Annotated in this window: 44 protein-coding genes (2 of these 44 cut by a window edge); 17 read left to right on the top strand and 27 right to left on the bottom strand. The window is 48.8% G+C overall.

All coding sequences use genetic code 11. The features are described 5' to 3' along the window. A protein-coding gene (locus ICL07_RS20365; protein WP_188089888.1) for a response regulator crosses the window boundary here: on the top strand, positions 1 to 502 show its 3' portion. The gene continues 164 nt to the left of window position 1, outside the view; the window shows 502 of its 666 coding nt (coding positions 165-666); its start codon lies beyond the left edge, outside the window; it ends in the stop codon at positions 500 to 502. Here ICL07_RS20365 and ICL07_RS20360 read toward each other — a convergent pair. The 5 genes from ICL07_RS20360 to ICL07_RS20340 all read right to left on the bottom strand — a co-directional run bounded on the left by ICL07_RS20360 (position 468) and on the right by ICL07_RS20340 (position 7978). After that, on the bottom strand, positions 468 to 3506 hold the full coding sequence (locus tag ICL07_RS20360) for a sensor histidine kinase (RefSeq protein WP_188089887.1): 3039 nt from the start codon (positions 3504 to 3506) through the stop codon (positions 468 to 470). The genes ICL07_RS20365 and ICL07_RS20360 overlap by 35 nt on opposite strands. An 86-nt stretch (positions 3507 to 3592) precedes the next feature. Then, positions 3593 to 4582 carry an ABC transporter permease gene (locus ICL07_RS20355; protein WP_246485125.1) on the bottom strand — a complete coding sequence of 330 codons (990 nt, stop codon included), beginning with the start codon at positions 4580 to 4582 and terminating at the stop codon, positions 3593 to 3595. Continuing rightward, positions 4566 to 5546 carry an ABC transporter ATP-binding protein gene (locus tag ICL07_RS20350; RefSeq protein WP_188089886.1) on the bottom strand — a complete coding sequence of 327 codons (981 nt, stop codon included), beginning with the start codon at positions 5544 to 5546 and terminating at the stop codon, positions 4566 to 4568. Before ICL07_RS20350 ends, ICL07_RS20355 begins: the two co-directional genes overlap by 17 nt. Positions 5547 to 5548: 2 nt before the next feature. Next, entirely contained in the window at positions 5549 to 6376 is an 828-nt protein-coding gene (locus tag ICL07_RS20345) for a COG1470 family protein (protein WP_246485124.1), read from the bottom strand. Between the two features lie 528 nt (positions 6377 to 6904). Next, a complete protein-coding gene (locus ICL07_RS20340; protein WP_188089885.1) occupies positions 6905 to 7978 on the bottom strand; it encodes a hypothetical protein in 1074 nt (357 codons plus the stop codon). A 193-nt stretch (positions 7979 to 8171) separates the two neighbouring features. On the opposite strand from ICL07_RS20340, the gene ICL07_RS20335 reads away from it, so the two are divergent. Continuing rightward, the gene (locus ICL07_RS20335) at positions 8172 to 8648 is read left to right on the top strand and encodes a hypothetical protein (RefSeq protein ID WP_188089884.1); all 477 of its coding nucleotides are present in this window, start codon (positions 8172 to 8174) and stop codon (positions 8646 to 8648) included. Between the two features lie 7 nt (positions 8649 to 8655). Here ICL07_RS20335 and ICL07_RS20330 read toward each other — a convergent pair whose 3' ends face one another. From ICL07_RS20330 to ICL07_RS20320, 3 genes are all read right to left on the bottom strand, one after another. Continuing rightward, entirely contained in the window at positions 8656 to 8928 is a 273-nt protein-coding gene (locus ICL07_RS20330; RefSeq protein ID WP_188089883.1) for a DUF1905 domain-containing protein, read from the bottom strand. Continuing rightward, positions 8909 to 9715 (bottom strand): alpha/beta fold hydrolase, encoded by an 807-nt coding sequence (locus ICL07_RS20325; RefSeq protein WP_188089882.1) that lies wholly within the window; start codon positions 9713 to 9715, stop codon positions 8909 to 8911. The genes ICL07_RS20330 and ICL07_RS20325 overlap by 20 nt, the downstream gene beginning before the upstream one ends. An 88-nt stretch (positions 9716 to 9803) precedes the next feature. Beyond that, positions 9804 to 10706 carry a helix-turn-helix domain-containing protein gene (locus ICL07_RS20320; RefSeq protein WP_188089881.1) on the bottom strand — a complete coding sequence of 301 codons (903 nt, stop codon included), beginning with the start codon at positions 10704 to 10706 and terminating at the stop codon, positions 9804 to 9806. A 144-nt stretch (positions 10707 to 10850) separates the two neighbouring features. Between ICL07_RS20320 and ICL07_RS20315 the strand changes: the two genes are divergently transcribed. From ICL07_RS20315 to ICL07_RS20300, 4 genes are all read left to right on the top strand, one after another. After that, positions 10851 to 11360, top strand: a complete 510-nt coding sequence (locus tag ICL07_RS20315) for a VOC family protein (protein WP_188089880.1) — start codon at positions 10851 to 10853, stop codon at positions 11358 to 11360. Positions 11361 to 11652: 292 nt separating this feature from the next. After that, positions 11653 to 12951: a kynureninase gene (gene kynU / locus ICL07_RS20310; RefSeq protein ID WP_188089879.1), complete on the top strand. Its 1299-nt coding sequence runs from the start codon at positions 11653 to 11655 to the stop codon at positions 12949 to 12951. A 14-nt stretch (positions 12952 to 12965) separates the two neighbouring features. Further along, positions 12966 to 13925: a tryptophan 2,3-dioxygenase family protein gene (locus ICL07_RS20305; RefSeq protein WP_188089878.1), complete on the top strand. Its 960-nt coding sequence runs from the start codon at positions 12966 to 12968 to the stop codon at positions 13923 to 13925. Positions 13926 to 14018: 93 nt separating this feature from the next. Continuing rightward, a complete protein-coding gene (locus ICL07_RS20300; RefSeq protein WP_188089877.1) occupies positions 14019 to 14639 on the top strand; it encodes an Imm19 family immunity protein in 621 nt (206 codons plus the stop codon). Positions 14640 to 14670: 31 nt separating this feature from the next. Here the strand turns inward: ICL07_RS20300 and ICL07_RS20295 are convergent, their stop codons facing one another. From ICL07_RS20295 to ICL07_RS20285, 3 genes are all read right to left on the bottom strand, one after another. Continuing rightward, positions 14671 to 16074, bottom strand: a complete 1404-nt coding sequence (locus ICL07_RS20295) for a hypothetical protein (RefSeq protein WP_188089876.1) — start codon at positions 16072 to 16074, stop codon at positions 14671 to 14673. A gap of 322 nt (positions 16075 to 16396) precedes the next feature. After that, positions 16397 to 16786, bottom strand: coding sequence for a hypothetical protein (locus tag ICL07_RS20290; RefSeq protein ID WP_188089875.1), 390 nt, complete (start codon positions 16784 to 16786; stop codon positions 16397 to 16399). Between the two features lie 33 nt (positions 16787 to 16819). After that, a complete protein-coding gene (locus tag ICL07_RS20285) occupies positions 16820 to 18559 on the bottom strand; it encodes a tetratricopeptide repeat protein (protein WP_188089874.1) in 1740 nt (579 codons plus the stop codon). A gap of 149 nt (positions 18560 to 18708) precedes the next feature. On the opposite strand from ICL07_RS20285, the gene ICL07_RS20280 reads away from it, so the two are divergent. The 5 genes from ICL07_RS20280 (at position 18709) to ICL07_RS20260 (ending at position 24824) form a co-directional block, all read left to right on the top strand. Continuing rightward, positions 18709 to 19041, top strand: a complete 333-nt coding sequence (locus ICL07_RS20280) for a DUF6597 domain-containing transcriptional factor (RefSeq protein ID WP_223152042.1) — start codon at positions 18709 to 18711, stop codon at positions 19039 to 19041. A 226-nt stretch (positions 19042 to 19267) separates the two neighbouring features. Further along, positions 19268 to 22393 carry an AsmA family protein gene (locus ICL07_RS20275; protein ID WP_188089873.1) on the top strand — a complete coding sequence of 1042 codons (3126 nt, stop codon included), beginning with the start codon at positions 19268 to 19270 and terminating at the stop codon, positions 22391 to 22393. A gap of 53 nt (positions 22394 to 22446) precedes the next feature. Continuing rightward, positions 22447 to 22788, top strand: coding sequence for a HopJ type III effector protein (locus tag ICL07_RS20270; RefSeq protein WP_188089872.1), 342 nt, complete (start codon positions 22447 to 22449; stop codon positions 22786 to 22788). Between the two features lie 11 nt (positions 22789 to 22799). Continuing rightward, entirely contained in the window at positions 22800 to 23993 is a 1194-nt protein-coding gene (locus tag ICL07_RS20265; protein WP_188089871.1) for a winged helix-turn-helix domain-containing protein, read from the top strand. A 513-nt stretch (positions 23994 to 24506) separates the two neighbouring features. After that, a complete protein-coding gene (locus tag ICL07_RS20260; RefSeq protein WP_188089870.1) occupies positions 24507 to 24824 on the top strand; it encodes a ribonuclease E inhibitor RraB in 318 nt (105 codons plus the stop codon). Positions 24825 to 24830: 6 nt separating this feature from the next. Here the strand turns inward: ICL07_RS20260 and ICL07_RS20255 are convergent, their stop codons facing one another. Then, positions 24831 to 26234: an MBL fold metallo-hydrolase gene (locus tag ICL07_RS20255; protein ID WP_188089869.1), complete on the bottom strand. Its 1404-nt coding sequence runs from the start codon at positions 26232 to 26234 to the stop codon at positions 24831 to 24833. A gap of 58 nt (positions 26235 to 26292) precedes the next feature. Next, positions 26293 to 27210: an AraC family transcriptional regulator gene (locus ICL07_RS20250; RefSeq protein WP_188089868.1), complete on the bottom strand. Its 918-nt coding sequence runs from the start codon at positions 27208 to 27210 to the stop codon at positions 26293 to 26295. Between the two features lie 78 nt (positions 27211 to 27288). Between ICL07_RS20250 and ICL07_RS20245 the strand changes: the two genes are divergently transcribed. From ICL07_RS20245 to ICL07_RS20235, 3 genes are all read left to right on the top strand, one after another. After that, positions 27289 to 27747 (top strand): GreA/GreB family elongation factor, encoded by a 459-nt coding sequence (locus ICL07_RS20245; protein WP_188089867.1) that lies wholly within the window; start codon positions 27289 to 27291, stop codon positions 27745 to 27747. A 43-nt stretch (positions 27748 to 27790) separates the two neighbouring features. After that, a complete protein-coding gene (locus ICL07_RS20240; protein ID WP_188089866.1) occupies positions 27791 to 28852 on the top strand; it encodes a WD40 repeat domain-containing protein in 1062 nt (353 codons plus the stop codon). A 228-nt stretch (positions 28853 to 29080) separates the two neighbouring features. Then, positions 29081 to 30103 (top strand): terpene synthase family protein, encoded by a 1023-nt coding sequence (locus ICL07_RS20235; protein ID WP_188089865.1) that lies wholly within the window; start codon positions 29081 to 29083, stop codon positions 30101 to 30103. A 46-nt stretch (positions 30104 to 30149) separates the two neighbouring features. On the opposite strand, the gene ICL07_RS20230 is transcribed toward ICL07_RS20235, so the two are convergent. Beyond that, positions 30150 to 30794 carry a hypothetical protein gene (locus ICL07_RS20230; protein WP_188089864.1) on the bottom strand — a complete coding sequence of 215 codons (645 nt, stop codon included), beginning with the start codon at positions 30792 to 30794 and terminating at the stop codon, positions 30150 to 30152. A 117-nt stretch (positions 30795 to 30911) separates the two neighbouring features. Here ICL07_RS20230 and ICL07_RS20225 point away from each other — a divergent pair, with 117 nt between their 5' ends. Continuing rightward, positions 30912 to 31679: a DUF6683 family protein gene (locus ICL07_RS20225; protein ID WP_188089863.1), complete on the top strand. Its 768-nt coding sequence runs from the start codon at positions 30912 to 30914 to the stop codon at positions 31677 to 31679. A gap of 11 nt (positions 31680 to 31690) precedes the next feature. Here the strand turns inward: ICL07_RS20225 and ICL07_RS20220 are convergent, their stop codons facing one another. Both ICL07_RS20220 and ICL07_RS20215 read right to left on the bottom strand, forming a co-directional pair. Then, complete coding sequence (locus ICL07_RS20220; RefSeq protein WP_188089862.1) at positions 31691 to 32101, bottom strand: DUF3592 domain-containing protein; 411 nt, start codon at positions 32099 to 32101, stop codon at positions 31691 to 31693. Positions 32102 to 32116: 15 nt separating this feature from the next. After that, positions 32117 to 32623 carry a DUF3592 domain-containing protein gene (locus tag ICL07_RS20215; RefSeq protein WP_188089861.1) on the bottom strand — a complete coding sequence of 169 codons (507 nt, stop codon included), beginning with the start codon at positions 32621 to 32623 and terminating at the stop codon, positions 32117 to 32119. Positions 32624 to 32795: 172 nt separating this feature from the next. Here ICL07_RS20215 and ICL07_RS20210 point away from each other — a divergent pair, with 172 nt between their 5' ends. Continuing rightward, positions 32796 to 36884: a hybrid sensor histidine kinase/response regulator transcription factor gene (locus ICL07_RS20210; RefSeq protein WP_246485123.1), complete on the top strand. Its 4089-nt coding sequence runs from the start codon at positions 32796 to 32798 to the stop codon at positions 36882 to 36884. Positions 36885 to 36887: 3 nt separating this feature from the next. Here the strand turns inward: ICL07_RS20210 and ICL07_RS20205 are convergent, their stop codons facing one another. The 6 genes from ICL07_RS20205 to ICL07_RS20180 form a co-directional block, all read right to left on the bottom strand. Beyond that, entirely contained in the window at positions 36888 to 38819 is a 1932-nt protein-coding gene (locus ICL07_RS20205; protein WP_188089860.1) for a sialate O-acetylesterase, read from the bottom strand. 107 nt (positions 38820 to 38926) lie between these two features. Beyond that, entirely contained in the window at positions 38927 to 40519 is a 1593-nt protein-coding gene (locus ICL07_RS20200) for a RagB/SusD family nutrient uptake outer membrane protein (protein WP_188089859.1), read from the bottom strand. Positions 40520 to 40536: 17 nt separating this feature from the next. Continuing rightward, on the bottom strand, positions 40537 to 43662 hold the full coding sequence (locus ICL07_RS20195; protein WP_188089858.1) for a SusC/RagA family TonB-linked outer membrane protein: 3126 nt from the start codon (positions 43660 to 43662) through the stop codon (positions 40537 to 40539). A 43-nt stretch (positions 43663 to 43705) separates the two neighbouring features. Further along, entirely contained in the window at positions 43706 to 46525 is a 2820-nt protein-coding gene (locus ICL07_RS20190) for a TIM-barrel domain-containing protein (protein WP_246485154.1), read from the bottom strand. Positions 46526 to 46754: 229 nt separating this feature from the next. Next, positions 46755 to 48686 carry a glycoside hydrolase family 97 protein gene (locus ICL07_RS20185; RefSeq protein ID WP_188089856.1) on the bottom strand — a complete coding sequence of 644 codons (1932 nt, stop codon included), beginning with the start codon at positions 48684 to 48686 and terminating at the stop codon, positions 46755 to 46757. Positions 48687 to 48697: 11 nt separating this feature from the next. Then, positions 48698 to 50347, bottom strand: a complete 1650-nt coding sequence (locus tag ICL07_RS20180; protein WP_188089855.1) for an alpha-L-fucosidase — start codon at positions 50345 to 50347, stop codon at positions 48698 to 48700. Positions 50348 to 50772: 425 nt separating this feature from the next. Between ICL07_RS20180 and ICL07_RS20175 the strand changes: the two genes are divergently transcribed. Then, on the top strand, positions 50773 to 51684 hold the full coding sequence (locus tag ICL07_RS20175; RefSeq protein WP_188089854.1) for a sugar phosphate isomerase/epimerase family protein: 912 nt from the start codon (positions 50773 to 50775) through the stop codon (positions 51682 to 51684). 11 nt (positions 51685 to 51695) lie between these two features. Here the strand turns inward: ICL07_RS20175 and ICL07_RS20170 are convergent, their stop codons facing one another. The 5 genes in view from ICL07_RS20170 to ICL07_RS20150 are tightly spaced (at most 52 nt apart) and all read right to left on the bottom strand, a layout consistent with a single transcriptional unit that may run on beyond the window. After that, positions 51696 to 52412 (bottom strand): NUDIX hydrolase, encoded by a 717-nt coding sequence (locus ICL07_RS20170; protein ID WP_188089853.1) that lies wholly within the window; start codon positions 52410 to 52412, stop codon positions 51696 to 51698. A 52-nt stretch (positions 52413 to 52464) separates the two neighbouring features. Beyond that, the gene (locus tag ICL07_RS20165; RefSeq protein WP_188089852.1) at positions 52465 to 54147 is read right to left on the bottom strand and encodes a sodium:solute symporter family transporter; all 1683 of its coding nucleotides are present in this window, start codon (positions 54145 to 54147) and stop codon (positions 52465 to 52467) included. Positions 54148 to 54165: 18 nt separating this feature from the next. Further along, entirely contained in the window at positions 54166 to 55641 is a 1476-nt protein-coding gene (gene araA, locus ICL07_RS20160; RefSeq protein WP_188089851.1) for an L-arabinose isomerase, read from the bottom strand. Between the two features lie 11 nt (positions 55642 to 55652). Next, on the bottom strand, positions 55653 to 56357 hold the full coding sequence (locus tag ICL07_RS20155; RefSeq protein ID WP_223152040.1) for an L-ribulose-5-phosphate 4-epimerase: 705 nt from the start codon (positions 56355 to 56357) through the stop codon (positions 55653 to 55655). 1 nt (position 56358) lies between these two features. Continuing rightward, positions 56359 to 57671 carry the 3' portion of a ribulokinase gene (locus tag ICL07_RS20150; protein WP_188089850.1) on the bottom strand. 337 nt of this gene lie beyond the right edge of the window, so only the last 1313 of its 1650 coding nucleotides appear in the window; its start codon lies beyond the right edge, outside the window — the gene reads right to left on this strand; the stop codon is at positions 56359 to 56361.

Here is a 57671-nt window from a genome sequence, read left to right as displayed (position 1 = left end):
TAACATGCCCGGCGGCAACAACCTGCAGATGATACAAGCGGCAAGGCTCCGTCAACCTCATTTGAGAATACTGATCTGTTCCGCGTATGAAGAAATACTGTATGCCCTGGACTATGTACAGACCGGTGCGGATGGATATATTGAGAAAAATTCTGTGGATGATGAATTTAAAACAGCCATCCATACGGTATTGGCAGGTGAAAAATATATCAGCAAGGCTGTCCGGGAACAATTGATCAGAAAATACACCAAACAACAGGAACCTCACCACAATCCATTTGCGGTACTCTCCGGGCGGGAGATAGAAGTCATGAACCTATTGATAAAAGGGCTTCCCCTGGTAAAAATTGCGGAGATGCTTCATCTGCAACTCACGACTGTCAGTACTTACAAAGCCCGTATTTTTGAGAAGACCGGGGTAAAAAATGTGATCGCGCTGGTAGAAAAAACGCAGATGTACCACGCCACTACCCATTTTGGCGAAGCTGTAATGAAAGTATAGTCCCGCCATCATCACGGCGGCGGGCCCACAAGCGCGCATGGATGGCCGGCTGCAATTCCTTCACGAGAATGAGTCCTATACCGGTGCTGGCTGAATGGCCTGTCCCGTCATTTTCGGAGTGGTTAATCCAGTCTCTGACCGCCCTCGACATGCCACTACCGGTATCTGCCACATGAATAGTCACCATCCCATCCCCGCTTTCGGCGGATATTTCTATCCCACCCCGGGTAGTGTATTTTACGGCATTATCCAGCAGGTTATGCAGCACTACTGCCAGTAACAACTGGTTTACCACGACGGTCATTTCCGGTGACACCAGGTTCGACAGCGTTATTCCCTTTGCATCGGCCACCGGCCTGAAAATAGCCATCTTTTCTTCCACCAGCGGGAACAATGCTACCGTCTCTGCTGAAAAATCGCCCGCCTGGAAAGTCGTTCGCATGTAATGAATCAGATTATCCACCAGCAGTTGCATACGATACAGGCTCTCATAGGTAACGGTTTTTATTTCATCCTTCTGCGAAGGCTCACTTTTATTAACGCTCAGCAAAAACCGCAGCGGCGTTTTAATATCATGGGTAATAGCGGTAAGCAGGTGTTTGTTCATCAGGCTCTGCTTACGCAGCTGTTCATCCGATTCCTGCAGGATAGCCATGGTTTCCTGCAGTTTCTGCGTGCGGTTGAGCACCTTTAGTTCCAACAGTTTATTCTGGTCCTGGATACGCCGGATACGTATTTTATAGAGCCATATGATCAGACAGATCAGGGCAACCAGGACGGCTATACGAAACCAAACTTTTTCGTAAAACGCTTCCAGGACGTGTACAACGATCACTTTTTCGATATACTGGTCTTTTCCGAATCCTTTCAGCTTCCGGATACGGATACGGTAATTGCCGGAAGACAGGGAAGACAAGGTGATCGTGCGATCGCTGCTCACAGGAAGCCATATACGTTCTTCGTGCCAGTCATCTTTCTCCAGGCAGTAATAAAAATACAGATTCCGCTGGTCGCCAAAATAGGGAGAGCTGACATGCAGTTGAAAAGCTTTAAAATCATTCGGCAGGTCTACATGCTCCCCTCCTCTTGCGGGTTTCCCGTTATGTTCCATCCAGTCCACGAATATGCCTTCGTCGGGTACTTCCATATGAATAGCAGCCGGACTGAAATGCACCAGCCCATCCAATGATGGCAGTGAAATATCGCCATTGTCGTATTTAAAAGCGCAGGGCTGACAGCCGCCGTTGAACTCATTGGTATTAAAACCCTGGTCTTTCCCGAAATAATAATAAAACAAGTCGTGCTGTTTACCGTCTGCATAATCCAGCACATCCTGCCGTTTGACACGGAACAGGCCTTTGTTGGTGGTCAGCCAGCAATACCCCAGGGTATCTTCCGTAATACAATGGGTAGTAGTCATGTACCGCTGACGGTCCAGCGGAAGCGCCACCAGCCGTTCATCGCGGAAAAGGAAAACACCTTTGTTATAAGTCGTAATCCAGATTTCCCGCGGTTTAGGAATGTAGATACTGCGTACATTCCCCTCTTCCAATCCCCGGATCGTATCCGTATGTCCTGACGGCAGCTGAACACGGAACAGGCCTTTGCCGGTACCCACCCACAACAGGCCAGGGATCTTGCCCTCTTTGATATAGGTAACATCGTTCACTCCGGCAGCCAGGAACTTCAATCCCTGACCGGGTTCTGCGGTATTAATATAATAAAGTCCGGGGTACTTGCCTCCTATCCAAAGCTTTCCATCCTGACTGGCATGTACGGGACCAATGAGATAGGGTAATTCGAATTTATATAACACCCGGCTGAAATCGGCAGAGATACCCATCAGGATCATACCATCCCTTCCCCAGTATATGCCTTGCGGATCGCGGGCCAGGGTATATTTCTCCAGGGAATTTTCCTTGTCAGCAGCAAAAGGCAGCCAGTGGTATCCCCCTGTCTGATGGAAAGTGAGGCCGGATGCGGTAACCACCGCATTACCCGGGAAAGGGGCCTGTGCATAGAATACTTCCGCGCCGGAAGCATCCGATTTGTGAACGGTAAATTGCTGGCGGGTACAAATATAAAGCCCTTTGGTAGAGCTGCCCAGGAAAACGCGGCGGTCCTGCTCATCGTAATAGATAGACGTGATATAGGATTCCGGCAGGTTTAAATTCCCCACTACCTGAATACTGCGTATATTCCCATCCGGTAGTGGCTGCAACAGGTAACAGGCATGGTCCGTATAGATGAAAACCTGTCGTGTTACAGGGTTCCACATAAGTTCCAGTTTACATTTGCTGAAGGCCGGGTCTGCCAGCAATTCTCCTGTTAACATGATTTTCAGGGGGTGCTCCCGCATCCATCCTGTAATTTGTCCGTCTTTATCCAGGTAGAAAAGCCGGTTGCCGCAAACAAATAACCGCAGCAGGTCGAGCTGCGGTTGAACGATGCGGTAGTCAGTTGTCCCATTTTTTACATGAGAGATGGTATCGCGGTACACTGAAAAATAACTGTCAGAAGTTTGTGGCAATACCACCGGCAATTTTTTGGCAAAATGCGCGGCATAGTCATCCGGCCATCCGCGAATAGGGTAATAGTCGTGGTTAGTTTCCTTGTATTGCTGGTATTGATACCCCGGCAGCACTTTTCCAATATGCGTGACCGTGCTACCGGACACCGTCAGTATCTCCCCGATGTCATTCTCCACCGCTATGGCGGTATCATTGGGATAAATTCTCGCCATCCGGCTGCTTTTCAGCTCCTTTAAGTTGTCGCTGCTGAAATTCAGGAAATAGTTGCCGTCAAATCTTGCCAGGCCGTTCTCCGTAGCCAGCCACAGAAACCCGTTCTTGTCGGGTACAATGCCTTTAATACTGTTTTGCGGTAAACCATCCTCATCTGTAAAATGCCTGATATGGTAGCGGGCGGTAGTATCCACCGGAAGCGGGGGTGCTGCCGGCAACAGGTTCAATAAACATAGGTGGAGACAAAAAATAAGGTTCATCTACTACGGCGATACGGGCAGCCCGATTTTTTTTATCGCGGCAAAGATATAAAAACTTTTACCGGAAGCGTCTCCACCTATCACAATCAGGTCCTTATTTCCCGGCGCATAAAAAAATAATACGCGCCGGCAAAACAAACCACCGTAGCGGCTACCAACCCTGTCACCTGTGGCCATACCACCATCAGGCTTTCCCTGAACGATAGCGGCGCCGGAATAGCGCCGGCCATCTGCTCCATGGTCAACGGTCCCAGGCTTCTCACTGAAGGCATCAGCAACGTAGTAGCAGCATCGGTATACAACTGGCTGGGCGCCAGGCGGAACCAGGACAAAATGATATTGTTGTAAATCACCACCTGCTCCGGCGCCAGCGATGCAGGATCGGGTAACACCGTCCTAACGACCATATTGACGATCAGCTGGTAAAACACCGTAAAGAACAACCAGATACCGATTGCAGTGAGCGCAGAGGTAGCCGCATGTTTAAACAACACGGATAGCGCTATCGACAGGCTAAGCCAGAATCCCACATAGATCACGCTCAACACCACAAACGCCAGGATGCGGAATAGCTCCGCGGCCTCCATCGGCACACCGGTGATGAGGAGCCCGGCCCCGATCATGAGTAACACGAGGCTGAGAAAAAGCACGCCCACAATGGTGAGCGCAGCGTAGAACTTCGCCAGTAAAAGGTTATCGCGGTATACCGGCTGCGCCAATAGCCGTACCAATGTACCATTATTCTTTTCCGAATTAATAGCATCGAAGCCCAGTGCGATACCCAATAAGGGACCGAGGAAGCTGATAAAAATATAAAACGTAGGCAGTGAATTATCGGAAGTGGTTAGTAATTTCAGATACACGAACACATGGTCCGGATCATTAAAATCTGTCACCACTCTCCGGATATTCGACAACGATACATACATCGCACCGAGGAAGGTAAACAGGATCAGCAGCAGCATCACCATAAACCGCCAGCTACGGATATGGTCTCCTCCCTCTTTGCGCACCATCACCCAAAACGGCCCTGGAACGCCCGCTCCGGTTGAAAAAAGGTTAAACAGCCTGTTCATTCAAAATATACTTTTTAGTATTCTGCTCAAAAAAACGATGATAGATCTCATCCAAACCATATTCCTTTTTATGTACGCCGGTTACATTTAACCCGCTCCGTACAAAAAAGCGGACAATATCCGGTGTGATATCCGTACTGCAGGACATGTCCACGTTTCCTTCCGTTATCGACACCTTGTTGACGCCGGGCAGTGCCAGCAGTTGCCGCTCTATTTCCACTGGCGCTGTCAGCGGTTCCCTGAGGGACACCTGTACCACAAAGGAATCCTTTCCGAACAGGTTACCGGCCAGTGTTTCAAGATTACCTTCTGCCAATAATTTCCCTTCTACGAAGATGCCCACACGGTCGCAGATCTGTTGCATCTGGTGAAGATGATGGGAAGACAACAGCACCGTCAGCTCCTGCTGCCGGCTGAGTTGCCGTATCAGCATGAGAAATTCGCGGATGCCGGCGGGGTCTATTCCCAGTGTAGGCTCGTCAAGTATCATCACCTCCGGCTCACGGATCAGCAGGTCGGCAAGGCCCAGCCGCTGTTTCATACCACGGGAATAGGCCCCCGTTTTTTTATGCATTTCTGCTCCCAGTCCTACCATCTCCATGGTATTGCGGGCCCGGGAGCGGATATCTTTTTCAGGGATACCATTAAGGCGGCCGACATACATCAGGTTATCCAATGCCGTGAGGTTATCATAAAAGCCGGCGCTGTCCGGCAGATAGCCTACTTTCCGCCGTACGCCCACCGGGTTACGGGTAGCATTGATTCCGCACACCACAGCCTGGCCCGAGGTAGGTTCTGCCAGTCCCAGCATCATCAGGATAGTGGTGGTTTTACCGGCGCCGTTAGGTCCCAGCAAACCAAATATTTCTCCTTTGTTTACTTTCAGGGAGAGATGATCTACCGCTTTTTTGGTGCCGTAACTTTTGGTGAGTCTGTCCAGTTCTATAATAGGATTTGTCGTCATGTCTACCTCCTTCCATATTTACGTATCAGGTAATACACGATGCCCAGCGACAGCAGGATCACCAGCGTACCTATCCAACCGGCCAGCATGGAGGTTTTGACCGTCATGCGGAAAGCCGCATTGCTGTTGACATTATTATTCCTTACCGTAAAATTCGTCACATAGTCACCGGCGATGGTTTTATCCGGAACGCCGAGTGTAACCGTCACCTGCTGTTCTTTACCTGCATCGAGGTGGTCAATTTTAGCGGGTTCAAATACGGCGCTCCAGGAAGCCGGCGCCTGGGCTGAAAGCTCCAGCGCTTCCAGCGGCAGGGTACCGGTGTTTTTCACCGTCAGCTGTACCTGCCTGCTGCGGCCTTCTGTTATATCGTCGCTCAATCGTCCTGTAGGCGTCGTCAGTTCTACGCTATAGCTGCCTTTCACCACCGCTTCCACATCGGCATGGAGTGTATCGGCCTGTGATATGGCCACCACCGGGATGTTGTATTTACCAGGCTTCACTGAAGGCGCGGCCGTTATTTCAAGGGAAATATCCTGCGTTCTGCCCGAATCCAGGCGCAAACCGGCCACCTGGGTGCCTTCCGCGCGGAAAGCCACCATCCATCCTTCCGGCGCATCCGCTCTTAAACCATACAACTCCGTATGCCCGCTGCCGTTAGACAGGCTCAGATTATAACGAAACGGCTCCTTCGCGGTGGACTCAATATTCACGAGCCTGGCTGAAAAAGCAGATTTTCCTTTGCCCTTCTGTGCATGGGCGCCCAAGGCCAGGGCCAGACAAAAAAATGAAATACAATAAACTTTCCGGTAGTTGGATAACGATAACATAATATGGAACGATAGTTTTTGACAATAGTGCATACGGCCTTTCTCCATGCTACGGAGACAGCCTTAGGAATAACAGTTGGCTTCAATAGCAGCGCCACTGAAGCAGTCATACAATCATTAAATCAGGAGGATAATTACTCAGCGGGTCCGTCTGTTCCGGAATAATGTGCTCTGAGCAGGTTTGCTTTGATAACAGCAATGGTGGTTTCTTCCGTAGGCACAGGCATTATAGAGGTCCTGTGGTGTAATGTTTTGGCTTTTAAAATGTTTGTCATGCTAGATGAAATTGAATTGCGTTAAAACAAGATCAAATAGAAAAATATAAATGCTCCTTTCAGGAGAAGTCAAATTTCAGACAATTTGTAAAGCCGAAAATTAAATATTGAATTGTTATAATAATGTTAAAACAGGTGTAGATGGGGAATGAAGAGAGATGTGGGATGTAGGCAATCCATGGAACCCAGGGCTTTAGCCCTGGGTTTCCGGATGCGCCTCCACCCGCCTTCGTGGCAGAGAGAGACAACGTCATCAATGATCCGCAACCAAACTGCCGGTCGCCGTTAAAAAGTTAGGCCGGCTACGGCTATAACTTGGCTGGAAGAAACACCAGATTCGCTTGGAACCGTGTGAACGGAACACTTCCGTTGTATTCTCAGGCCTCGCTAATGAAAAACTGATCCTGGCATTGTTTTCATCCGGGAAGTTGGGGTCATATACATTGAGGGAAAGGAATGTTCCATCCAGTTCGTACCCGTACACCAGTACGACATGGTTCTCGCCGAGATCGAAGGGGTTCAGTGATTTTTTCAGTATCAGTGCCAGAGGAACCAGCTGGTTATTGTCCAGTTTATTTTTTATCACGGGCCATTCCTGTTTGATCATACGCCAGGCCCTGCCTCTGGGCGTGATGCCTATTTTACTCGCGGTGGTTTCATGGTCCGACAGTTCCGGGTTCATCAGGAACATATAGGTGGCGATACCGCCGGGCAGGTTAAAGCTGGCTATCAGGCGATCTACCAGGTAACGGTACAAACTATCGTTACAAGGCGACTCCTTCGTGGCTGGTGGTAACATATTGTTCTCAAAAAGGTCGCGCGCCGCAAATACCATTCCGCCGCAGACGCCTTTAGAAGCGTTACCAATAGGAATACTAATTTTACCGAATGGAATAGGCTGTGTCAGCTTAAACAACGGACAATCGGGAAAGTCATTGTTACTAAAGTGAAAACCATTGACGCTGGGTTTGAATCCTACAGAATGTAGTCTGATCCAGGTATCGGAAGACCATAACGGACGGCCATCGGTATCATATACCACCAGGTTGCCGTCGTCCTGTAATATGAACCAGGCGCCATAATGAGCATCGGTAGCGGTATCCCATACATAGCTGCGGCCAGGTCCGTACATAACGAGGTTCCCATCTCCCTGCATTTCCAGTATCTCCACCTGACGGCCATCTGTATTAGTGGCCCATCTGGCTCTGTTACCGGCGCGGTACAGTACAAGGTTGCCATCGGCTTGCAATATCAACGTAGATTGTTTATTGGGGGATGTCAATGAATCGCCCACCCGGAGGGATTGCCCCGGTAGAAGTCTGTCCATAATAATGAGGGTTAATTTAATTGAAGAAATACAAGGTATCTGAGGTTAACCGGTTAATTACCCCACAAAAGTAAACAGGGAAAAGGAAGGGAATAAGCGTAGAAACAGGGAATTTGCCGACTACGTAGATACACTTACACATAGGAAAGTAGTATCTTTGCGGCCATCATCTAAAACTTTGTTCGCCATACCGATGTATATCAAACATTCATTAGTCCTGTTGTTGACCGCCATGCTTTGCCTTGCCGGCCTTTCCGGCAAAAGCCAAACCGCCTGGAAAACCCATAACCATGCCAACGGCTTTACGCTTCAGTTACCCGATTATTTTAAGGAAGGCTTATTGGTAGCCGGTGGCACCCTACAGTGGTATCCTACCGATATGGACCGTGATATAGGCGTTAGCGTTGAAATGTGGGGTAACGGCACGCAGGCTGAATTACAGTCCAACTATGAGCAGGACATCAAATCGTACCCGCGTACCGTTTATAAAACCATCAAACCCGGATGGTATGTCATGAGTGGCCATTTGACGGATGGTATTGAATTTATCTTCTACAACAAAACAATTATCAAAAACGGGGTACAGTACCATCTGCGGATCAGGTATCCGGTAGATCAGCAAAAGCGGTTCGATGATATTTTAGGGAAGATATCTTCTTCTTTTAAATAGTCCGCTGTCAAAGCTTCCCATAGATTTCTACACGCACTTCATCCCCTGCTTCTTTGCCAATAACCTTACGTACTTTGGCATTTACGCCCATGAGGTGGGTTCCATCTTTCAGGGGTAAAAATGCATTTTCTATTTGGTGACCGTCGATGCTACCGCGGACCTTGACCGCTTTCCGGGAACCGAAAGCCGCTGCCACACCATCCCAAACGATGTAGGTCCAGGAGCCTTTACCCGGATCGGATACCAGTTTTGTCTGGATCTTAATTGTTTTTTGTGCCATGGTGTTCCGTTTGAGGTTGAAGAAATGCGGTAAGAACAGGCAACACCACTTCCGGAGCTGCCATATGGTCCTGGCCTTTAGCGACTGTGCAAACCGCATGTGGTATAGCCGCTTTTAACTGTTGCGCGACTACCGCCATGGATGCCGGGCTTTTTTCGCCGACAATGATTTGTGTGGGTGTTGTAAGGGTTGCTGCCGCTGCTGCCGGCACCAGGGTACAAGCCAGTGTAGTGTCATAGGCCAGCGTAGGCGCCAGGTCTACCATCGTTTGCCAGTCGGGGTAAAATTCAGCAAATGCTTCCTGCGGAATACCAATGCCTTCCAGGAAACTGGTAATAGCCTCCTGGTTTTTACCTTCTTCCAATAATTGATACAATCCCTGGCTAAAGCCTGCAAATTCTTCTTTATACACTTCATCAGGCGAATAGGCAGCATCGTACATCACCAGTTTGCTGACTTTGTCTCCCAACGCCAGCGCGGCACTCAGCGCCAGAATAGCGCCGGAAGAATGGCCATATAAATAGGCCTGGCCTCCTGCCGCGTCAATCATCGCTTCAATATCTTCTATCTCCCGCTCTACGGCGTAAGGCAGTGTATTACCACTATCGCCCCTTCCCCGGCGGTCATAACTGTATACGGTAAACGCTGTGGAGAAAACGGAGGCATCATACAACACCGGTTTAAACTGCCGGTAGCAGGTAGCGCCGGTAATAAAGATCAGGGCCGGACCTTTGCCGGTTACATTGTAGGCCAGTTTGGTGCCGTCTTTTGAGTAGGTTGTTTTCATCGTGATTTGTTTTGTTTTAAACTTCCTCACAAAGATAAACCGGCTATCTGCCCCGCCTTTGGTTCAAAAACCGTTTCGAATGGTATATTTATCCGTTGTGGTTATTTCTGAACTCCAGTGGCGTGGCGCCAACATTTTTTTTGAAGAACTTATTAAAGTTGGCCGGGTCTGAGAAATTAAGCTGGTAGCATATTTCGGCAATATCCAGGTCTGTATGCAGCACCAGTGACTTCGCTTCCGCTACTATCCGCTGGTGAATTAAAGCCAGGGCATTTTTACCGGTGGCGTTTTTTATATATTCTGAGAGATATTTGGGCGTAACGGCCAGCATGTCTGCATACTCATTCACCGTTCTTTTTTCTATATAATTATCATTGACCAGCTGCATAAATTGTTTCAGTAAAACCGACTCCGGTTTGGTGATACGGTCCTGCTGCTGCGACAACTGCACGAACGCTTTTATCTGGTATAGCACCGCCAGTATCTTCAAACTGGCAACAGTATGTTTTTTGTCGTCCGCATTTTCGTAAGCCGTAAAAATATCTTCAAACGCCGGAGCCAACTCATTATATTGTTGCTGCGACAGTTCATAAAAATGCGTTTGCTGTACATCAAAAAAAGGGAACTGTTGTTCAAAATCCGGCCTGAAAAAAGAAAAGCAGGGTAGCTTAAAATAGATCAGATACCCCGATGACCTGGTATTGCGATGAAAGCTGGAAAGCAGACCCGGCGCCTGAAATACCAGTGAACTGTTCATACGCATAGCGTTACTGTTGTCATACACAATACCGGAATCGCCCACATTATTCATCAACGCCATAAAATAAAACGACCTTCTGAAGGGAGGCTTATAAAACTCCTCCGCATGCGCACGTTTGTCCGACCGGAAACAAAACAGGTCCGGGTTGTTTGTCCGATGTGGAAACGGTGTACTGGCAAAGAATGCATTGATATCGTCGTAAAAAGGAATGGCGTTTCTGGATGGGTCCATGTTGCTCGAATTAAAGGCTGACGCTGAAGATAGGGAAATAAGTATAAAATAGCGCTCTGCTGCCGCAAACTGCCTGTTAATTGACGTAAACGCCCCCTTCTAAAGTAGCATATCCGGGTTAGCTTTGTTGAAAAGCAAACGAAGATGAGTGATATCAACAAAACCATCGCTGGATTGGAACTGGCCCAAATTGGCTGGGTGGTTCCCGATATCCACGCCGCCGTGGCCTTCCTCTCCGGCGCCCTGGGCATCGCGGGCTTTCCGCCACCGGAGCATGTTCGCGCGCAAGACCTCGACATGACCTACTATGGCAAGGTGGCGCCCGCTGAATGGCTGACGACACAGACTTATAACGGCGGCACTTTCATTGAACTCGTACAACCGCTTTCCGGTGAAAGTATGTTTCATGACTACCTGGCGAAGTATCCTGCCGGCGGTACACAGCACCTGGCTTTCCGCCTGCCGGTCAGCGGCTTTGAACAAATTACGCGGGAGCTGCGCGAACAAGGTTATGCCGTTATCAGCGAAGTAGACCACCCTATTGCCCGGATGGCCTTCTTCGATACCTGTCAGACACTGGGCGTGGTCACCGAAATCATGGGCATCACACCGGAAGGATGGAAGGCTATTGAACATATGACGAAGGCCCGGTAATCGTTTATTCATCCTCGTTTATATCTTACCTGCGAAAGGAAAATGTTCTTTCACAGGCATTGCCATCTTCATAAAAAATATTTGGAAGTATAAGTAAATTATATTTGTTTTGTTGCTCCTTACATCTGATGGTAGATATTTATAAAAATATAATCAACCGCCCATCCTAGCAGGCTCCTCCTGCCGGCAGCAATGCTGTGTCATACACAATTTCTTTCATTACACTTTTTTGGCATCCTTCGGCGTAAGCGTCTGTAGGCATTTCCAGCCATAAACATACATACTGATAAATATGTTTTTTGAGAACAACCTGGCTTTTGCACAAAGCCTGGATCAGCAAGATCCTTTGCATCCGCTGCGCGATGAATTTCTGTTGCCCAGCCAACACGGAGCACCCGTTATCTACATGTGCGGCAACTCCCTGGGCCTGCAACCCAAATCGGCACGCCAGTACATGGACGAACAACTCAACAACTGGGCACACCTGGCTGTGGAGGGATGGTTTGAAGGGAAAACACCCTGGATGTTTTATCACAAGGAACTAAAAGGACTGATGGCTGCCATCGTGGGCGCCAGCGCCGCAGAAGTATGCCCGATGAATACCCTGACGGTCAACCTGCACCTGCTGATGGTTAGTTTCTACCGCCCTACCGCCACCAGGTTTAAAATCATCATGGAAGCGGGCGCTTTCCCTTCAGATCAATACGCCGTGGAGAGCCAGGTAAGGTTTCATGGTTATGATCCTAAAACGGCCATCATAGAAGTGGCGCCGCGCAGCGGGGAAGATACCCTCAGGACCGAAGACATACTGGCTACTATCACCCGGCACGACGGCGAAGTGGCCCTGGTACTTTTTGGTGGCATCAACTATTTCACCGGCCAGTTCTTTGATATGCCGGCCATTACGAAGGCGGGTCACGCTGCCGGCGCTATCGTTGGATTTGACCTGGCCCATGCCGCCGGTAACGTACCCCTGGAATTACATAACTGGGGCGTGGACTTTGCCTGCTGGTGTTCCTACAAATACCAGAATGCCGGTCCGGGTGGTATTAGCGGCATCTTCGTACATGAAAAACATTTCCCCGACACCTCACTCGACCGCTTCGCCGGCTGGTGGGGTTACCAGGAACAGACACGATTCAGGATGCAAAAAGGCTTCATTCCCGAAGCAGGCGCCGATGGCTGGCAGGTAAGCTGCACCCAGGTAATACCGATGTCACTCTATCACGCTTCCCTGAAAATATTTGAGAAAGCCGGTTTTATGGCGCCGCTGCGACAGAAAAGCCAGGCACTTACCGCCTACCTGCAGTTCCTCATCGAAGCCATCAATAAAGACCTGGGCTTCGAACAATACAAAATCATCACGCCGGTATCCGAATCAGCCAGGGGCGCACAGCTATCTATTATTGCACAACACAAAGCCAAAGAAATTTTCCAGGCACTGGTCGCCCACAATGTGCTGGGCGACTGGCGCGAACCCAATGTCATCCGCCTTAGCCCGGTGCCACTATACAACAGCTTTGAAGATGTTTTCCATACGGCGGCGCGCCTCCGGGAAATCAGCACTACGCTCCTTACACCAAAACAATAACATCGTTCTAAAAAATGGAAATTACCACCGAAATTAAAGATAAGCTGTCCAGGTTGCAGGAGAAATACGCCGTCATGGGACAGGATATCAATGCCTATCTCGATGGCCTGTTGCATGCGGATTACCTGACCTACTGGGACTATATCCACCTGGATACGCTGTTGAGCCTTCAGCATCCCAGGACCTCCTACCCTGATGAAGAAATCTTCATCATGTACCACCAGATCACAGAACTCTATTTCAAACTGACGCTGCATGAATGCCGGCAGATCAGCGCCCATACAGCACTTACAGCCGACTTCTTCGCCTCCAGACTTAAACGTATCAACGCCTACTTTACCGCGCTGGTATCTTCCTTCGATATCATGGTGGATGGTATGGACAAGGAGCAGTTCCTGAAATTCCGGATGTCGCTGTTACCAGCCAGCGGTTTTCAGTCAGGACAATACCGGATGATCGAGATCTTCTCTACGGAAATGGCCAACCTGGTCACCCCTACCAAACGTGAAGAGCTCAAACAGGCCTCCCTGCCGGAACAGTTTGAATATATCTATTGGAAATACGGCGCATCTGAATTATCCAGCGGCAAACAAACCCTTACGCTGCAACAGTTCTATGCGAAATACGCCACTCAGCTGCTGCAACTGGCGCAGGACAATATCGATAGTAACTTCTCCCGGCTGTATCAAAAACTGCAACAAACCGGCGAAGACCTCAGTGCAGTGACAGAAGAACTGAAAAAGCTGGACCTGTTTGTGAATGTGGAATGGCCGCTGTCGCATTATAAATCCGCCGTGCGTTACCTGGAGCGTGATCCGGTGGACATCGCCGCTACCGGAGGCACCAATTGGCAGAAGTACCTGCCGCCGCGGTTCCAGAAAAGGATTTTTTACCCTTACCTGTGGACAGCAGAGCAGATAGAACAATGGGGCAAGTCCTGGGTGATGAATGTATTAAAATCGTATAGGACTTAACGTTAGCCGGCATCCGGTAGCACATAATCAACTATATTTTTACCGGATGCCGTATTTTTCCTATTTTGTTGCCCACACTAACCCAAACGTATCATGCCTACGCTTGCCGATATTAAAAACAACGCCTTCTTTTGGCATCACTACATCAGTTACTTTCAGGGCTACGACGATAAAAATGAGATTAACATCGACGAAGCACTGGACGTAATCGGACTCGATCAGGACGAGTTATCCTCCTGGAAAGAAAATTTCTACAGGGAAGAAAACAGATTTATAGCAGGTACGCTAAGCGAAAAAATATCCTTTCATATCGAATTCAGGGAAAATGAAATTGTATTTTTTTTGAATGATATATACATCGGCAATCTGGGCGGACATTTTGAAGCCTGGTTTTTGACCTGGGAAGAATTACTGGCTTTCGAAAAGCACTACGAGCTTTTCCTATTATTGTTGCCCATGACAGGAATTGAGCCACCCCAAAGGGATAGCGCCCAACAACGGATAGCGGATCAGTTGAGGAACATGCCTGCATTTGAAAAAGAAGCGGAGTATATTGCTGAATGTATTGTGAACGGTCTTATGATGAACGGGCATTTCTTCCAACAGCAGGATGCAGGCATTGTCAACGATCAGCATCATAGTGTAAGAAATATCGAACAATATCCGCGGTATAAAGCGGATGTGATCACGCTCAATGCTGCTTTAAAAGATTAAGATACGGGTACCCAATGGGTACCCGTATCCGTTACTTTCCGATGTTGATGGGAATACCGAATTTTATATTAATGGAGAACAAATCAGACAGGGTATTGCGCTCTGCTTTAGTCGCATCTTTATAATCAGTAAGGAAATTGGACCAGGAAACGTAAGGTACAATAGACAATAAGTTTTTACTATCCTCATCGCCGGAGTTTTTCACGTTCCATAACAGTCCTAAATCGAGGGATAACCGGGAAGTATTGAGCCAGGTATCGCTATGGCTAAACTGAGGCTTCACATAGATACCTGGGACAAAAGAAGTCTTTGCCCACGCCCAATAACCTTCCCCAAACACAGCCCATCCGAAGCCATGAACCAATGCTCCCTTATAGGCGCTTACCGGCGAGCTGTTTTTTAGCTCCTCTGTTCCGTTTGCATCTTTCCCAACAGGAGCCTCCCTAAATTCGCTTTTTTGCAGCTCATCAAGGTTATTGACCCGCTTAAACTCTACCCCTCCTTTCCAATAACGAAACCTGGCACTTCCTTTTTTCTTTACAAATAAGTTAACAGAGAGAGTAATTCCATAAGAAAGTGAAGTGGTGTCACCCAACTGACCTTTCATCACGTTATACATGGAAAAGGCGGAATTCGAAATAAACGGCGAGATATTGAACCACCAGATTTTTCTTCGCGCCCAGATGTCCCTAAAAAGGTCAATCTCATAATCCTTTGCAACATCAGGCATAACTTCTTCATCCAACCTTTTATAGTCTGCCAACATCGCTTCCAGATCGATTGTTTTTATTCTATTACTATCATTTAATGCACCTGTAAACCAGTTAAGGCTATCTCTTTTATTTCCTTCTATTTTTATTTCATTTAGCGAATCTACTGGTAGGCTTAAATACTTTCCAACATAGCACCACAACGTATCAGGAGCCGTCTGCTTACTATAAGCCGCCGAGAACACCTTCTTCAATGCTTTCAAAGTATCACCCTTTAGTCCTATTAGTCGGTAATTCTGCTTTATGAGATATTTTGTAGGAGCAAATAAATCAGGATTTTTCAATTTGTAGGAGCCACTAAACGATCGCTTTAAGAGATTAACTCCTATTGCAGTTTTAAAATACCCACTTAACTTATGGCCGGAAAAAACTTCAGATAAGTTGTTTTTTGAGCCACCTGTCAATTCGCCAGTGATTATAAGGTAGTCGTTAGAAATTATAGTACCCGTAAGCGTTGCAGCAGGTTCCGCAAACTGAATTTTAAACCCCGATGTCGGCGCTTCACTTCCCTGGATAGTATAGCTATACATCCTTTTCATCATCCTTGCAAAGGCAGAATCAGAAAGCGGCGTAGAATCCTTAGTGGTGTCAATAAGCGATTGCGCAAAACCGCTCGCAGGAACTAAAAAAAATAAACAAAACAAACAGCATAGAGATCTCTTCATAAGTTTGAGGGTTGAAGTTACAGATGATAGATATTTGAGTGAACAGTATTGATTTTCTGGTTGAATAAAAATCGAAAACAACACAACACAAACCATCGTGGTTTTGTTCGGGGCATGATAAATTTGTCCGGGCAAATTTACATTTTCATACATGGCAGCCAATACCTACTAATAGGTATTTTAACCAGCGATGCCGGGGAAACAACAACCAATCTCCATCTGTAAGTTCCAACAAGCCGGGATGTTACATCACTATTGTAAATACTAATCGGGTAAAGGCACACGAATGCCCTTACCCGATTAGCGGATTAGGAATGTTAATTTATTTTTTTTCCTTCGTCCAGGTCTTGTTAAACTTTTCTACCTCGTCTGCGGAGGGATCAGTTACAGCCACCACCTGTCCGGTCCCATTATTCAATACATAAAACTTAAGAGGTGTAAATTTCTTTATACTTTCCTCTATGGCCTTATAGAACAGGTCCCCGTTTTTTACACTCCGGTCGAATTTAAAATAGGAAGCGTAGGGCGCGAGGCCAAGCCGGTAAAGGGTTCCGCTGTCCGGTGATATACTCACCGCCGCTGTTACAAGCGGATAGGCATTGCTGATAGTAGCGGTATCAGGTACAGGCAGATGGGTAGCAGTCACAGTACTGGATGATTTACAGGCTACAAAAAATGGTAACAACAGGTAACAAAAAAAACGTATACTCATGAGTGAATATACGTTTTTTTGTAAGATGCGTACTTAGTTTTTGTTTCGTATACGCGCTGACGATACCAGGTCCACGTCGGCAAATTTCCATGCTTCGTCGAAGGCCGTCCGTGTTTTTTGTGCTTCTGCTTTTTTTTGCTGAGATTGAAGCGAATGGTACAGCCCTATCAGCGCCCAGCCGTTCTTTTTCCAGGTTTGTAAATCCTGGCGGTAAACGGATTCCGCTTCCCTGAATTTCCCGGCATCCAGGAGAACAGCGCCCAGGTAATGCCTGACAGAGAAAAACCAATCCGGCGGTTCGTTGTAGTTCAGGTTATCTTCGATGGTGACCGCCTGTTGCAGTAATGCGATGGCCGTATCCCGCTGTTGACGGGTAGCCGCTGCCTGTGCCTTTAATACTTTCACGGCTATCTGCACCAGATCGGCAGTGGTATTGATGTCCCATATCGTCAGGTGTGGCAGCGATGTATCTGCCGACAGGGAATCCAGGCTATCGAACTCCTTTTGCGCGTCAGCCGTTCTGTTTTTTCCTAAAAATGCCATGCCGCGCGCATACCGCCATATGGCCCGCGGATACACCAGGTCCTCCTCCGGCGCGGGAAGCGACAGGATAGTATCCCACATGCCAAACTTCACCGCTACGTAATACGGAATGGTATAATAGTGCTGCAGGGTACCCCAGGCGGGCAAACGCATGATATCCCCCGCCGAATGTTCCTGTAGTTTTTTAGCCGCTTTCCAGGCCAGGGCCGAATTACCTTCCAGCGTGGCCAGGGCCGCCAGGAAATGGTAGTTATGCGGATAATAGGCCAGCGGATATACTCCCTGTGCATGGCAGGCAGTGGCATAACTACTGTCCACGTCCACCGCATGTATATTGGACAGCGTGCCTGCATGATAATCGCCTGTATTGATGTAAATATGCGAAGGCATGTGCACCAGGTGCCCCGATCCGGGCACCAGTGTATCCAGTAAACGGGCACTCGCCAACGCTTTTTCCGGCGTAGCGGATGCTTCCACGGCATGAATATAAAAATGATGCGCGCCGGGATGCAGGGGATTAATGCTCATCAGGTGTTCCAGCACTGCCAGCAGCTCCGGTGTCCACGCGCGAGGCTTACGGGTGCTCTTCTCATACAGGTCCCACGGATGGAGATTCATCATAGACTCCGCATATAAAGCGCCGATATCTGGATCGGTCGGATACTGGTTATACACCTTCTTCATAGCAGCCGCATAGGCTATATCCAGCGGCTTTCGATCCGACGGCGCCGGCAGGGCATAACGCGAACCCAATGCGAGGATCAGCGCCTTTTCTTTAGGCGTACAGGAGGCGGATAATAACTTCGCCTTCACACCAGCCTCATAGGCCCGCTGAAAATTATCTTCTTCCATACCGCCGTTGTAATTAGGTCCCAGTACATAGGCATATCCCCAATAGGCCATGGCACAGGTAGTATCCAACCGCGTGGCTTCGTAAAAAGACCGGGCCGCCTCTGCATGGTTAAACCCATACAACAACATCATTCCCTGGTTAAAATATGCCTGCGCTTCCGGGCTGTTGGTAGAAACCGGAAAATCGATTCCCTTCAGGCCTTCCAGCCTGGGCGCCTTTTTACCGGAGGTATACCAGGCTTTGTCTGTTATCCTGGAAGCATAGCAGGCTATATCCGGTGCTTTTTTACCGGTTGCCTGTGTCTCCTTTGTTTTCGTGCTGTTATGGCACGCAACAAGGAGTAAGAGAGAAACACCCGTCAGATAGATTGATTTCATCGGCAGCTTATTTAGTGGTGATGGTATCATAAGCTCCGCATTACTGGCAGAAAATAGGTATAGCGTGAAAAATTAGCCTATACTAATGTACAATATCTATGGTAAATTATTTTTATAATTTTGTTCTGTATACAAATGGCTTCTCCTCCATGAACTATCAAACATTTCCGCCACAGGCAGCCCTCACATCGCTGATAAAATGTTACTGGACATTGGAAGTACCGGCAGACATGCCAGCTGAAAAACAGCGGATTGTCCCGGACGGCTGCATCGAAATGGCATTCATTCTCGGAGATGATATTAAACGGTTTACCACGGAAACAGATTTTATACTGCAACCCCGCGCCATGGTGCTCGGACAAACCACTGCCCCTTTTTATATTCAACCCGCCGGATACGTCAACAACGCGGGCAACGACCTGCAACCTATGCTGGACCGGGTACAACAACAAGGCGGACAAGTCATCGTACCAAAACAATGATCAGCCCCGAAATGGGATACTTCGCCCTGTTTATCGATACAGAAGGCAATAAATCAGGGCTGCATTCCGCCCATTGATCCGTTTTCCCAAAAAATCCCGCCGGTTCAACCCGTCAGCTGAAAAAAGAACTACCTTCGCCGCGTAATCATAGTAAAAACTGTCTGGCCTATGCCTCCTGTATTACAGGGCATAGGCCGGTGTTGCTTTAATATATACACGGATTTCTATGCGTAATGCCTTCATTAAAAAAGTCGCATTAAAAACATTAAAAATTACCTCCATATCTCTGGCCGCTATTCTCGGGTTATTATTTCTGTTACCCCTGCTGTTTCCCGATGCGGTATCCAGCAAAATAAAGACCTGGGCCAACAGCAGTATCACCGGTGAACTGAATTTTTCCCGGGCCCGGTTATCCTTTTTTAACCACTTCCCTGCCCTCACACTCACACTATACGATGTAAGCCTGAAAGGCGGCGCGCCCTTCAGCCAGGATACCCTGGTTGCCGGCAGCGAAGTAGCCCTGGGCGTAAACCTGCAAAGCGTATTCTCCAACGCTATCACCATTGACGAGATATACCTGACCAAAGGGAAGATCCATATCATGGTGGATTCCAGCGGTCACCCCAACTATAACGTATACAAAGCCGCTCCCGCTAATCCATCCGACAAACCGGATAGCGGCAGCGCTTCCATGAAAATAGAACGCATACAAATCGAGCATTGTCACCTGATCTACGATGATCAATCGCTCCCCATGTATGTACAGGCTAAAGAGGTAAATTATACCGGCAAAGGCGATCTGGCCAAAGCAGTTTTTGATCTCTACTCCAAAATTGACATCGGGTCACTGGATTTCACCTACAACCATACTTCGTATATCCTTTCCAAAAAACTCGCGGGGGAACTGATCACAAAAATTAATACCAACTCCCTCGATTTTGTTTTTGAAAGAAATGACCTGAAGATAAATGAACTGCCGGTCAGACTGAAAGGCGCTTTCGCCTTCATGAAGAATGGCTATAAGATGGACTTCCGGCTGAGTTCTATGGAATCCTCCCTGCACGCCATTTTCGGCGCCCTGCCACCGGAGTATTCCGCCTGGATGCAGCATACCAATATTGACGGTACCGCAGACGTGAACGCCAGCTTAACAGGCGAGTATATCGCCGAAACCAATACCATGCCCGACCTGGCCTTTAATATGCAGGTACGCAACGGTGTGATCAGCAATCCCAAAGCACCGGCGCCCATTAAAAATTTGTTTCTCAATTTCCAGTCCAGGCTGGCGCAACTCAATACCGACAGCCTGTACGTCAATGTAGATTCTATCTTCTTTAATATTGATAAAGATTACTTCAGCTCCGTGATACGGGTTAAAGGACTGAAAACACCGGATATCCATCTCAAACTAAACACAGACCTGGACCTGGAAAAATGGAGCAAAGCAATGGGCTGGCAGTCCTTCGACCTGAAAGGCCGACTGCAAGCACACGCGCTGGCAGATGGGACCTATGCTACCAGCATCATCAACCGCGGTCCCAAACAACGCCCGGATACCGTCATCAGCAGTATCCCATCCTTCGACCTGCAGGCCAATTTCCGCGATGGCTACTTCAAGCTGGCCGCGCTGCCGGAAGGACTTAAAAATATCAGCTTCCACGTAACAGCCAACTGTCCGGATAACCAGCTCGCACACACGCACTTTAACATCAATGATATCAACGCCAACCTGCTCAGCAATTATATCAAAGGGTATCTCCGCTTCAGTAATGCCGAAGCGCCCGTGATAGACGCGCAACTCGCCTCCATACTGCAACTGAGCGATATTAAACAGTTCTATCCCCTGGATAGCCTGGATGTTGCCGGCATCTTACATATAGACATCAATACCAAAGGCAGTTATGTTCCGGCTAAACGGTTGTTCCCCGTCACCACCGCCAAACTCACTATGAACGATGGTTCCCTGCAAACCAAATACTACCCTAAGCCCATTCAGAAAATCAATGTGGATGCCACCATTACCAATACCAGCGGCACCCTCAGCTCTATGAACGTGGACGTAAAACCGATCGCCTTTGAGTTTGAAGGACAGCCCTTCCTGCTGAAAGCAGACCTGCGTAATTTTGACAACCTGCGGTACAACATCACTTCCAACGGTACCATCAACCTGGGCGCTATCTATCAGGTATTCGCCCTTCAGGGATACGACCTGAAAGGGTTTATCAAAACCAACCTGGCGCTCAGCGGTACGCAGGCTGATGCCGTCGCCGGACGCTATGGCAAATTAAATAACAAGGGTACCCTGACCGTGAAAGACATCGTGCTGAAAGCAAACATGTTCCCGCTCCCCTTTTATATCAACAACGGTATATTCCGGTTCGATCAGGACAAGATGTGGTTTGATACCTTTATCGCTACCTATGGAAAGTCGAAGCTTACCATGAACGGCTTTTTAAGTAATGTGATCGGTTATCTCACCCAAAAAAATCAAACCCTGCACGGCAACTTCGATTTTAAAAGCAATTATATACTGGCAGATGAGCTGATGACCAACAGCAGTCCCGCTGCCACCGCGCCTTCCGGTACTGCGCCTTCCGGAGTGATTATGCTGCCCTCCAACCTGGCGCTGACACTCAACGCCGCGGCAGACAGAATCCGCTTCAAAGGCATGAACATCGACAGCTTCCATGGCCAGCTGGTACTGGACAGCGGTAAAGTAGCCCTGAACAAAACCGGTTTTAATATCATCGGCGCTCCCGTGGAAATGGATGCCACCTACGCTTGTATTCAGCCAAAGCGGGCCTCCTTTGACTATCACATTACCGCCAAAGAATTTGATATCCGCCGTGCCTATAATGAAATCAAAATCTTTCATGACATCGCCAGTTCCGCAGCCAGCGCCAGCGGTATCGTAGGACTGGACTATCGTCTCAGCGGTAAACTGGACGGCAACATGAATCCCATCTACCCTTCCCTGAAAGGTGGCGGTGTATTGTCTGTCAAAAAAATCAAACTGAAAGGTTTTAAACTGATGAATGCCGTGAGCCAGTCCACCGGCAAATCAGATATCAAAGATCCGGATGTTTCCAAAGTGGATATTAAATCCAGTATCAACAATAATATTATCACCATAGAACGCACCAAACTGCGTGTAGCCGGGTTTCGTCCCCGCTTTGAAGGACAGGTGAGCATGGACGGTAAACTAAACCTGAAAGGCCGCCTGGGACTGCCGCCGTTCGGAATTTTCGGTATACCCTTTAACGTTACCGGCACGCAGAGCAATCCGAAAGTACAATTACGCAAGGGCAGTGATAAAGATCAGCTCGAAGAAACCGCCGATACAGACGAATAAGCTATTGCGAACTACCGGCTAAATTTCTATTTTTTGAAAGTAAATTACACAGCATGAACGGATCATTAACAGCATGGATGGAAAAACTGAAAGACAACGCCATCCCGTTTAAAGAAGTGATTGAACGGATAGAAAGCCAATATCATCATCAGCCGACTGCCTTCAAAAACGGAGATGCCTATAACGAAGCCACCCAGAACCAGGGCAGTGCCAAAGTTTTTGCTTTTGCGCAGTTACACCAGCTTTCCAAAGAAGATACCCTTTATTTATTTGCAGAACACTATCAGTCCGTGTTACAAACTCCCGTTGGTACCGACCACCAGAACATCCGGCAGTTTATGGCGCATGGCTGGCCAGGCGTGGTATTTGAAGGTCAGGCACTGACCCGGAAATAAATAACAACTTCATGAAACAGCATACGCTCACCCCGTCACAAGCCAGGAAAATCATCCTTCATGCAGCCGGACTGGCCCAGCCCGCGCAGTTTGGGAAGGGGATCGAGGCTGTTTATAAACTCATTGACCACCTGGGTTTTGTACAGATAGATACCAACTATGTGGTAGAACGCGCGCATCACCACACCATCGCCGCGCGTGTACCGGACTATAAACCCGAATGGATCGATGAGCTGCAGGCTGACGGCAGTATCTTCGAATTTTTCACCTATGGCACAGGATATATCCCTATGCATGAATTTCGTTTCTCCCTGCCCGTTAAAGAAGGTTTTTTATCCCGCAGAAAACCACTGACGCCGCAGGAAGTTACGCTGATGAAAAAAGTGCTGGACAGGATTGACCGTGAAGGTCCTTTAATGGTGAAGGATTTTGAAAACGACCGTCCCGTGGCCAGCTCGGGCTGGTGGGACTGGAGGCCGGCCAAACTCGCGCTGGAAAGGCTGTTCCTCGATGGCAGCCTGATGTGTACCCGTCAGAAAAATTTCCAGAAAGTATACGATCTCCCCATCAATCTGGTTCCGGGTGATATTGATACCACGCCGCCTACCCCCGAAGAATTTGCGCGACATGTGATACACCGTTCTTTACAGTCGCTCGGTGTTGCCTATGCCAAAGACATTGCCTGGCGCGCCCACTATGCAAAGGGACACCTGGTAAAAACAGAACTGGAAAAGATGGCGGCAGCGGGTGAAATTTGCACCGTTAGCATAGAAGGGTTAAAGACAGCGCCCCTTTATATGTTGCCCGGCTATAAAACCAAAAAAATAACCCTGCGTGAGGATGCCGTTGTGCTCTCTCCCTTTGATATTTTAAATGTGCTCCGGCACCGGTTAAAGGATTTCTTCGATTTCGACTACCAGATAGAATGTTTTGTTCCCCAGCCGAAACGGAAATACGGTTACTTCTCCCTGCCGGTATTACTGGGCGACACTTTCGTTGCCAGGATGGACGCCAAAGCAGACCGGAAACGCCGTACCCTTACTATCCATAATCTTCATGCAGAGCCGGTGACGCTCACAGCTCCTATGATCCATAAAATTGTGGATGCCATTAAAATATTCGCCCAATTCAATCAGTGCCGGGAAGTAGTCATTAAAAAATCCAATCATAAGCAGTTGATGAAAGCGGTGAAAGATGCCTTTTGAGCCGTACTGCATTCCTCTGTCAGTCACATTTGTCAAATACCACTTTCGGTAGCCACAAAGGAACTTACTAAAACTGCCTGTTCGAAAAATGTGATTTTAAAGGGAAAGAATTTAATTCCACTACGTTTACAGGCTATACTTTTGCCCAAACCAAATTCAAAAAAAGTAAATTTAGACGGCAGTACATTCAGCGATTGTAAATTTTCAGGCAAATTGGAAGACACGACCTTTAATGGTATATATGATTCCAACCCCGCCCCTACCACATGTCTTCACAACGTTGACTTTTCGTATGCAACATTAGGTGACTTTGTATCTTTCTTTAACTGTGATTTATCAACAAGCGTTCCTCCTAAGGGAACTTCATTTAAAGCGTTATTATACAATCTATATTCAAATGATCCCGGTGTATTAAGTACAGGATCTAAAGACAGGATAATATTAGAAAGAAAAAAAGAGATAAAATGTAATTTTTCATCATAAATTTCCGCCTGAATAACATAAATAAACCGGATGATAACAGAACACCTTGAAAATATCGACAGCATCATCAACACACTCCTCAAAAAAGGGAAAAACACAGGCGATGAACTGGTTTTATTATTTTATTTTTTCTCCGAAGACGAAGACAAGTTGGAAGCATTACAAAACAAGCTCACCAACCTGGGTTTTGTAGAGGATGATTTGTATGAAGACGAAGGCGAATTTCTCCTCGATATTGAATATCATACCCTTTTCAGCAAAAGCAGCATGGTAGACATCATCACTACCGTTAGTACCTTGTGTACATCCCTTCGGGTGGAATTTGACGGCTGGGAAGCGGAAGTTTAAATACTACTACCGCCCAGCGTCAATCGCCTGCCGGAAAAGCGCCGGTGTAATTATCGTCAGTCCATGATGCCCGATAATCTGCTTATAGGCAATGTTATGCTGATGGATGTATTCATAAAATTCCTGCGATACCTTGAAAGCCGGCGTCACCACCGCATCTTCCGGCATAGATAACAGATCGCCTTCGTAGATGAGCTTTTCTGCCGGCAGATATAAAAAAGACAATCCCTGTGCATGACTGTTCGGCACTTCAAAAAATTCGATCCGGTGATGGGCATCCTCCAGGATTTTATGCCCGTTGAAAAAGCTGAATTCCGGAGCCAATCCCCCGGTCATTTCCCGCACCGGTTTTTCCATAGAGGGGGTACAGATCACCGCCGCCCCTTCCTTTACCAGTTCTCCTATACCGCCAATATGATCGTTATGAAAATGTGAAAGGTGCACATACCCGATTGGTTTCCCTGGCAGGGTTCGATGAATTAGCTCGATGATACCCCGCGTAACACGGCCGGATACCGGCGCTTCCGTCAGCAATACCTGATCATCCATATTAATAAACAGTACATTCCGGTCCCCATCTACCTTTTCCACGAGGTATACGTCTTTTGCAATGGCGCGGGCGCGGAGTGGCGGCGTGGTATCCATTTGCAGCGTATAGCCTGCCGGGAGACTAAAACGGGTAGTATCGGCGGCAGCCAGGGGCAGGAAGCGGACCAGCTGATCGGAGAGAACATCCTCTCCATTTTGCTTCTGAACCATCTTTCCGGGCAGGCTATACAAGGCCCCGACATGCGTATAGGCGTCGAAGTATTGTTCTTTGACAGCGCTACCGGTAATGACCTTATTACTGGCCAGCAGCAAGGTCTTAGGATGGAAACGTAATTCCTGTGTACCCGTGCCCGTTATCCTGCGGACAACTATTTCGCTGTGAGAGGTTTGTACCTGAAGGGAATCTCCACTGTCCAGCATTTCTTTCAAAATAAAATAGGGAAAACTGCTTAAGATGATACGCCTATTCGCCTCTCCCAGATCTCCCGGCACCTTCAGCAGCGCCTTTCCGGTACGCCATAGCCCGAGATCATACACATAGTAACCGGCATCCCGGTTGATGCGCACCGTATTAAAAACGTACCCACCGGCATAGTGAGCCAGCGTATGATGCCAGTGCCGGCGATGCTCCAGGTCAACGTATACTTCGTACTCATCCTGTTCCGGCTGTACGCAGTCGAAGCTGTATCCCTGCCAGCGGTTATAACTGGTACGATGAGTGGCATAGTCAAAAGCCCGGATAGTTTCCCAGTGGCCATTGGCGGCCATAGCTTTGCGCAGAAGACTGTCGGCCGACTGACAACCGGCCACACGGGGCAACAACAGGGAAACGACGGAAAACAGTAGCAGCAAACGGTACATACCTTTCTTTTTGCTGCGAAGGTAGACCAGGGGCATTGCGTATACTATGCAGAAATGCTCAATTTTGGCGGCACCATTTCCGGTAAGCGAAAGGAGACAGCTGTTGCCATTGTTTGAATAAACGGCCAAAAGCGCTGGCATTTTCAAATCCGCACATCCAGGTGATGTCCTGTACCGGATGGTGGCTGTTCTTCAGCAACTGCTGCGCATGTTCCAGCCGGATACGGGTCAGGTACTGGTGCGGCGTACAACGAAACACCGCCCTGAACTGCCGTATCAGTTGCGGCACAGACAAAGCCGCCATGCGCCCCAGTTGCTCCAGTTCCAGGTTTTCCGCAAAGGTGGAATGCAGTATATCCCGTACCGTACAGATCCGTTTATAGATCTCCTGTTGGGTACCGGGCTTAACGGCCCTGACTAAACGCGCATAGCCTGAATCCTTACGCTGATGAAAGATTAATCCCTGGAGCAGCCGTACCAGGTGTTCATCAGCACGATTTTTCGTATAGCCATGGGTATCCAGATTATTTACGAGCTCATCCAATTGCTGCTGCAAGCCGGTATCCATCGCATGCAATGTTTGATGGAACCCGGGTACGGGGCCGGTAGCCATAGGATTATCCAGCAGATGCCCTTCGCTGTGCAGCATATCATAAAAAACAGCAGCGGCAAAATCTCTCCGGAAAAAAACAGACAGGCTTTTCACGCGCTCCAGGGTGTCAATACTACTGGCATAAGGCTGGTCGTCATTCAATATCAAAAAACGCTGTGGCCTCACTGCCAGGGGTATACGGTTTACGATGTACCACTCCTCCCCGTTTCGCACCGTTTTGAGCGAAAGGCAACCTACATGTTTTTCACAGTGGCTTTTATTCACCGCCGCATTGAAGATGATATTATGCCGGCTGAAATTGTCGAAATGCGCCTGTTCGTCAAAGCCTGGTTGCGTATGGTCAGGAAGCGCGGTGAGGTACATATGGTATGCTATTTTAGGCTGTACAAAATAGCGTTTTTATACCAACGTTCCATTAATTTTGAGCTATAAGTATTATATATGGATAAAAGGGTTGCCCACAAGCTTCTATTGAAACAATACTGCGAACAGGTCATCCTGCAACGCATTGCCATCACCCAACAGGCCATGAACGAAGCGCAGGCGGCGGCCAACAGCGAAAGTAAAAGTTCCGTCGGCGATAAATATGAGACCGCCAGAGCCATGAGCCACATGGAAAAAGATATGCATGCACGGCAATTGCTGGCCCACCAGCAGGAGTTGCAGGCCCTTCGTTCGGTTAACGTTCAGTCCGTTTACCAGGTACCCGCTGCGGGCGCCTTTATACGGTCCACCACCGCTAACTTCTTCATTGGTGCTGGTCTTGGTAAACAAGTAATCGATGGAGAAACGATTATCTTCCTTTCGCCCATATCACCGCTGGCACAGCAGCTCATGCGAAAAAAAGCCGGGGACGAGTTCGAGTTCAAAGGGAAAAATAAGATCATAGATGTTTATTGAAAGTTGTTTCTGCCTTACCTTTGCGACGATTTAAACGAAAAACATGAGTCAATTTCCGCATATAAACCTGCCATTACAACGCAAACTGACCTTCACCGCCAACCCGGTAAACGTAGTACCGTTGCCGCATGGAGAGGTCCTGATGAACTTTGCCAGTCAGCCGCTGATTACCAGGCTGAATGCCGATCTTGAAATTGTATGGGAAAAAATCATGCAGGGACAGAACACGAACTATGTGAGCAGTAAGTTGTCTGCCTCCCCTGATGGCGCAATGATTGCCGTCGCCGGCATGAACGATATACGTATCCTCAACGCAGACGGCACGACCGTATTACATACCATCCAACATGGTTCCTGGGGTTGGTTCCTGGGCGCCGCCTGCTATTTCTCCAGGGATAACAAAACCATCTGGTATGTACTGCCCGGCGACGAAAATACCAGCGACGAGCTGCAAGTGATGGATATCACGACTTTTGACGTCATCGCTACCCACCCGCTGCATGAAAGCCATCAATACACCTATGCGTTTCATGCTACGCCGGACAACAACACCCTCCTCCTGGAAGCCGCCGCAGGCCAGGAAACAAGCCTGCTGACGCAGCTGCAGTGGAACAACGGCGCTATCGTGATCACTAACCTATCCCAATGTGATGATATGATCATGGGCAACTTCGCGCCCTCCGGAAATGCGTTCGTCATGGCTCCCCATTACGACGAGCCATTGGAAATATACTCCTTCCCGGAAATTGCTAAAGTAGCCGAGCAAGATCAGGCCGCCATTTTCGACGGTAGTAAAGATTTTCCTGCCGCAGAGCCGGATAATATCAACTACAGCGTCTTCTTTATCGATGACAATAACATCCTGGTAGTGTCCCAGTTTGGCCGGTTATTGCTGCTGGATAGAAAAGACTTACGTTGCAAGGCGGAAGTCATGCCCGAGGGTATTGAATTTACAGCGTATGACCTGGATGGTAATCCTACTACCAACCCGGATTATATCTACGATTATAGCAGTAATATTATCAATGTGATGATCGTGCATGATAAGTTGCTGCTGACGACCAATGATGGACAGTTGAGGAGTTATGGGCTGCCGGTAGGCTGAGAATAGATTTCATCTGAAATATAAAAATGCCCCCAAAAGGTGAAAAACTTTTTGGGGGCTTCTTTTTTAAAACAAGCGAACACATCCTCCCTGCCTAATTTTTTCTTTAGTCTTCTTGCCATATTCTTAATAAAATTCTATTTTTAATAACCATGCAACGATAGCTCATAATGATCGCGTTAGCTGCGTTAACTCAACCCTCAACAATAACTATTAAAAATCACTACCATGTCTCCACTCCTACCGGACGAAGCATTCTATGCCGGGCTGCAACATCTGCCCAAACCCAGGTATCCGTTTCCGGATTTCATTCATCCTCATTACCAGCAACAGCGGAAAGAATACTATGATTGGATAGACAGGGAATATACTTTTCATAGTAAAGCGGCACGCGAAAAGCACAAACAGCATAACCTCGCGGATATTGCTGCCCGTGGATGCCCCTTCTTAAGCACACTGGCGGAATTACGCCCACTGGCCAACTATACCGCCAATGGCGCTATGATGGATGATTATTTCGACCGTTGTTCACGTAATGAAATGTATCATATAACGGCTCGTATCAGGAGTATTTTAACCGGGGAAGAATATATTGAACCCACTGACAACGGTATATTTCACCAGTTCTGGATATTGCGCCAGGATGCGATTAAATGTGCCATGCCTCAAAGACTATATGAAAAATACATTGCTGCTATACATAACGTTTTCGTTGGCTATACGGAAGAACGGACCTATTACCGGGCCAATATGCCCCCGCCACTCTCCATTTACCTGATTATCAGACTGCATAGCAGCGGCGGACTTCCATATTGCAAGTACGCAGCGATGCAGAAAAACTATCGTGAACTACCGGACGATGTTCTTGAACATCCGCATATACTGCGTCTTCACGACCTCTGTTCCTTATTGATAGGTATGCATAATGACTTCATCTCCCTGCCCAAAGAACTGCATAGAGAAGGGGATACGATGAACCTCGTTAAAGTAATACAGCACGAACGCAAAATATCGATTCATGAAGCTTATATGGAGGCGCTCCAACTTCATGATAACTATCTGGATGAGTTTATGCTGCTGCACCAGTACTTGCCTCCCTTTGGCGAACTGCAGGACATGGTGTATAACTACGTGCAGGACCTGGGCATTATGGTGGCCGGTGTGTACGCATGGCACACGAATGATGTGTCCCGTTATGTGAACGGCGGGTATGTAGATGGAGAATATACCAGTCAGGAAATGGATGCGTGAATACACGCTACTCAAAACCTCCCGTTATGCGTGGGGTTTTGAGTGGCTATAATAGCTGCATCGCTTTATAATAGTAAAAGTTTACGGTAGTATTAGGTCCCACCACAAAACCAGACCTGTCAAACTGCTGGCCTGTTGAAGGCATATTAAATACCTCTACTCCATTTACCAGAAAATGGAGCACCCCGTTCTGAATGACCAGTTTCAGCAGATTTACCTTCTTACTGACAGCATCATTGACAGTATAGTTCTTATACAGCGTAACTGCCGTGCCGCGATTGTCTTTCCAGGCGACAAAATAGCTATTGTAAGGTACTACGCCGAAGCAGGAACCGGTTATGCCATTATCAGCCCATGCCAGTCCGGTAAGATTGCCGTTTCCCCCTCCTATGATTTCCGCGCTGATTTCTACAGACATATTACCCTGTATACCTGTAAACACAGAATCAATGGTTATCCACTGGGCCTGCACCTTGCGGCGGTTGGTAACCACATAATAACCATCTTGAATCCTGGCATCTATTGAATCTGGTGCAGAGCTACCGGTCCACCATTTCTGAGCGGGGTTCCGGAAGTCGGATTGAAACAGTACCTTTTCAGTTCTGGCAGGGGTATCCGGAGTATCTTTTTTACTACAGGAGGCCAGCAAACAGGTAGTTAAACTAAACAACAGTATAATTTGAGGTTTCATAACTTATATGGTTAAATCTTTTATAAATTTACAAAAAAATAGTATCAGGTGAATTTTCCGGTCGGATGTTTCTCAAAGTTGAATGAACCCTGCTTTTAAACCTCCAATAATTATTTTATGAAGCGCACTATCCGGTGTTTATTGTTTGTAATCACAGGCTTTATTTCTCCCTCCTTGTCTGCGCAGGACATTTATATTTCTGCCTACCAGGGCGCTGTTCAAACAAGCAATGTGGTAGTAGGGAATATTTTAAGAGAAGATGTGGTGAATGAGGAATTGGAATCCAGGACGCATAACAGGGGAAAGCAGGCTAATATATTCGCGGCACTTCCTCCCGCAAAACCTTCATCCGTACCCGTTAAAATCCGTAGCGGCAATTTTACACCCGATCCGGCAGTGACTCAAAAGGTTAACGCTACGTTCATTGCCCAGATAGCCAAGGCAAGTCCTGATAAAAAAAATGAGATCGCCAAAATTGTCAATGGAGGCGCGTTGCAGCAGGAAGCCAGCCGGCGTTTGACCAATCTGGGTTTAAACATCAATAATATTGTAGACGTTACCGTTACCTATTACACGCTCATGTGGCAAATCATAAATGGGAAAGCGGCAACTGATAAACAAATCATAGCTGGCTACAACCAGCTGGCACCAGGACTATCGGCCAGTACATTTTTGAATGGCATGAGCGACCGTCAAAAACAGGAAGTCAGCGGTAACATGGTATTGGTGGCTATGTTTGCCATGACAACCTACCAGGGATTGGCACAGCGGCACGATACCAGGAACCTGCAACGCCTGCAAAAGGGAATAAACGACATGTTATTACAGCAACAGATTGATTTATCCTCCGTTCATCTTACGGATGCCGGTTGGGTGAAAAAATAAGCGGAACCCGGCTAGAAGCCAAAGTAACCCTGATACAGGAAATAACCGGCACCCACTACCAGGAGGTCCACCGCCACTGCCAACAGTAGCAGCGGCCACCCAAAAATACCACGGTAGCTGAGTAACTTTACCGTATCCGGTTTGCCCGGCTCAAATATAAACATAGCAGTATCACCCATCTGCCATCTGGCGCGTGATGAACCCACCGTATGTTTATAGGTGATCGTTTGATACCGGCTGTCCGGAATATCGAAAACGGGAAAATAGAAAGTACCATCTTCATCCCGTTCTTCAACGAGTTCCACAATGGTACCCACCGCCCGCTCCCCTTGTCTTACGAAGGCAAGTCCGTTTCTCAGCATCGCAGAGGAACTTGCCAACAACAACCCGCCAACGATTATAAAAATGAGACATATGATCATCTTTAGCTGTATTTTTCAGGTGAACTTTTTACCTTCTTTGCCCGTTAGGGGACTAAGCAACAAATACCCTGCACCGGTAATTATCAGCGGAATGGCAATAGCCATCAAAATGATCGCCCAATTGAAAAGCCAGAAATATCCCATCATCCTGACGGAGTCCAGGTTCGCCGGATCGTACAGAAAGGTGGCCTTTTCTCCAACATCCCACGACGATGGGCTGCTGTAGGCCGCATGATGGTATATCAGCTCAACATTTTCATTGGTCATGATGCTGAAAACCGGCGCATAGGCGCCATCACTTTCATCCAGCGAAACGACAGTTCCCTGTGCCCGCTCACTGCTGCCAATGAATTCAACGGATTGCCTGAGTTTGTATAATGAAACTGCGACTAAAAGAAGACCGGTTAACAAATATAGCTTGTACCACATAGGTTCATTTGAATTACAGTGGTTAAGATAATAAATAAGCGGCAATTCCTTCGGGAAGAACAGGAAGTTTTCGCAGAAATTACTATTTGTCATTATAACAATTATTTTTAACTTACGGACACATGGTCCATATTGATTCCCGGGTAACTTTTTAGCATGTTTTTAGTCCGTCCAGGAAACTGATTCCACCATTAGCCTTTGCAGCAGGTCATGGGATATTCTAATGGCATTACTATGCTACTGTATTTTATAAGTCCAACACGTTATGATGCGCGCTTTCTTTTTTGTGGCGATACTAGCCTTCCCTTTACAACTCCTTGCCCAGGTTGCCCCCTACAATTTTTCCAAACTGGATATCTATTCCGGCTTATCACATAACCAGGTGACCGCTATCCTCAAAGACACGGAAGGTTATCTCTGGTTTGGCACCGTATCGGGACTGAACCGCTACGATGGTCATACCTGTAAAGTGTTACGCAACCGGCAAAACGACAGCACCTCTCTGGCCGACAACTACGTGCTTTTTCTCTATGAACTCCCGGAAGAAAAAATCTGGGTGGCTACCAAAGGCGGCCCCTGCATCTATGACCTTCACACAGAACGTTTCAGCCTTAACTACGGCCGTTACCTGCAATCCCTGGGCCTGCCCGACGGCAATATCGCCAGCATCACGAAAGGATACAACGGAAGATACTGGTTCCTGTATGAAGATGGCAGCTTATTCCTATACGCTAACCAACAAACGAAAAAAATCACCGTCAACCACGCGGCCAAAACCATTGCCGTACAGGAAGCAACCGCCGGCAAATTATGGCTGTTGCACCAGGATGGCTTTTTACAGGAATATGGCATTGCTGCCGGAAAAATGATTTTTAACAGCACCGCCTTGCAACAGCAGGCCCAGGGGAACATGCCCATCAGCCTCTTTGTTGACAGTGACGGTGACGTATGGCTTTGGAGCTTTGCCTATGGCGCCGGACTTTTCCATCCGCAGGATAACTCCATCAGGCCTTTTAATGAATCCTCCTCCCCTTCCAGGCTGCAGTCCAACCTGGTCAGCCAGGTAGTACAAGATAATAACGGCGTCATTTGGATAGCTACCGACCATGGCGGCATCACCCTGATCGATAAAAAGAAAAATTTTGAGACAAGTTGCCTGCGCAACGATCCCAAAAATCCCCAAAGCCTGAGCCAGAACAGCATCAACGCGCTGTATAAGGATAATAACGGTATCCTCTGGGCCGGCACCTACAAACAAGGCGTCAACTATCTCAACAGCAATATCCTGCGGTTTCCACACCTTCATCACCAGGAGTCCGATCGCCGAAGCCTGCCCTACGACGATGTGAACCGGTTTGTGGAAGACCGGCAGGGAAATCTTTGGATAGGCACCAATGGCGGCGGACTTATCTACTTTAACCGTAAAAACAACACCTTCCGGCAATATCAGCACGATGCCGGCAATCCCAACAGCATCAGTAACAACGTTATCGTAAGCCTCTGGCTCGATCACCAGGATGTTCTTTGGATAGGCACCTACTTCGGCGGATTGAACAGTTTTGACGGTAAAAAATTTACCCGCTACCGGCACAACGACAAGGACACCTCTTCTCTGGCCGATGATAAAGTATGGGAGATCTATGAAGACAAAAACAGGAACCTGTGGGTAGGTACCTGGGGATCGGGAATGGACCTGTTTGACAGGAAGACCGGCCGTTTCCGGCACTTCTACCGGGAAAAAACCGGCAACCAGTCATCCAACTACATTGCCGCGCTGATGCAGGACCGTAAGGGCAACTTATGGACCGGCACTACCTACGGCATCATGCTTTTTTCGCCCGACGAAAAACTGATCGCCACCTACCGCAACAGCACCGCTAAAAAAAGTCTGAGCAACAATAACGTGACCTGTTTCCTGGAAGATAGCAAAGGCAGCATATGGATAGGTACGCATGAAGGATTGAACCGCTTCAACGAGCATACAGGCGACTTTGAGCTGTTTACCGTTGCTGATGGTCTCCCGGACAATATCATCCTCAATATACTGGAAGACAGTACACACCGGTTGTGGCTTTCCACCCCCAGCGGCCTTTGCAGCGCCATGCCGCATCAGGAAGGCAACAATACCACTATTTCTGTAGCCGGTTATGATGAATCCAACAATCTTCAGAACCGCGAATTCAACGAAAATGCGGCGCTTAAAACCAGTACAGGCGAACTTATTTTCGGCGGACCTTCCGGATTTAATATTATTAACGCCGCGCAAACACAACAACCGGCCAACCACTCCCGGCTTATCCTGACCGGCCTCCAGATACTGAACACCAATATCAAACCGGGGGAAATGCTCAATGGCCGGGTGGTGCTGGCACAATCGCTGTCGAAGCTTCAAGACATCAGCCTGAAGTATAAGGAGAATGTATTTTCCATCGAATTTGCTTCGCTGGATTACGGGCAGAAGGCAAATTACCGTTACGCCTATACGCTGGAAGGATTTAACACCGGCTGGCTATATACAGATGGAAGCCAACGCAAGGCTACTTATACCAACCTCGATCCGGGCCATTATACGTTTAAAGTTAAAGCGCTTAACAGCGACGGCTCCTGGGGCAAGCCTGTCTCCCTGCAGATCCATGTGGAACCGCCTTTCTGGCGAACGCCTTTCGCCTTCCTGATCTACCTGCTGACGATAGCCGGCGTACTTGTGCTGGCAAGACGTATCACGCTGGACAGAATACATATGCGGTACGAAGTGGAGCAGCAACGCCGCGAAGCGGAACGCGCCCATACCATAGAACAAGTGAAAACAAAATTCTTCACCAACGTAAGCCATGAATTACGAACACCCTTAAGCCTGATCATATCCCCGCTAGATACCATCATCAAAAACACAACGGATGAAAACCAGCAGCAACAATTGGGACTGGTGCTCCGCAATGCCAAAAGGCTGTTGAACCTCGTCAACCAATTGCTCGATTTCAGGAAAATGGAAGTACAGGCGATACGGCTGCACCTGGCTATGGGAGACATTGTACAGTTCACCCGCGACATCAGCCGCTCCTTTACTGACATAGCTGAAAAGAAAAAGATCACTTTAAACTTTTCATCGGCGATTGACAGCCTGGAAATTTATTTTGATAAGGATAAAATTGAAAAAATCCTGTTCAACCTGCTGTCTAACGCTTTCAAATACACGCCTGACAATGGCCAGGTTACCCTGCGACTTTCCTGTCTGCCACCGCCCGCCGGCGACGGTGATGCAACGCTTATAATGGAAGTACGGGATACCGGCATTGGTATTCCCGAAAACCAGCAGCAGAAAATCTTTGAACGTTTTTTCCAAACGGAAGTACCTGCAGATATGGTAAACCAGGGTACCGGTATAGGGCTCGCCATCACCAAAGAATTTGTAAAGCTCCACCACGGGGTGATCACGGTAAAAAGCGAGCCGGGGAAAGGCACCTGTTTCACCGTCAGCATTCCGGCCAAAAAAATATTTGACCCCGCCATACGTAACACTACGCCACTGGTAACGGAAGAAGATGCCAGCCGGATGCTGTCTGAAGGGACACGGAAGAATGGCAAAATGAAAACTATTCTTGTGGTGGAAGACAATGAAGACCTACGCTTCTATCTGAAAGACAACCTGAGGATGCAGTACCATATTGAAGAAGCGGTCAATGGTAAGGAAGGCTGGGAAAAAGTGAAATCATGCCATCCGGATCTGGTGGTCAGCGATATCATGATGCCACTGTCTGACGGCATTGACCTTGTGAAAAATATCAGGACAGAAACCGGCACGGCGCATATCCCGGTCATCCTGCTCACCGCCGTAGGTGATGAAGGGCGGCAGCTACAGGCTTTTGCCGCCGGCGCCAATGACTACATTACCAAACCATTTACTTTTGAAATACTGGATTCGAGAATTAAAAACCTGCTGGCCCAGCAACAATTATTACAAAAACGGTTTCAGAAACAGATTGAAGTGAACCCCGCTGAAATAACCGTTACTTCGATGGATGAAACATTCCTGCAAAATGCGCTGGACATTATTGAAAAACAAATGGACAATCCTGACTTCTCGGTAGAAGATTTCAGCACATCGATGCATATGAACCGGGTAACGCTGTACCGGAAAATCCTGGCCCTTACCGGCAAATCCCCGCTGGAATTCATCCGCTCTATCCGGCTGAAACGTGCTGCCCAGCTGCTGAAAAAAAGCGGGATGACCATATCGGAGATTGCCTATAAGGTTGGATTCAATAACCCCAAACAGTTTTCAAAATTCTTCAAGGAAGAGTTTAAAGTGCTCCCCTCACAATATGCCGCGAGTAAGGGAGAGGCTGACGAATAAACGTTACCGCTGTGTGATGCCTTTCCAGCTATCCGTCCTGAATGGAATAGCGGGAAGGCCGGCGGAGTTAACCAGGTTACAAACCGGGTTATCCGCCCAGGCATAACGTACAGCCGTTGGCGTTAACACCTGTTCCGATGATACCACCACTTCATTTCCTTCAATAACGGCATTGGCCCAATAAAACCGTTTGTCTTCGCCGGCAATGGCAAACCCTGTCAAAGCATGGCCGTCTCTTACTGTAAGACCGGCCCCGGTATTCGTAAACCGGATACGGATACGATGCGGTTCTTTCTTAAACCCTGCAAATGCAGGCCCGGATGCAATGCCTTGCCGGTGGTATACCTGTTTGCCCGCCACCAGCGTCAGCCGGCGGCCCACTTCCTGTTTGTTGGCCGGATGGATATTACCCGCTTCTCCGAGATCAATAATACAGGCCATGCCTGTATTAGGCTGCGACAGGGTCATGGCCTGTGCTTCCCTCACTTCCGCCCATTCGCTCTCCGAAGGCTCCGGCTTGATCTTTTTAAAGTTGGCCAGCTGTACATACAGGAAGGGGAAATTGCCCTGTGTCCAACGTATCCGCCAGTCTTTAATCAGGCCAGGGAACAACTGCCGGTAGTCGAAGGCGGCGTATTCATTGGCTTCTCCCTGATACCAGATAACACCTTTGATGGCATAAGGAATCAGCGGATGGATCATGGCATTGTACAACACGGCCGGGTAACACTGATAGTTTCGTATATGCGGCGCCGGTGTTTCTGCATCTTTTTGGTAACGCCATGTGCCTGCCAGTGAAACGCGGGTAGTTCCGTCTGTTACGTAGATACTGTCCGCAGGCGGATTCAGGCCGCCGCCACCCCATAACATGGCGATGCGGAGCGCAATGACATTCTCGCCGGATTTCAGCATGGCTGCGGGGACAGTGTAATGGTGAAACGGACTGGCACTCCATACCGTTTTGCAGATCTCATGTCCATTGACATATAGCGAGTAGTTCATTTCAGGATGCCCCAATTCCACGGTCAGAGCTTTGCCGGCAAAAGACGCCGGCAGGCCGATCTTTTTACGCATCCATACGATTCCCTCGTATGGCCCGCCAAAATCGCCCACCAGTGCGGGCATCTGCACCTGAGGCCAGGCGGCATCATTAAATGTATCCGCCGGCACTTCCTGTGCAGCATTGTTTTGCGGATGGTATATGATATCCCAGAAACGCACCAGGTTCAAACTGTCCTGTACAAAATCAGCCACCTCGAGTGTGTCATTGGCCAGCACCCGCGCCCTTGTAATGGGCGACGCCAGCAGTCCTTCCCTGCCTGTCCATGCCTCCACCGGCGTTCCGCCCCAGGTGCTTTGTATAATGCCCACCGGAATGCCCTGCTCCTGGTGGACCTTGCGGGCAAAATAATAGGCTACCGCTGAGAAGTTGCCTGTGGTGGCCGGATCACAGGCTTTCCACTTTTCGTCTGTAATGTCTTGCTGCGGTGTCAGGCTTTTGCGCTGTTTCACCACCAAAAAACGTATCTGTGGCCAGTTAGATGCGGCTATCTCCTTTGCTGCGTCTTTAGCGTCCTTCACCGGCCACTCCATGTTAGACTGCCCGGAAGCCAGCCATACATCGCCGATCAGCACATTTTTAAATTCAATGGCAACATTGCCGCCGGATACCTTCAGTGTATAAGGACCACCGGCTTTGGCGGCCGGAAAACGGAGCATCCACTTGCCATCTTTACCGGTCACTGTTTTAGCGTACGCCGCACCCAATGTACCCGTTACCGGCGTTCCGGGCGAGGCCTGGCCCCACACGGGAATGGGTTGTTCACGCTGTAACACCATGCTGTCGCCAAATACTTTAGGCATGGTGATCTGTGCGAAAAGGCGGCCATAAAAGAGGCTTGTCAATATAAGCCCCAAAAGAAATGTCTTTATCATAAAAATTAAGGTTGTTAAACAACGGCAGCGATCATGATGATGATCGCTGCCGGAAAACAGGGTTTCATGTATAGCGTGCAATGCATTTATATCAAACTACGAGATGATCACCAGCCTGCATTTTGTTTCAGTACGCCGTTTGACAAAGTCACCTGGGAATAGGGAATTTGTGACAGCCCTTTCGTTTCATTGATTTTACCCGCCTGAATGGTCTTCGTGGTATTGACGTCGCCATTTTTCACCGTCGTGGTTTCCGCGATGGCGGCTGCCGCAACAGCGATTCCCTGACGCAGCAGGTCCCAGTAACGAATTCCTTCTCCGGCAAATTCCAGCCTTCTTTCCTGCATGATATTAGCCTGGTTCACCGGCAACGACACAAAACCATCGCCTAAAGCGCGCTTGCGGACATCGTCGAAATACAGCTGCGCATTGGGAGAGCCCAGCTCGGCAGCCATCAGCAATACATCGGCATAACGGATAGATACATAATCCTGGTACTGCCCGATCATAAAGTTGGTGCCACCTAATTTCACCGCCAGGCTGTTACCCAGTTCATCTATCAGCGGGGTATACTTTTTCATGTAATAACCGGTGTACTCCCTTTGATCTTTGCTGTTGGTGAAAGCCAGTCCTTCATCGGCGATAGATATGATGGACGCTTTCCGCCTGGTATCGTTAGCGGCATAGGCATTCCAAAGCCGGGGATTGACAGTACTTCCGCCCCATCCCATGCCATAGGGGTAAATGCTTTGCGCACGAATACCATTCATCACCATCCAGTAGTTACCATCTGCATTCCCGCTATAGTCACTGGTATACGTGTATTTAATGGCAAATACGGTTTCCTTGTTATCTTCTCCCACATAATCATTGAGCGATGCCGCCGGCCAGAGGTTGGCAAATTTCTCTACCAATGCAAAGCCTCCGTTGGCGATCACATTTTCGAGATAAGTCAGGGCCTGTTGTTTGGATACTACGCCCACAAGATCTGTCTTCCCGTAATAACCGGTATAATAAAGGTATACACGCCCAATCAGCGCCTCGGCGGCCCATTTGGTCACCCTGCCATGGGTAGCCACAGGCTGGCTCGGATAACTTACCGCCGGGAGATTGTTGGCCGCAAATACCAGGTCATCGGTAATAAGCTTATACACGCTCTCCGGGCTGGCCTGCGGCAGATTGTCCGTAGAAGGACGGTCCAGCAGCGGAATATTGCCCCACAGTCTTACCATATCAAAATAAAGGTAAGCGCGGATAAACCTTGCTTCGGATTCGTATACCGGGCGCAGGTTTTCGCTGCCTTTCCAATCTACCTGGTCGAGGTGTGTGAGCAACATATTGGCCCGGTAAATAGCTTTATAGTAAGCGCTCCAGTTGTCGCCAAACAAACTTTGATCTGAAGGCGAACGGAGTTTATCAAATTCGTCGATCATCTGGTAACCGAATCCATCGGAATTACCAGTAGCGCCGAAAGCATTGTCAGACAATATTTCCGAGGCTATAGGCAGTGAAACGCCGCCGTTCCAAACGGTCTGTAAACCGTCGTACACACCCACCAGCGCTTTAAAAGCATCAGCAGGCGTTTTATAGAAGTTCTGCTCGGTGGCGGTGGTAACATCTTCTGTATCGAGAAAACTTTTGCTGCAGGCAGCCAGTGATACCAGCGCGAAAAGCAGCGTATATATATGTAGTTTTTTCATTTGCTTGTAGATTTTGGTTAGAAGCGAAGGTTAGCGCCTATCATCACAGTCCTGGGCCTTGGGTAATAACCAATGTCCACACCGGTAGAGAAGCCTTCATTATAGCCAATTTCAGGGTCCATGCCATTGTATTTCGTAAAGGTGAAGGCATTCAGTACGGAAGCGTATATACGCAGTTTACCGGCGTAATTGCGGGACACCAGTTTGGAGAAATCATACCCCAGTGTGATCGTATTGATACGCAGGAAACTGCCGTCATGAATATACAGGTCGGAAAACTGTGTCCAGTTGCGGTTATCTTCCGTTACCCTGGGCATCTTGTTGGAAGATCCGGGGCCATGCCAGCGGTCGAGGATAGCAGCGGAATAGTTGCCCAGCGCGCTGGACTGGTTTCGCCATGACTGCACAATTTTATTGCCCGACACGCCGGAGGCCTGCACCTGTAAGTCAAATCCTTTGTAATCCAGCCCTATATTGAACCCGAAGGTAAAGCGGGGATTAGGGTCACCGATCATGGTTTTGTCGTTGGCATCGATCACGCCGTCTCCATTGAGATCAACGAAACGTACATCACCCGGCTTTGCATCCGGCTGGATGGGGCTACCGGACTTTCCTTTGTGTTCGTTCACTTCTGCTTCCGTCTGGAAGATACCGGCTGTTTTCAATCCCCAGAAATAGCCGATAGGCAAGCCATTGGCTGCTCTGTAAAACTCCAGGGAGTTTTCATACAGCGTATTGGTGTTCCCGTGGATGATATGATCATTGGTGGGGATATTACCGATTTTGTTTTTATTATAGGCGCCGTTGACACCAACGGTGTAATGGAAAGACTGACCGATATTATTTTGATAGGAAAGTCCCAGTTCCACCCCGGTATTGCTCACATCACCACCGTTGATCAGCGGGGCATCTGCTCCGGCGGTAGCCAGTATCGGCGCGCTGATCAGCCAGTCCTTCGTTTTTTTGATATAGTAGTCAAATGTTACGCTGAGGTTTTTCATGAGGGAAGCATCGAAGCCGATATTGGTTTGTTCCGATGTCTCCCATTTTACGTTGGGATTGGCGAGCCTGCTGGGGTAAGCGCCCTGTGTATTAACACCTTCATTCGGTCCGAAAATATAAGCCGCATTACTGAAAGCAATGGGTGAAAGGTATTGATAAGCATCCACATTCTGATTGCCCACCTGGCCCCAGGTAGCACGCAGCTTGAAGAAGTTCAGCCAATGTACGTTCTCCATAAATCCTTCTTTGGTAACCACCCATCCGGCAGATGCGGAAGGGAAATAACCCCAGCGGTTTTGCGGCGCAAAGCGGGAGGAGCCATCGGCACGGAAAGTGAGGTTCAGCAGGTATTTCTCCTGGTAGTTGTATTGCAACCTGCCGAAGTAAGAGGCCAGCGCGTTGGTGAACGGACCGCCGCTCAGGCTCATATAAGGCGCGCCTCTGGTCACGTTTTGCGCTACGGACAAATAGGCGTGCCATATATCGGCGATACGCAGATCACGGTTGTTACCCGTCATGCTGACGCCGGTAGCTTTTAACGCCGATGTACCCGCCATTACGCTGAAGCTATGATCATGACCGAGGGTGAAATCATAACTCAGGGAGTTGTCAAACTGTATGGTTTGACCGCTGCCCATGGATTGTGTTACCCTGGAAGTATCGTTGAAAGCGTAGATAGACAGATGATATACGGGCGTATAACCATGGCTCTGGTTGGCGTAGTAGTTCAAACCCAGGCTGGTGCGAAACTTCAGTCCTTTAATAGGTTCTGCCTGCAGGTATACGTCTCCAAACAATCCCTGGCTGCTGTTACGGTTTTGGTTGGAATAATACATCACTGCATAGGGATTGGATTCCCCGTTGTTCCAGGCACGGTCAGGCTGACCGGGATACCAGCCGGTTTTGTCTGCGGCAAAGAAATTGCCATCGCTGTCATACATAGGCAGAAAAGGGCTGGTGGTAAATGCAGCGCGCAGGGAGTTGTTATATTGATTACCCACGCCGATACCGTAGGTGTTCTGGTAGTTGAACGTCAGGTGCTCGCCGGCTTTGATAATATCTTTATATAGCTTATGTTCAGAATTGATGCGGAAAGTGTAGCGTTCCAGGTTGGAAATACCGGCGCCGCCGACAATACCACCCTGGCTGGTATAACCTAACGACATCGAATATACGGAATTGGCGCTGCCTCCCTGTACGCCGAGCACATAGTTCTGCGTAGGTACGTTCTTTTTAAACATCTGGTCCATCCAGTTGGTACCTGCCGGCATGTTGTCGATCACATCGTTGGTGAAATACGGCGTTTTACCGGAGTTGACGGCCGCTTCATTCATAATGACCGCGTATTCCTTTGCATTGAGCAGCTTTGCTTTGCGCGCCACGTTCTGCAGTCCGTAAAAAACATCCAGTGTTACCTGCGCTTTCTGGTTGGTTTTGCCGGTACGGGTGGTAACAAGTATAACGCCGTTAGCCGCCTGTGAACCGTAGATAGCGGCGGATGCAGCATCTTTCAGCACATCGATGGAAGCAATATCGGCCGGGTTGAGGTAAGTGATGTCGCTGGTTTGTACTCCATCGACAATATACAGCGGTGCAAAATTACCTACGGTGCCTTTACCGCGGATAACCACGTTCATGGCTGAACCGGGCTGACCGGAGTAGCTGGTCAGCTGCACGCCGGGCGCCTGGCCCTGCAAGGCCTGTAAGGCATTTGTAGTACTTTGTTTTTGAAGGTCGTCGCCTTTTACCTGTAAATTGGCGCCGGTAACGAGCTTCTTCTTTTGCGTACCGTAACCGATCACTACGAGGTCTTCGATCTGGGTAACGGATTCCTGTAATTGCAGGTTCATTTCAGTGCCGGTCACTTTTACCTCCTGTGGTACATACCCCACGGAAGTCACCACCAGCGTGGCGCCGGGAGCGGCTTCTATTTTAAAGAAACCTGTGTTATCGGTAACGGCACCTTTGGCAGTACCTTTCACGGTAACAGATGCACCCACCACCGAGGCGGCAGTTTTGCCGGAGGTAACACGGCCTCTTACCAGCTGCGTTTGCGCAATAGCCGAATGGCTTATCAGCAGTATGATCGTCAGCCAGGCATATAACCATAACTGTCGTGTATTACTTTGAATTCTTTTCATAAAAGTCGGGCGTTTGGATTTTGGAAGTTGATAAAACCGGTACTTATATTTTGATCGTCAATTGTTTTCCTTCATAACGTACTTCGTGGTCAGCCTTTGCGTCCGGGTCCAGCGGCCGGGGGCTGGCAGCGCCTACGCGAACCACCCGGAAGGTGCGTTGTTGCAGCATGCTGTCATATGTTCCTTTACGGTCGCCTATCGTGAGCATCTTTGTATTTTCATTATAATCCACCGGGATAATGGTGAACTGTCCTTTCTCGTAATTATAGGTAGCGCCGTCATCCTCGTATAAGCGGAAAGCGGCATTCTTACCGGTGTATACAAACAGCGTGATAGTGTCGGCAGGTTTTTCGGAAGTGTATTGTAATGCCGGTCCTACCGGAATAATGGAACCTTCTTTTACGAACAGTGGCATACGGCCATAGGGCGCGTCGGCGGTGATTCTTCTACCACCGGCATGACGGGCGCCGGTATAAACATCGTACCAACCCTGACCTGCGGGCAGGTATACCTCACGACTGCGTTGTTTATAATGATACACCGGGTTCACCAGCAGAGAAGGGCCGAACATAAATTGGTCGCCTATGTTCCGGACAGCGGTGTCCTTTGCAAAATCCATGACCAGTCCGCGCATAATGGTGTAGTGATCGTGATATGCTGCGCCGGCCAGTGAATAGGTATATGGCAACAACCGGTACCGGAGTTGATCATAATACAGGAAGCTTTCGTAGGCGGGGTGATCATCCGGCGCCGTGTTAAATATTTCACGGTAGGGAAACTGTCCGTGAGAGCGGAACAGCGGCACAAATGCACCGAACTGTGTCCAGCGGGTGTTCAGTTCCCTCCATTCTTCGAGGCTGGCGGCATCCGGTTTCTCAAACTTCGCCGGCACTACAAATCCGCCGATGTCCATCGTCCAGTAAGGCAGGCCCGAGAGGGAGAAGTTGATACCTGCCACGATCTGTGTTTGCATATCTCGCCAGGTGGCGCCGATATCGCCGCTCCAGATAGCCGCTGCGTAACGTTGCGAGCCTCCGAAGCCGGAGCGGGTAAGCAGGAACACTCTTTTGTCGGGGTCAGTTCCCCGTTGTCCTTCGTAAATACCTTTGGCGTTTTGCAGCGGATAGGCGTTCAGGTATTCCGCTGCAGGCCCCAGCGCAGTAGGCGTCATTTGCAGCTTTCGTTTTCCGGGGCTTACATTGGAGAGGACATCCGGTTCGCTGGCATCCATCCACCAGGCATCGATTCCTTTGGTATACAGTTTTTGATGAATGAGGTCCCAGAAGCCTTTGCGGGCATCTTCATTAAAAGCATCATAAAAAGTGGATACATAGCCTTTGCCAATCCAATCGCGCTGTTCATCAGCAATGTTTCTTTTATACAACCATCCTTTTTTATCAAATTCATGATAGGCAGGAATATCTTTATAAAATTTAGGCCATACCGATATCATGATCTGTGTATGGTACTTTTTATGCAACACATCGATCATGCTATCGGGTGAGGGAAACCGGGCGGGATCGAATTCCTGGCTTCCCCAGGCAGCTTCTTTCCAATAGCTCCAGTCCAGCACGATATTGTCCAGCGGTATGTTTTTCTTTCGGAACTGGTCAACCGTAGAGAGGATCTCTTCCTGTGTTTTGTACCGTTCACGGCTTTGCCAGAAGCCCATTGCCCATTTGGGAACGATGGGCGCTTTGCCGGTCAGCCCGCGGTAGCCGGCAATCACTTCATCCATATTACCGCCATGCACGAAATAATAATCTACCTGCCTGCCCGCCTCTGAAGAAAATCCAACACAACGTTGTTCCGCTTCAGTCAAGGGCGACTGCCATTTTAAGGACAGGTAAGACTCCGGGCTTTCGGGTATCCACTCAATCCTGACGGGTATCTTCTGTCCTTTTTCAAAATTGACCGGCAACAATGCCGGTGCCGGGTTCCAGGCTTTGCGCCAGTGCTCCAGTGCCAGTTTTCCATTGAGCCATACCTTTAAAGTGCCACCGAAGGTAAACCGCAGTTGATGCAGCCCCGGAACATGGCTGGCGAGGCTGCCCTCCCAGGAGGCGATACCGGTAGCCGGTGTGAACACCTGTGGCAGCATCACTTTTGAATCTCCCAAAAACTCCATGTCAATTGCTGATTCCGCCCGGGTAGCAGCCAGCTCCTGCGGCTTGCGCACATCATTGGCATAGGTGGCCGTCAGCCATCCGGCTTCCCCGTTTTTGGAGAAAAGCTGCAACGCAGACAACGGATGCAGCGGCCTTATATCACCGGCTGTTGTAAGCGAATAGTTGTCCCAGAGAATACCATAATTTTTGGGGGAGATCAGAAAAGGAATCGCCACTTCTGTATTGTTCTGGAAAAAAGTAACCTGCTGCCCTTTGTAGTTATACACCCCATCCTGGTGTTGGCCGAGGCCATACCAGGCATCATCCCCTGCTCCTTCAAACTGTTGGGTAAGCTGATAGTATGGCTGTCCATCAAATACGGCGGGACTGAAAGTTCGTCCGCCGGTTGATTTCTCCGCCAGTATTTTTTCTCCGTTGGCATCCAGGAAAGTAACCGTACCTGTTTTCAATTTCACCACCACGGTCAACTTTTTAGTTTTTAATGTCACCGCGTCGTTGGAGGTCAGCAGCTTCCATTCCGGCAGCGGCCTGTTGGCATTCACTACCATAAGGTGCTGCGCCGGTGACAGCTCTTTGCCGGGCGCCGCTACTACCCTGATGATTTCATCTGTCACTACATATAACCTTACGATGTTGGAAGTACCGGTAAAAGAGGGATCTGTATAAACGATGACCCCGTCTTTGGTTTGTGAATAAAACGGCGTGCCTGCCCTGGAAACGTGGTAAACAAGCATTAGCAAAAGCCAAGCGACAGTTATTGTCCTTTTCATAACGTGGTGAAAATCTTACGTGGAATAATGCCGTAAAGTTGGTTAATGTTAGGGAATCTGGAGGGTAGCAGATGTTGCATTCTGGGGTATCAAATGTTGCAAACCACTGAATTTCAGTATCCCAAGCATTAAAAAAGGCCAACCCGAAGGTCAGCCTGGTGATTGTTTATATACAAGGGTATTTACCGGATTATCAGGGAAGCGGCGCTATGGTGGCAGCGAAACCGCCGGCACGGAGCAGCTTTATTTCCAGGGTACTGTTTTTATCGATGACGCGGTATTCGGTATTAAAAGTTTTGTCGTGTATGCCATCAGCGATGAGGGTTAGTTTGTATTTTTTGTTTTCTTCCAGGAAATTAAACCGGATTGTTTTTTTCCTTTCCCAATTTCCCGCGCTGATGCCTCCCACGTACCATGTATGAGCCTTACGACGGGCAATGATCACCTCCTGACCCGGGTATCCGTCTACCAGTTTGGTATCGTCCCAGGCGGCCGGTACGGCTTTCAAAAACGATTTGGCCGCATCGGGCAGCTCCAGGTAACCTTCAGGCCTGTCGGCCATGTGCTGGATACCGGATTCAAACACCACGCTCAGGGCCAGTTCATGCCCATATGAGGTAATATGCGGGTATTGTGAATTGGTGAAGGTAACCGGCGTGTAGTCCATTGCGCCCACCACGTTTCTGGTAAAAGGAAGAATGGCGTTATGTTCAGGCGCTGCCTGTGTCAGGTCGGGCGTATTATTGTACCACTCCGCACCGCGTACCGCTTCGTAGGTCATCAGGTTGGGATAGGTCCTGGCCCAGCCCCTGGGTACGAGGCAGCCGTGGAAATACACCATTATTCCGGCACGGGCGGCATCTTCCAGGATATCCCGGTAATATTTAATCATATCCTGTTTTTCGCTTTCAAAAAAATCGACTTTCACGCCTGCCACTCCCAGTTGTTTCAGTTTGGCAAATTCAGCCACCCTGCTTTCGTGGGTCAGCATCCGGTCGCGGGGCGTGGCGCCCACATCGGTATGCGGGCCGCCGGAGTTGTACCACATCAGGGGTTTCACTCCTTTTGCCAGGGCATATTTAATCGCATCTTCCAGGTTACCGCCATTACCCATCGCATCCCATTCCCAATCGAAGAGCGTATAAGGCCAGTTCATTTCAGCGGCCAGGTCGGTAAAACGGCAAACGATTTTATAATCTCTGGTACCATGGTTGCTGGACCAGTAATTCCACGATGCCACTCCCGGTTTGATCCAGCTGGTGTTTTGAACGACGGCAGGAGATGATACATCATCCACCAGGGTAGATTCAACAATGTCTGAAAGGCCGCCCATGACGATCACCCGCCAGGGCGACTTCCAGGGTAAGGTAATCACCGGCTCCGAAGCCCCGGTGCCTTTACCGTCGCGCTGATCGGGGAAAGCAAGACTGTACTTTGAAGGGTCGGCCGTATTGCGGAGCTTACTGCCGCAGTAATTGCCGTCCACGTCTGCCTCATGCAGCAGGAACCAGCAGGACTTATCTTCCGGCTGGAAAAGCGCCGGGTAGCTCCAATCCTGTTGAACGACCTTATCCCCTTTTGTGGCAGTGTAATACCATTCATTGGCTGTGTTCCATTTTTCCATCCAGCGCATGGTTCCGGCCGGAATGGTATAGGCGGTCAATTCCTCTTTTACGGTAAATGTTCCTTTCTTTTCCGGGAACTCATACCGGAAAGCGATACCATCATTATATACCCTGATGATGACATTGAATTTCTCCTTAGCAGGATTTTCAAAAGCTACCACTACTTCGTTGGCCTGGTTGGTACAAACGGATTTTTTTCCATGCAGCGTGGTATACCGCTCATTGACCAGCAGCGGTTTACCAGCCTTTACGAACTTCAGTTGTTTTGAAAAATCCTGGTCGTTACGGACTAAACCCATATCAATGTGGGGAATCACCACCGACGATTTTCCGTTAGCCATATACGAGGCGCTGAGACACCATTCTCCGTTGTTATTGGCGGGTTGTTTGGGAAAAAGCGTGACAGCTATTTTCCCGTTGGGCGATTGTACGGTTAATTGCCGGGCACACAGCTCCATACCGGCGACGAGGCCCAGCAATAGTAGCATCCATTTTTTCATTCCTATAAATATTATCTGATTTTTAAAACGGCAGCATAGGTAAATGCAGGTTTATTTTCCGGCAATACAACTTCCAAAGCATCTTTGTGCTGTTGGAAGCGCAGTTCGCCGCCGCCCAACATATCGATTCTGTTAATTTTCTCCGGTCGCAGTGTATTTCCTGCCGCGAGACTTTTGATTTTTATCATACCATCGTCGGGCCAGCCGAGCAATATGGCATACAATGAATCGCCTTTAGTGGTGAAACGGATATCACCGGCGCCCAGGGGTTTGCCTTTACCTTCATTAAATCCCTGTGCCGCAATCGGTGCAACGTCTTCCAGGGCGGGTCCTTCACCGAATATTTTCCAGGGCCTGGTATCGAATATACATTCCGCATTGACAGCCATCCAGGCGGCTATTTCTTCCAGGACAGCACGCTCCTGCGCATCGATGGTACCGTTGCCTTTTACGGGGATATTAAGGAGCAGGTTGCCGTTTTTGCTCACCACATCTGCCAGTGTCTGGATAACGGTTTTGCCGGACTTATACCATTTACCTTCAAAGACACGTTTATCATAGTGCCAGGCACCGATACAGGTATCTGTTTGCCAGGCGAAAGGTTCAATCACGTTGCTCTGTCCGCGTTCTATATCCCACACCATACATTTGCGCTGCATTTCATTCAATACCTTACCATTCAGCACCGCCTTCAGCTGGCCTTTGTTTCGTTTGATACTTTTGTTGTAGTGATAGGCCGCAATCTGCAATCCCACGTCGCTAACAGGATACAGCGGCAACACGGTGTCATCAAAATAAACCAGTTCCGGTTCATAGTGGTCGATCAGATCGATGACTCTTTTAAGGAATTGCTCACAGTATGCCGGTGATGGCGGCGTGGCGCCATTGTGCCAATCCCATTGCCGGAAGATAGCGTTGTTATCCCCGCTGTCTGCGCTCAGCGGATGATTTTGGGCGTAGAGCTGTTGCGGGTCCAGCCCTTCCCACCAGGTACCTTTGCCATCGGCTTTCGTTAGTGAACCATCGTAGGGCACGCCTGCGAGCGGCCCGTTTTTATCTGCCCGCCGCGCCACTTCCAGCCAGGTCCATGCATGAGCCGCATGTATGCTGACACCGAAAGGCAAGCCGTTATTACGGGCCGCTTTGGCCCAGCTGCCGATGATATCTTTTTTAGGACCCACATTCATCGCGTTCCATGTATGGTGGCGGGAATTCCAAAGGTCAAGGTTGTCGTGGTGATTGGCCATGGCGAAAAAATATTTCGCGCCGGCCCGCTTGTATAAAGCCACCAGCTGCTCAGGGTCCCACTGCTCCGCTTTCCATTGGTGGATCACATCCTTAAAACCAAATTTGGAAGGATGCCCGTATTGCTGTAAATGATATTTGTACTGGTCACTGCCTTCTATGTACATGTTACGCGCATACCAGTCGCCGTACTCCGCCTCGCATTGCGGTCCCCAGTGCGCCCATATGCCGAATTTGGCATTACGGTACCATTCAGGCACCGTGTACTGCTGCAAAGAATCCCAACTGGCGGTAAATGGCCCGGGCGCGGTATACGGCGCCAGCGGCGCCCCCCATGATGATGCGCCCGCCTGCTTCGACAATAAATAGGCAGGAACAGTCAATCCAAGATATTTGATAAGTGATCTTCTATTCACGGTTTCAATATTTTAATATGTTAAAGGGAAATAGCATCAACCGGCATCGCTTCCTCGCTGTTTTGATCTATTAATACAGCAAGGATTTTTTTATAGAAAGGCGGAAAAATTTTGGTGGAGCAGTGGGTAATTTTCCTGCAACAGCGCAGTAAGTTGGCAACACCATTCAAGCGGCCGCTGTTGCAGGAAAATAGCCTGAGTGCATAACGTGGAATTTTATCTGCCTGCAAGAAAATAAAAAATTGTCAATTTTACAATTATTTTTTCTGCAACAATAGCGCAGTATGATACAAGTCTTTAAAGCAGCTACCACCAAGCCTTTCACGTCGTTGCAAAACGGATAAAATATTTTCGCATGTTCATAAAATAATTAATCAACTAAACAGTTATTTAGTTAAATTTTTACTAAACCTCATCTGTTATCTATGAAATCAAACATCATTAACCGGCGCAACTTCCTCGCCCAATCCGGTATGGCAGCAGCGGCGGCCCTCTTCTCACCTTCAGCATTCGCCACGTTGGCAAAACCCCGCTTTAAAATGGGCCTGCAATTATACACCATCCGCGAAGCGATGGAAAAAGACGTTGCCGGTACGCTTAAAAGAATAGCCAGCCTGGATTACCAGGATGTAGAGACATATGGATTCGATCCGGCAGGCATCGGCTACTACGGCCGCCGTGCAAAAGACTTTCACCAGCTGCTGAAGGATAACGGCCTCACTACCGCCAGCGGGCACTACGACTTGTTTAAATACCTCCATTCGCCTGACGATGTACTCCTCACTTATGTTGATCAGTGCATCGAAGGCGCCCAACAGCTGGACCAAAAGTATATCACCTGGCCCTGGCTGGCTCCTGAAGACAGAAACATTGATCAATTTAAATTACTGGCATCCAGACTCAATATCATCGGAGCGCGGGTAAAGAAGGCCGGTCTTGGTTTCGCCTATCACAATCATGATTTTGAGTTTGTGGACCACGGCGGTATTAACGGCTATCAGATCATTATGAAAGAAACAGATCCCGACCTGGTGAAACTGCAAATGGATATGTATTGGGTAGTACGTGCCGCAAAAAAACAACCGGTTGAATTTTTCCGGCAGCAACCCGGCCGCTTTGTGATGTGGCATATTAAAGACATGGACCGTACAACGGAAGACTATACAGAACTGGGGAGAGGCGTGATTGATTACACGAAAATACTGCCGGATGTAAACCTGGCAGGTATGCAGTATTATTTCCTGGAACAGGGTGGCAACTTCCGCACCGGAAATGCGATGGACAGCATTACGGAAAACGCTGATTTCTGTAAGCGTAAACTTCGGAAGTTCTTGTAATTATTACAGGGCTAACGTCCGGCAGCAGACCTTTTCAAATGTGCATCCGGCACGAAGTTGAGGAAAGCATGCTGGTTGCTGTTATACTTTTTCTTATCCACCTTATAATAAAATGCGCCTTTCCGGGAACTCAGCTTGTCTTTATCTGCCAGTCTCACCAGTAAGCCGGTGGACAGGATCTTCCTGCTGAAATTTCCTTTATCAAAGGTACTATCGTACACCGATTCGTATAGCTGTTGCAGTTGGGGAAGCGTAAACTTCGGCGGTAGCAGTTCCAGCAACAAAGGATGCAAGGCAGCTTTATAGCGCAACTGCTCTTTGGCCAGGTTCACCATGGCGTCGTGATCAAAAATCAATTCGGGATGATGATTAATGGGGAACCATACCGCATGGAAATCTTCATGCAGTTGTTTGTAACGTTTAATATCGATCAGGGCTGTATAAGCCACAGATACCGTCCTCTCTACGCTATCCCTGTCCGGGGCGCTAAAAGTATGCAATTGTTCCATATAGATACCGTCCAGACCGGAAAGGTTTTTCAGTACGCGGGTAGCTGCATCCTCCGCGCTCTCGTGTTCCTGAACAAACCCTCCCACCAGGCTCCATTTTCCTTTGCATGGCTCAAATCCACGCTGGATCAGCAGTAATTTTATCTCTTGTCCGTCGAAACCAAAAATGATGCAGTCAACAGCGACCAACAACCTTGTTTGCTGTGCATATCTCTTCATACAAAACTATTAGATAACAAAAATACAACCCAGATCCCGAATCTCCATCCCTTTACCAAAAACGTATATACAGCGCAGAGATCAACAGCAGGGTAATAACAATCAGCACGGTAGTGGCGGGTGATATTTTAAACATCGCCTTATCCAGCACAAAAGCCCTTGGATTGACCCTGGGTCCGGCCAAACTGATCAGCACCATCACGATCATGGTAAACATAAAAGCCAGTCCCATACAAATCAGGAAAGGTATCTCATATCCGCCGTTACCATTGGGATAAGCTGTATAGAGGAAGTTTTCATGCCCCAATACCGCCGGTGCAAACTGATTAAAAAACACGCACAGGGTAAAACCGGTAATAATGCCCGCAACAGCCGCCGCGCCTGTGGTGCGCTTCCAGAACATACCCAACAGGAACATGGCAAAAACACCGGGACTGATATACCCTGTATACTTCTGTATAAAGGTAAATCCGCCCGCCCCGCCGATGCCCAACAGGTCATTCCAGGTAAAAGCGATTGCCAGTAACATAGCAGCGACGACCACCCAGCGGCCTGTCCATACCAATTGTTGCTGAGAGGCCTTTTTATTCATGTATTTCTGGTAGATATCCAACGTAAAGATAGTAGAGATGCTGTTGGCTTTTCCCGCCAGCGAGGCTACGATGGCAGCCGTTAAAGCGGCGATGGAAAGCCCCTTCAGGCCGGAAGGCAGAAAGCCCAGTATCGCCGCATAGGCGCCGTCCTTGTTTTCCAGTCCGGGCAACTGCCCGTTTTTATGCAACACATAGGCCGCAATACCCGGCAGCATCACGATAACCGGCATCATAATTTTCAGCAGCCCTGCAAACAGTATCCCATTGCGGGCCGTCTGCAAATTAGCGCCCAGCGCCCGTTGCGTGATATACTGATTACAGCCCCAGTAGTTCAGGTTTACAATCCATTGTCCGGCCGCATACATCAGTATGCCTGGCAACACCAGGTATTTGTTGATATACTCCTGGGAAGAAGCCGCATCCGGTTTGGCCAGGATCATATGAAAATGATCGGGCGCATCTTTCATTATAGCATTGAAACCGGCCAGCACATTCCTTCCCGTCCCAAAATGTTCACTCACCAGCGTAAGCGCCATGTAAGTAGTAGCCAGTCCACCGATGATGAGTACACTCACCTGTATCACATCCGTATAGCCGATCACCTTCATCCCCCCCAGGGTAATCACAATAGCAAACACCGACAGCGCCATCATCACCACATGCAAATAGGCGCCGCCCAGCAAGCCGTTGATGGCTAAAGCGCCGAGGTACAAAATAGAAGTGAGGTTAACAAACACATATAAAAACAACCAAAAAACAGCCATTATCAGCGCCACCGTCTCATTGTATCTCGTTTTGAGAAACTGTGGCATCGTGTAGATCCTATTCTTCAGATAAATCGGGATAAACCAAACCGCAATAATGATCAGGGCGATAGCTGCTATCCATTCATAGGCAGCAACGGCGATGCCTACAAAGAAGCCATCACCGCTCATGCCGATAAACTGCTCTGCAGAGATATTGGACGCAATCAGCGAAGCGCCAATGGCCCACCAGGTAAGCGAACCTTCAGCAAGGAAAAAATCCTTCGCGTCGGGGTTGGCTGTTTTCTTTTTCCGGTACACCCAGTAACCATAACCGGCGACCACTACAAAATAGATAACGAATACAAGTATATCGTTGGCAGATAGTACATTTTTCATAACGGGTACATATAGGATTTAAAAAGCGGCATCGTTCCAGCGCAGCTCGTTGTGGAAGGTCCTTAACTCGGTCTGCTTATCTATCAGCGCCAGTTCAATGCCGGCCATATCCGCAAAGTCCTGCATGTGAAGCGCGGTCAGGTTCTGGCTGAAACAGGTATGATGCGCGCCACCGGCCAGTATCCAGGCGGTGCAGGCATTTTTCATATCAGGATAGGGTTTCCATAATACCCTTGCTACCGGCAGCTTCGGCAGGTCATGCGGTGGGGCTACAGCCTCCACTTCATTGACCAGCAACCGGAACCTGTTGCCCATATCCACAATAGAGGCGTTGATGGCCGGTCCGCCGGCCGTATTGAATACCAGCCTCACCGGATCTGCCTTTCCTCCAATGCCCAGCGGATGTTTTTCGCAGGAGGGTTTACCTTCCGCAATGGATTCACATATCTCCAGCATATGCGCGCCCAGCACCATGGGATTTTGCGGATCGAAATGATAGGTATAATCTTCCATGAAAGAGTTGCCTCCCGGCAGGCCGCTGCCCATCACTTTCATAGCGCGTACCAGCGCCGCCGTTTTCCAATCGCCCTCCCCGGCAAAGCCGTAGCCGGCTTTCATAAGCCGCTGTACTGCAATACCAGGCAATTGCACCATACCGTGCAGGTCTTCAAACGTATCAGAAAAACCTTTGTACTGACCATCTTCCAGAAAAGCTTTCAGACCCAGTTCTATCCTCGCCGCATCTTTCAGCGCGGGGTCGTTCAGCAGCACACCCGCGATCGTATAGGCGTCTGCGTATTCTTCCACCAGCGTCGCCACCGCCCGGTCCGGAACGCTGTTAATCACCGCTACCAGATCGCCGATGCCATGCGTATTGCAGGAGAATCCGAATACCGACTCTGCCTCTACTTTATCCCCGTCTGTTACCGCCACATAACGCATATTGTCGCCGAAGCGGACAAAACGGGCGCCCTGCCAGTCGTGCCAGCCGGCAGCCACACGGGCCCATGCCCCCAGTTCTGCCAGTACGGCAGTATCTTTCCAGTGACCGGTAATCACCTTCCGGTTCATTCTCATACGGCTCATCATAAATCCCAGCTCCCTGTCGCCATGTGCGCTCTGGTTCAGGTTCATGAAGTTCATATCTATCTCGCTCCAGGGTATATCCCGGTTGTATTGTGTGTGCAGGTGGCAAACCGGCTTTTTCAATGCCTTCAGGCCCCGTATCCACATTTTGGCGGGAGAAAAGGTATGCATCCATAACACTACGCCTATACAGTTTACCGCTGCGTTGGCCTCCATGCATACAGCATATATTTCTTCCGGTGTGGTCACTACCGGTTTATAGATAACGGTAACGGGCATATGCTCACTATCGTTTATACCGGCGGCGATTTCCCGGCTATGCTGCGCAACCTCCTGCAAGGCTGCTTCTCCGTATAAATGTTGACTTCCCGTAATCAACCAGATCTCCCGTTTTTTCAACTCAATCATACCATATGGTTTTATTGCCCGTAATAGGAATTGGGGCCGTGTTTGCGTTCGTAATGTTTTTTTATCAGCGATTCTTTTAACCTCGGTGCCCGGAAGTTGATCGATTCCGTGAGGTAGGCCATCTGGGCAATGGATTCCAGTACGGCGCTGTTGTAGACGGCCTTTGCCGGGCTGCTGCCCCAGGTAAAAGGAGCATGATTCCCTACGAGGATCATCTCTATGTCTTCATAAGTCAGCTGCCTTTGGGCCAGCGTATGCATGATCTGAAAACCGGTCTGATATTCATAGTCACCGGCTATCAGCTCATCGGGCATCGGCGGCGCGCAGGGAATGTCGAGGGTGTTATGGTCTGCATGCGTAGTGCCGTAAATGGGGATATCACGCTGGCTCTGCGCCCATGCGGTGGCATAGGTAGAGTGTGTATGCACGATGCCGCCGATATGTTCCCAGTGCTTATACAACACGGCATGGGTCAGCGTATCAGAGGAAGGACGCAGATCCCCTTCGATCACTTTTCCCTCAAAGTCCACGATGACCATCTTGTCGGGCGACAGCTCCGTATAAGGCACTCCGCTGGGTTTAATGGCAAACACGCCTGCGGCCCTGTCGGCCGCGCTCACGTTGCCAAAAGTGAAAATAACGAGTCCCAGGGCAGGCAATTGCATGTTGGCCTCATAGGCAGCTTCGCGGATAGCCTGATATTTTTGTATACCCATCTTAATCAATATTCATATTGGCAGTAAAAGCGCCGAGCGCCTTATATTTCCTGTACCTGTTTTCGTATATGCCTGTGCGTTGCCTGTCGGGTGACCAGGTAGTTTCAAAGCCCTGCCCCATAACCAGCATCGCTTCTTCCACTCTGGAGAAAATGCCTGCCGCCGTAGCGGCGAACATGGCCGCTCCCAGTGCGCAGGTTTGTTCTGAGCGGTGGATACGTATAGGCATGCCCATTACATCGGCCATCATCTGCATAATAAAGGGTGATTTCTGCGCCACGCCGCCGATACCTATCAGTCCTTTTACGGGAACGCCTTCCCGTTCAAAGCGCTCTACGATAGCTTTGGCGCCAAAGCAGGTGGCTTCCGCCACTGCTCTGAATATCCTGGGGGCGTCGGAGGCGAGATGAAGCCCGGTCAGCGTTCCTTTGAGCGACTGGTCTGCATCCGGTGTACGGCGGCCATTTAACCAGTCGATCCCCCATTCGCTGCTTTCATCCGGTACGATTGCGGCGGCCTGCTGTGAAAGCGCGGCAATCATCCTGCTATTGGCTTCCCGCAACAGGGAAGGATCATTTGGGAAAAGATGCTGCAAGGGCCATGACAATAAATTGCTGAACCACGCATATGCATCTCCGAAAGCCGACTGCCCTGCTTCCATGCCCATCATGCCGGGGATAACAGAACCCGGTACCTGTCCGCAAATGCCTTTCACCAGCGTATCTTTTACGTCTTCCAGCGGCGCTACCAGCATATCACAGGTGGAGGTGCCCATGACCTTGCTGAGATGATAAGGCTCTATTTGTCCGCCTACAGCACCCATATGCGCATCAAAAGCGCCGATGCCGATGACCACTTCCGTACTCAATCCCAGGCGCTGCGCCCAGGCAGCGGACAGGTTTCCGGCTGCTTCGCCGGCGGTATAGGTCTTGCTAAACAGCCGCCGGCTTACGTTTTGCAACAGCGGATCTATCGCCGCGAAAAAACTATCAGGCGGCAGACCGCCAAAAGCTTCTGCGTATAAGGCTTTATGACCGGCAGAACAAATGCCGCGTTTAAGCTGACTGATATGCGTTCCTCCGGTGAGCAGGAACGGAATCCAGTCGCAATGTTCTACCCAGGTGTAGGTAGCATTTCTAACGTCCTCGTCTACACGCCATATATGCAGCCATTTAGCCCAGAACCATTCAGCTGAATAAACACCGCCTACAAACCGCAGGTAATTACCGGGAAAAGCCGTTGCTACGGTATTGATTTCTGCCGCTTCCCGGATGGCCGTATGGTCTTTCCACAGTACAAACATGGCATTGGGAT

It is taken from the genome of Chitinophaga qingshengii (assembly GCF_014529935.1).
Classification (GTDB): domain Bacteria; phylum Bacteroidota; class Bacteroidia; order Chitinophagales; family Chitinophagaceae; genus Chitinophaga; species Chitinophaga qingshengii.
Note: the sequence above shows the minus strand (reverse complement) of the source record. Positions and strands in the feature narration are given on the sequence as shown.

Coding starts and splice junctions, on each gene's coding strand:
- ICL07_RS20215 (WP_188089861.1), bottom strand. CDS start 32,623: ATGACAAATAGTAATTTCTGCGAAAACTTCCTGTTCTTCCCGAAGGAA.
- ICL07_RS20245 (WP_188089867.1), top strand. CDS start 27,289: ATGGATAAAAGGGTTGCCCACAAGCTTCTATTGAAACAATACTGCGAA.
- kynU (WP_188089879.1), top strand. CDS start 11,653: ATGTTTTTTGAGAACAACCTGGCTTTTGCACAAAGCCTGGATCAGCAA.
- ICL07_RS20255 (WP_188089869.1), bottom strand. CDS start 26,234: ATGTACCGTTTGCTGCTACTGTTTTCCGTCGTTTCCCTGTTGTTGCCC.
- ICL07_RS20325 (WP_188089882.1), bottom strand. CDS start 9,715: ATGAAAACAACCTACTCAAAAGACGGCACCAAACTGGCCTACAATGTA.
- ICL07_RS20230 (WP_188089864.1), bottom strand. CDS start 30,794: ATGAAACCTCAAATTATACTGTTGTTTAGTTTAACTACCTGTTTGCTG.
- ICL07_RS20175 (WP_188089854.1), top strand. CDS start 50,773: ATGAAATCAAACATCATTAACCGGCGCAACTTCCTCGCCCAATCCGGT.
- ICL07_RS20220 (WP_188089862.1), bottom strand. CDS start 32,101: ATGATCATATGTCTCATTTTTATAATCGTTGGCGGGTTGTTGTTGGCA.
- ICL07_RS20350 (WP_188089886.1), bottom strand. CDS start 5,546: ATGACGACAAATCCTATTATAGAACTGGACAGACTCACCAAAAGTTAC.
- ICL07_RS20295 (WP_188089876.1), bottom strand. CDS start 16,074: ATGAAGAGATCTCTATGCTGTTTGTTTTGTTTATTTTTTTTAGTTCCT.
- ICL07_RS20200 (WP_188089859.1), bottom strand. CDS start 40,519: ATGAAAAAACTACATATATATACGCTGCTTTTCGCGCTGGTATCACTG.
- ICL07_RS20195 (WP_188089858.1), bottom strand. CDS start 43,662: ATGAAAAGAATTCAAAGTAATACACGACAGTTATGGTTATATGCCTGG.
- ICL07_RS20320 (WP_188089881.1), bottom strand. CDS start 10,706: ATGGACCCATCCAGAAACGCCATTCCTTTTTACGACGATATCAATGCA.
- ICL07_RS20280 (WP_223152042.1), top strand. CDS start 18,709: ATGAACTATCAAACATTTCCGCCACAGGCAGCCCTCACATCGCTGATA.
- ICL07_RS20360 (WP_188089887.1), bottom strand. CDS start 3,506: ATGAACCTTATTTTTTGTCTCCACCTATGTTTATTGAACCTGTTGCCG.
- ICL07_RS20250 (WP_188089868.1), bottom strand. CDS start 27,210: ATGTACCTCACCGCGCTTCCTGACCATACGCAACCAGGCTTTGACGAA.
- ICL07_RS20275 (WP_188089873.1), top strand. CDS start 19,268: ATGCGTAATGCCTTCATTAAAAAAGTCGCATTAAAAACATTAAAAATT.
- ICL07_RS20300 (WP_188089877.1), top strand. CDS start 14,019: ATGCCTACGCTTGCCGATATTAAAAACAACGCCTTCTTTTGGCATCAC.
- ICL07_RS20330 (WP_188089883.1), bottom strand. CDS start 8,928: ATGGCACAAAAAACAATTAAGATCCAGACAAAACTGGTATCCGATCCG.
- ICL07_RS20355 (WP_246485125.1), bottom strand. CDS start 4,582: ATGAACAGGCTGTTTAACCTTTTTTCAACCGGAGCGGGCGTTCCAGGG.
- ICL07_RS20210 (WP_246485123.1), top strand. CDS start 32,796: ATGATGCGCGCTTTCTTTTTTGTGGCGATACTAGCCTTCCCTTTACAA.
- ICL07_RS20190 (WP_246485154.1), bottom strand. CDS start 46,525: ATGCTTGTTTACCACGTTTCCAGGGCAGGCACGCCGTTTTATTCACAA.
- ICL07_RS20170 (WP_188089853.1), bottom strand. CDS start 52,412: ATGAAGAGATATGCACAGCAAACAAGGTTGTTGGTCGCTGTTGACTGC.
- ICL07_RS20225 (WP_188089863.1), top strand. CDS start 30,912: ATGAAGCGCACTATCCGGTGTTTATTGTTTGTAATCACAGGCTTTATT.
- ICL07_RS20270 (WP_188089872.1), top strand. CDS start 22,447: ATGAACGGATCATTAACAGCATGGATGGAAAAACTGAAAGACAACGCC.
- ICL07_RS20285 (WP_188089874.1), bottom strand. CDS start 18,559: ATGAAATCAATCTATCTGACGGGTGTTTCTCTCTTACTCCTTGTTGCG.
- ICL07_RS20235 (WP_188089865.1), top strand. CDS start 29,081: ATGTCTCCACTCCTACCGGACGAAGCATTCTATGCCGGGCTGCAACAT.
- ICL07_RS20240 (WP_188089866.1), top strand. CDS start 27,791: ATGAGTCAATTTCCGCATATAAACCTGCCATTACAACGCAAACTGACC.
- ICL07_RS20155 (WP_223152040.1), bottom strand. CDS start 56,357: ATGGGTATACAAAAATATCAGGCTATCCGCGAAGCTGCCTATGAGGCC.
- ICL07_RS20305 (WP_188089878.1), top strand. CDS start 12,966: ATGGAAATTACCACCGAAATTAAAGATAAGCTGTCCAGGTTGCAGGAG.
- ICL07_RS20265 (WP_188089871.1), top strand. CDS start 22,800: ATGAAACAGCATACGCTCACCCCGTCACAAGCCAGGAAAATCATCCTT.
- ICL07_RS20205 (WP_188089860.1), bottom strand. CDS start 38,819: ATGATAAAGACATTTCTTTTGGGGCTTATATTGACAAGCCTCTTTTAT.
- ICL07_RS20165 (WP_188089852.1), bottom strand. CDS start 54,147: ATGAAAAATGTACTATCTGCCAACGATATACTTGTATTCGTTATCTAT.
- ICL07_RS20335 (WP_188089884.1), top strand. CDS start 8,172: ATGTATATCAAACATTCATTAGTCCTGTTGTTGACCGCCATGCTTTGC.
- ICL07_RS20345 (WP_246485124.1), bottom strand. CDS start 6,376: ATGTTATCGTTATCCAACTACCGGAAAGTTTATTGTATTTCATTTTTT.
- araA (WP_188089851.1), bottom strand. CDS start 55,641: ATGATTGAGTTGAAAAAACGGGAGATCTGGTTGATTACGGGAAGTCAA.
- ICL07_RS20260 (WP_188089870.1), top strand. CDS start 24,507: ATGATAACAGAACACCTTGAAAATATCGACAGCATCATCAACACACTC.
- ICL07_RS20290 (WP_188089875.1), bottom strand. CDS start 16,786: ATGAGTATACGTTTTTTTTGTTACCTGTTGTTACCATTTTTTGTAGCC.
- ICL07_RS20340 (WP_188089885.1), bottom strand. CDS start 7,978: ATGGACAGACTTCTACCGGGGCAATCCCTCCGGGTGGGCGATTCATTG.
- ICL07_RS20315 (WP_188089880.1), top strand. CDS start 10,851: ATGAGTGATATCAACAAAACCATCGCTGGATTGGAACTGGCCCAAATT.
- ICL07_RS20185 (WP_188089856.1), bottom strand. CDS start 48,686: ATGAAAAAATGGATGCTACTATTGCTGGGCCTCGTCGCCGGTATGGAG.